General features: G+C 39.1%; 57 protein-coding genes, 1 tRNA gene and 1 riboswitch (1 of these 59 running past the window's edge). Of the genes, 35 read left to right on the plus strand and 23 right to left on the minus strand.

Going from position 1 to position 49,928, the window contains the following annotated elements; all coding sequences use genetic code 11:
* Positions 1–432 carry the 5' end (the start) of an MFS transporter gene (locus K9B36_RS08085; protein ID WP_263399294.1) on the minus strand. Its footprint begins 759 nt before the window's first position, so only the first 432 of its 1,191 coding nucleotides appear in the window; the start codon lies at positions 430–432; its stop codon lies beyond the left edge, outside the window.
* Between the two features lie 223 nt (positions 433–655).
* On the opposite strand from K9B36_RS08085, the gene kapD reads away from it, so the two are divergent.
* Positions 656–1,279, plus strand: a complete 624-nt coding sequence (gene kapD / locus K9B36_RS08090) for a 3'-5' exonuclease KapD (protein ID WP_223701511.1) — start codon at positions 656–658, stop codon at positions 1,277–1,279.
* A gap of 38 nt (positions 1,280–1,317) precedes the next feature.
* Here the strand turns inward: kapD and K9B36_RS08095 are convergent, their stop codons facing one another.
* On the minus strand, positions 1,318–1,698 hold the full coding sequence (locus tag K9B36_RS08095) for a kinase-associated lipoprotein B (RefSeq protein ID WP_223701512.1): 381 nt from the start codon (positions 1,696–1,698) through the stop codon (positions 1,318–1,320).
* Between the two features lie 93 nt (positions 1,699–1,791).
* Between K9B36_RS08095 and K9B36_RS08100 the strand changes: the two genes are divergently transcribed.
* From K9B36_RS08100 to K9B36_RS08115, 4 genes are all read left to right on the plus strand, one after another.
* Entirely contained in the window at positions 1,792–2,484 is a 693-nt protein-coding gene (locus K9B36_RS08100; RefSeq protein WP_223701513.1) for a peptidylprolyl isomerase, read from the plus strand.
* 51 nt (positions 2,485–2,535) lie between these two features.
* A complete protein-coding gene (locus K9B36_RS08105) occupies positions 2,536–2,739 on the plus strand; it encodes a hypothetical protein (protein ID WP_223701514.1) in 204 nt (67 codons plus the stop codon).
* A gap of 279 nt (positions 2,740–3,018) precedes the next feature.
* The gene (locus tag K9B36_RS08110) at positions 3,019–3,588 is read left to right on the plus strand and encodes a superoxide dismutase family protein (protein ID WP_223701515.1); all 570 of its coding nucleotides are present in this window, start codon (positions 3,019–3,021) and stop codon (positions 3,586–3,588) included.
* Between the two features lie 330 nt (positions 3,589–3,918).
* On the plus strand, positions 3,919–4,524 hold the full coding sequence (locus K9B36_RS08115) for a histidine phosphatase family protein (protein WP_223701516.1): 606 nt from the start codon (positions 3,919–3,921) through the stop codon (positions 4,522–4,524).
* Positions 4,525–4,585: 61 nt separating this feature from the next.
* On the opposite strand, the gene K9B36_RS08120 is transcribed toward K9B36_RS08115, so the two are convergent.
* Positions 4,586–5,755: a MalY/PatB family protein gene (locus K9B36_RS08120; RefSeq protein WP_223701517.1), complete on the minus strand. Its 1,170-nt coding sequence runs from the start codon at positions 5,753–5,755 to the stop codon at positions 4,586–4,588.
* Positions 5,756–5,900: 145 nt separating this feature from the next.
* On the opposite strand from K9B36_RS08120, the gene K9B36_RS08125 reads away from it, so the two are divergent.
* Complete coding sequence (locus tag K9B36_RS08125; RefSeq protein ID WP_223701518.1) at positions 5,901–6,167, plus strand: DUF1871 family protein; 267 nt, start codon at positions 5,901–5,903, stop codon at positions 6,165–6,167.
* 221 nt (positions 6,168–6,388) lie between these two features.
* Here the strand turns inward: K9B36_RS08125 and K9B36_RS08130 are convergent, their stop codons facing one another.
* Complete coding sequence (locus K9B36_RS08130) at positions 6,389–7,216, minus strand: alpha/beta fold hydrolase (protein ID WP_223701519.1); 828 nt, start codon at positions 7,214–7,216, stop codon at positions 6,389–6,391.
* A gap of 349 nt (positions 7,217–7,565) precedes the next feature.
* Between K9B36_RS08130 and K9B36_RS08135 the strand changes: the two genes are divergently transcribed.
* Positions 7,566–8,066, plus strand: a complete 501-nt coding sequence (locus K9B36_RS08135; RefSeq protein ID WP_223701520.1) for an Lrp/AsnC family transcriptional regulator — start codon at positions 7,566–7,568, stop codon at positions 8,064–8,066.
* Positions 8,063–9,223 (plus strand): aminotransferase, encoded by a 1,161-nt coding sequence (locus tag K9B36_RS08140; protein WP_223701521.1) that lies wholly within the window; start codon positions 8,063–8,065, stop codon positions 9,221–9,223. The genes K9B36_RS08135 and K9B36_RS08140 overlap by 4 nt, the downstream gene beginning before the upstream one ends.
* A gap of 205 nt (positions 9,224–9,428) precedes the next feature.
* On the opposite strand, the gene K9B36_RS08145 is transcribed toward K9B36_RS08140, so the two are convergent.
* Positions 9,429–9,791 carry a helix-turn-helix domain-containing protein gene (locus tag K9B36_RS08145; RefSeq protein ID WP_223701522.1) on the minus strand — a complete coding sequence of 121 codons (363 nt, stop codon included), beginning with the start codon at positions 9,789–9,791 and terminating at the stop codon, positions 9,429–9,431.
* A 241-nt stretch (positions 9,792–10,032) separates the two neighbouring features.
* Here K9B36_RS08145 and yugI point away from each other — a divergent pair, with 241 nt between their 5' ends.
* Positions 10,033–10,437 (plus strand): S1 domain-containing post-transcriptional regulator GSP13, encoded by a 405-nt coding sequence (gene yugI, locus K9B36_RS08150; RefSeq protein WP_223701523.1) that lies wholly within the window; start codon positions 10,033–10,035, stop codon positions 10,435–10,437.
* A gap of 233 nt (positions 10,438–10,670) precedes the next feature.
* Here yugI and K9B36_RS08155 read toward each other — a convergent pair whose 3' ends face one another.
* On the minus strand, positions 10,671–10,904 hold the full coding sequence (locus K9B36_RS08155) for a DUF378 domain-containing protein (protein ID WP_223701524.1): 234 nt from the start codon (positions 10,902–10,904) through the stop codon (positions 10,671–10,673).
* A 189-nt stretch (positions 10,905–11,093) separates the two neighbouring features.
* Between K9B36_RS08155 and K9B36_RS08160 the strand changes: the two genes are divergently transcribed.
* The gene (locus K9B36_RS08160) at positions 11,094–12,257 is read left to right on the plus strand and encodes an iron-containing alcohol dehydrogenase (protein WP_223701525.1); all 1,164 of its coding nucleotides are present in this window, start codon (positions 11,094–11,096) and stop codon (positions 12,255–12,257) included.
* Positions 12,258–12,323: 66 nt separating this feature from the next.
* Here K9B36_RS08160 and mnhG read toward each other — a convergent pair whose 3' ends face one another.
* From mnhG to K9B36_RS08195, 7 genes are read right to left on the minus strand one after another with little or no spacing between them, the layout of a single operon-like run.
* Positions 12,324–12,695, minus strand: coding sequence for a monovalent cation/H(+) antiporter subunit G (gene mnhG / locus K9B36_RS08165; RefSeq protein WP_223701526.1), 372 nt, complete (start codon positions 12,693–12,695; stop codon positions 12,324–12,326).
* Entirely contained in the window at positions 12,679–12,981 is a 303-nt protein-coding gene (locus tag K9B36_RS08170) for a Na(+)/H(+) antiporter subunit F1 (RefSeq protein WP_223701527.1), read from the minus strand. The genes mnhG and K9B36_RS08170 overlap by 17 nt, the downstream gene beginning before the upstream one ends.
* Positions 12,974–13,456, minus strand: coding sequence for a Na+/H+ antiporter subunit E (locus K9B36_RS08175; RefSeq protein WP_223701528.1), 483 nt, complete (start codon positions 13,454–13,456; stop codon positions 12,974–12,976). Before K9B36_RS08175 ends, K9B36_RS08170 begins: the two co-directional genes overlap by 8 nt.
* A 6-nt stretch (positions 13,457–13,462) precedes the next feature.
* Positions 13,463–14,944, minus strand: a complete 1,482-nt coding sequence (locus K9B36_RS08180) for a Na+/H+ antiporter subunit D (RefSeq protein WP_223701529.1) — start codon at positions 14,942–14,944, stop codon at positions 13,463–13,465.
* Positions 14,937–15,278: a Na(+)/H(+) antiporter subunit C gene (locus K9B36_RS08185; RefSeq protein WP_223701530.1), complete on the minus strand. Its 342-nt coding sequence runs from the start codon at positions 15,276–15,278 to the stop codon at positions 14,937–14,939. The genes K9B36_RS08180 and K9B36_RS08185 overlap by 8 nt, the downstream gene beginning before the upstream one ends.
* A complete protein-coding gene (locus K9B36_RS08190; RefSeq protein ID WP_223701531.1) occupies positions 15,278–15,700 on the minus strand; it encodes a Na(+)/H(+) antiporter subunit B in 423 nt (140 codons plus the stop codon). Before K9B36_RS08190 ends, K9B36_RS08185 begins: the two co-directional genes overlap by 1 nt.
* Entirely contained in the window at positions 15,690–18,098 is a 2,409-nt protein-coding gene (locus K9B36_RS08195) for a Na+/H+ antiporter subunit A (RefSeq protein WP_223701532.1), read from the minus strand. The genes K9B36_RS08190 and K9B36_RS08195 overlap by 11 nt, the downstream gene beginning before the upstream one ends.
* 258 nt (positions 18,099–18,356) lie before the next feature.
* Between K9B36_RS08195 and K9B36_RS08200 the strand changes: the two genes are divergently transcribed.
* Positions 18,357–18,608 carry a hypothetical protein gene (locus tag K9B36_RS08200; protein WP_223701533.1) on the plus strand — a complete coding sequence of 84 codons (252 nt, stop codon included), beginning with the start codon at positions 18,357–18,359 and terminating at the stop codon, positions 18,606–18,608.
* Positions 18,609–18,794: 186 nt separating this feature from the next.
* Positions 18,795–20,144 carry a glucose-6-phosphate isomerase gene (locus tag K9B36_RS08205; protein ID WP_223701534.1) on the plus strand — a complete coding sequence of 450 codons (1,350 nt, stop codon included), beginning with the start codon at positions 18,795–18,797 and terminating at the stop codon, positions 20,142–20,144.
* Between the two features lie 435 nt (positions 20,145–20,579).
* On the opposite strand, the gene K9B36_RS08210 is transcribed toward K9B36_RS08205, so the two are convergent.
* Positions 20,580–20,804 carry a hypothetical protein gene (locus K9B36_RS08210; RefSeq protein WP_223701535.1) on the minus strand — a complete coding sequence of 75 codons (225 nt, stop codon included), beginning with the start codon at positions 20,802–20,804 and terminating at the stop codon, positions 20,580–20,582.
* A 181-nt stretch (positions 20,805–20,985) separates the two neighbouring features.
* On the opposite strand from K9B36_RS08210, the gene K9B36_RS08215 reads away from it, so the two are divergent.
* Positions 20,986–21,393: a YugN-like family protein gene (locus K9B36_RS08215; protein WP_223701536.1), complete on the plus strand. Its 408-nt coding sequence runs from the start codon at positions 20,986–20,988 to the stop codon at positions 21,391–21,393.
* A gap of 43 nt (positions 21,394–21,436) precedes the next feature.
* On the opposite strand, the gene K9B36_RS08220 is transcribed toward K9B36_RS08215, so the two are convergent.
* Together K9B36_RS08220 and K9B36_RS08225 are read right to left on the minus strand one after the other, a co-directional pair.
* Entirely contained in the window at positions 21,437–22,447 is a 1,011-nt protein-coding gene (locus K9B36_RS08220) for a potassium channel family protein (protein WP_223701537.1), read from the minus strand.
* Entirely contained in the window at positions 22,444–22,695 is a 252-nt protein-coding gene (locus K9B36_RS08225) for an atypical membrane-integrating protein (Mistic protein) (protein ID WP_223701538.1), read from the minus strand. Before K9B36_RS08225 ends, K9B36_RS08220 begins: the two co-directional genes overlap by 4 nt.
* A gap of 119 nt (positions 22,696–22,814) precedes the next feature.
* Here K9B36_RS08225 and K9B36_RS08230 point away from each other — a divergent pair, with 119 nt between their 5' ends.
* From K9B36_RS08230 to K9B36_RS08275, 10 genes are all read left to right on the plus strand, one after another.
* Positions 22,815–23,000, plus strand: coding sequence for an H-type small acid-soluble spore protein (locus K9B36_RS08230; protein ID WP_223701539.1), 186 nt, complete (start codon positions 22,815–22,817; stop codon positions 22,998–23,000).
* Positions 23,001–23,414: 414 nt separating this feature from the next.
* The gene (locus tag K9B36_RS08235; protein ID WP_223701540.1) at positions 23,415–23,597 is read left to right on the plus strand and encodes a hypothetical protein; all 183 of its coding nucleotides are present in this window, start codon (positions 23,415–23,417) and stop codon (positions 23,595–23,597) included.
* Between the two features lie 434 nt (positions 23,598–24,031).
* Positions 24,032–24,229, plus strand: a complete 198-nt coding sequence (locus tag K9B36_RS08240) for a cold-shock protein (RefSeq protein ID WP_204420134.1) — start codon at positions 24,032–24,034, stop codon at positions 24,227–24,229.
* 1,463 nt (positions 24,230–25,692) lie between these two features.
* Positions 25,693–26,469, plus strand: coding sequence for an SDR family oxidoreductase (locus tag K9B36_RS08245; protein WP_223701541.1), 777 nt, complete (start codon positions 25,693–25,695; stop codon positions 26,467–26,469).
* A 23-nt stretch (positions 26,470–26,492) separates the two neighbouring features.
* Positions 26,493–26,954, plus strand: a complete 462-nt coding sequence (locus K9B36_RS08250) for a hypothetical protein (protein ID WP_223701542.1) — start codon at positions 26,493–26,495, stop codon at positions 26,952–26,954.
* Entirely contained in the window at positions 26,951–27,979 is a 1,029-nt protein-coding gene (locus K9B36_RS08255; protein WP_223701543.1) for an alpha/beta fold hydrolase, read from the plus strand. Before K9B36_RS08250 ends, K9B36_RS08255 begins: the two co-directional genes overlap by 4 nt.
* A gap of 258 nt (positions 27,980–28,237) precedes the next feature.
* Positions 28,238–28,540 (plus strand): DUF3817 domain-containing protein, encoded by a 303-nt coding sequence (locus K9B36_RS08260; RefSeq protein WP_223701544.1) that lies wholly within the window; start codon positions 28,238–28,240, stop codon positions 28,538–28,540.
* 216 nt (positions 28,541–28,756) lie between these two features.
* Positions 28,757–29,872 (plus strand): metallophosphoesterase, encoded by a 1,116-nt coding sequence (locus K9B36_RS08265; protein WP_399201574.1) that lies wholly within the window; start codon positions 28,757–28,759, stop codon positions 29,870–29,872.
* Positions 29,873–29,924: 52 nt separating this feature from the next.
* Entirely contained in the window at positions 29,925–31,367 is a 1,443-nt protein-coding gene (locus K9B36_RS08270; RefSeq protein ID WP_223701545.1) for a DEAD/DEAH box helicase, read from the plus strand.
* A gap of 892 nt (positions 31,368–32,259) precedes the next feature.
* A complete protein-coding gene (locus K9B36_RS08275) occupies positions 32,260–32,847 on the plus strand; it encodes a DUF6944 family repetitive protein (RefSeq protein ID WP_223701546.1) in 588 nt (195 codons plus the stop codon).
* 40 nt (positions 32,848–32,887) lie between these two features.
* On the opposite strand, the gene K9B36_RS08280 is transcribed toward K9B36_RS08275, so the two are convergent.
* Positions 32,888–33,856: a S8 family peptidase gene (locus tag K9B36_RS08280; RefSeq protein ID WP_223701547.1), complete on the minus strand. Its 969-nt coding sequence runs from the start codon at positions 33,854–33,856 to the stop codon at positions 32,888–32,890.
* 275 nt (positions 33,857–34,131) lie between these two features.
* Between K9B36_RS08280 and K9B36_RS08285 the strand changes: the two genes are divergently transcribed.
* From K9B36_RS08285 to K9B36_RS08310, 6 genes are all read left to right on the plus strand, one after another.
* The gene (locus K9B36_RS08285; protein ID WP_223701548.1) at positions 34,132–34,482 is read left to right on the plus strand and encodes a lmo0954 family membrane protein; all 351 of its coding nucleotides are present in this window, start codon (positions 34,132–34,134) and stop codon (positions 34,480–34,482) included.
* A gap of 204 nt (positions 34,483–34,686) precedes the next feature.
* Positions 34,687–35,337, plus strand: coding sequence for a PspA/IM30 family protein (locus tag K9B36_RS08290; protein ID WP_223701549.1), 651 nt, complete (start codon positions 34,687–34,689; stop codon positions 35,335–35,337).
* A gap of 71 nt (positions 35,338–35,408) precedes the next feature.
* Positions 35,409–36,134: a cell wall-active antibiotics response protein LiaF gene (gene liaF / locus K9B36_RS08295; RefSeq protein ID WP_223701550.1), complete on the plus strand. Its 726-nt coding sequence runs from the start codon at positions 35,409–35,411 to the stop codon at positions 36,132–36,134.
* The gene (locus K9B36_RS08300; protein ID WP_223701551.1) at positions 36,131–37,174 is read left to right on the plus strand and encodes a sensor histidine kinase; all 1,044 of its coding nucleotides are present in this window, start codon (positions 36,131–36,133) and stop codon (positions 37,172–37,174) included. The genes liaF and K9B36_RS08300 overlap by 4 nt, the downstream gene beginning before the upstream one ends.
* Complete coding sequence (locus K9B36_RS08305; protein ID WP_223701552.1) at positions 37,167–37,799, plus strand: response regulator transcription factor; 633 nt, start codon at positions 37,167–37,169, stop codon at positions 37,797–37,799. Before K9B36_RS08300 ends, K9B36_RS08305 begins: the two co-directional genes overlap by 8 nt.
* Before the next feature lie 63 nt (positions 37,800–37,862).
* Positions 37,863–38,852 carry a TRM11 family SAM-dependent methyltransferase gene (locus K9B36_RS08310; RefSeq protein WP_399201578.1) on the plus strand — a complete coding sequence of 330 codons (990 nt, stop codon included), beginning with the start codon at positions 37,863–37,865 and terminating at the stop codon, positions 38,850–38,852.
* Here K9B36_RS08310 and K9B36_RS08315 read toward each other — a convergent pair.
* On the minus strand, positions 38,849–39,562 hold the full coding sequence (locus K9B36_RS08315; protein WP_223701554.1) for an N-acetylmuramoyl-L-alanine amidase: 714 nt from the start codon (positions 39,560–39,562) through the stop codon (positions 38,849–38,851). The two genes, K9B36_RS08310 and K9B36_RS08315, sit on opposite strands and share 4 nt — an antisense overlap.
* A gap of 724 nt (positions 39,563–40,286) precedes the next feature.
* Between K9B36_RS08315 and K9B36_RS08320 the strand changes: the two genes are divergently transcribed.
* Together K9B36_RS08320 and K9B36_RS08325 are read left to right on the plus strand one after the other, a co-directional pair.
* Complete coding sequence (locus K9B36_RS08320) at positions 40,287–40,484, plus strand: ChaB family protein (protein WP_223701555.1); 198 nt, start codon at positions 40,287–40,289, stop codon at positions 40,482–40,484.
* Positions 40,485–40,554: 70 nt separating this feature from the next.
* Positions 40,555–40,794 (plus strand): glutaredoxin family protein, encoded by a 240-nt coding sequence (locus K9B36_RS08325; RefSeq protein ID WP_223701556.1) that lies wholly within the window; start codon positions 40,555–40,557, stop codon positions 40,792–40,794.
* A gap of 43 nt (positions 40,795–40,837) precedes the next feature.
* Here K9B36_RS08325 and K9B36_RS08330 read toward each other — a convergent pair whose 3' ends face one another.
* Positions 40,838–41,977, minus strand: a complete 1,140-nt coding sequence (locus tag K9B36_RS08330) for a zinc-dependent alcohol dehydrogenase (RefSeq protein WP_223701557.1) — start codon at positions 41,975–41,977, stop codon at positions 40,838–40,840.
* A gap of 409 nt (positions 41,978–42,386) precedes the next feature.
* Between K9B36_RS08330 and K9B36_RS08335 the strand changes: the two genes are divergently transcribed.
* Both K9B36_RS08335 and K9B36_RS08340 read left to right on the plus strand, forming a co-directional pair.
* The gene (locus K9B36_RS08335; RefSeq protein WP_223701558.1) at positions 42,387–43,310 is read left to right on the plus strand and encodes a DMT family transporter; all 924 of its coding nucleotides are present in this window, start codon (positions 42,387–42,389) and stop codon (positions 43,308–43,310) included.
* A gap of 374 nt (positions 43,311–43,684) precedes the next feature.
* Entirely contained in the window at positions 43,685–44,911 is a 1,227-nt protein-coding gene (locus tag K9B36_RS08340; protein ID WP_223701559.1) for a BclA C-terminal domain-containing protein, read from the plus strand.
* Positions 44,912–45,573: 662 nt separating this feature from the next.
* On the opposite strand, the gene K9B36_RS08345 is transcribed toward K9B36_RS08340, so the two are convergent.
* Positions 45,574–45,646 (minus strand) — tRNA-Ala (locus K9B36_RS08345).
* Between the two features lie 213 nt (positions 45,647–45,859).
* On the minus strand, positions 45,860–46,561 hold the full coding sequence (locus tag K9B36_RS08350; protein WP_223701560.1) for an MgtC/SapB family protein: 702 nt from the start codon (positions 46,559–46,561) through the stop codon (positions 45,860–45,862).
* Between the two features lie 269 nt (positions 46,562–46,830).
* Between K9B36_RS08350 and K9B36_RS08355 the strand changes: the two genes are divergently transcribed.
* Both K9B36_RS08355 and K9B36_RS08360 read left to right on the plus strand, forming a co-directional pair.
* Entirely contained in the window at positions 46,831–47,727 is an 897-nt protein-coding gene (locus K9B36_RS08355; RefSeq protein WP_223701561.1) for a DMT family transporter, read from the plus strand.
* 8 nt (positions 47,728–47,735) lie between these two features.
* The gene (locus K9B36_RS08360; RefSeq protein ID WP_223701562.1) at positions 47,736–48,281 is read left to right on the plus strand and encodes a GNAT family N-acetyltransferase; all 546 of its coding nucleotides are present in this window, start codon (positions 47,736–47,738) and stop codon (positions 48,279–48,281) included.
* A gap of 65 nt (positions 48,282–48,346) precedes the next feature.
* On the opposite strand, the gene K9B36_RS08365 is transcribed toward K9B36_RS08360, so the two are convergent.
* Together K9B36_RS08365 and thiT are read right to left on the minus strand one after the other, a co-directional pair.
* Complete coding sequence (locus K9B36_RS08365; protein ID WP_223701563.1) at positions 48,347–48,532, minus strand: hypothetical protein; 186 nt, start codon at positions 48,530–48,532, stop codon at positions 48,347–48,349.
* A 109-nt stretch (positions 48,533–48,641) separates the two neighbouring features.
* Complete coding sequence (gene thiT / locus K9B36_RS08370; protein ID WP_223701564.1) at positions 48,642–49,229, minus strand: energy-coupled thiamine transporter ThiT; 588 nt, start codon at positions 49,227–49,229, stop codon at positions 48,642–48,644.
* Positions 49,230–49,301: 72 nt separating this feature from the next.
* A riboswitch (TPP riboswitch) is annotated at positions 49,302–49,411 on the minus strand.
* Between the last annotated feature and the right edge of the window lie 517 nt (positions 49,412–49,928).

Genomic DNA, 49,928 nt, shown 5'->3' on the forward strand with positions numbered 1-49,928 from the left:
TGGACCTAATAATCCTCCAGAAACGGTTCCTGTTTGAAGAGTTCCGAGTGTCTTGCCAGCTATTTCTTTGGACGTTTGTGCAGAGATTAAAGCCATGGAGGTAGGAATAAACCCAGTTGCAAAACCCATGAAGATACGTAAGACAAAAAGCCCATGAACGCTATCAACAAAACTCATCAATAGGATACTAGTCGCAATTCCTGAACCAGTAAGTATTAGTATTGGTTTAAAGCCATACTTATCCCCTATTCGTCCCCATATTGGAGAAACGAAGAACGCCGTTAAGAAAGTGATTCCAAAAATAAAACCTGACCAGCGTTGTACATAAGAATCGGAGTAATCTCCGAACGTTTCAATGAATAAAGATAGAAAAGGGAGGATCATAGTAGCACTCGCAGCAACGAAAAAGTTCGCAAACCACATAATGAACATATTCCGTCCTGAAGTTGAAATTATACTCACCTTCTTTAGAAATTTCGGATATTAAATATTTCGTATAACTAAATAATACCTGATTAACGAAAAAAATCAACATATAGCAGAGAATTAGGCTATTTTTTTTGAAAAGTGTATTAATTTAGTGCTTAAAACATATCTTGTCGTGATATAATAAAGTATAAAAAATTCTGAAAATTAAGAGAAGGGAGGGTGTAGGATGAATTTTCCTCCAATATTTTTATTTATCGACTTTGAGTTTACGATGCCTGAGAATAAACATTACCCCAAAAATTTCTTTCCAGAAATAATTGAAGCAGGGATTGTTGCTGTGGAGAATGACAAAATAATAAAGCAATATTCCGCTTATATACAACCAAAGGCCTTCCCGATATTGACTAACCGCTGTAAGTCTTTTTTAAATATTAGTCAAAAAGTAGTAGATGAGGGAGTGAGCTTTTTTGAGCTGATTCATTTATTAGAATCATTTCAAGCCCATGAAAGAGGAACGGTCATTACGTGGGGGAACATGGATATGAAGGTTTTGAGAAATAACTGTAACTACCATGGGTTATCGTTTCCGCTACCGTGCAAACAAGTGGATCTGTCGTTGGAATATAAACGGTTCTTTGGTGATCAAAATCAAACCGGTCTTTGGAAAGCTGTTCAGGAATATGGAAAAGAGGGAACAGGGAAACATCATCGAGCCTTAGACGATGCACTTACTACCTATAATATTTTTCAGCTAGTGGAGAAGGATAAAAGCTATTTAGCTAGACCAAAACCAACCACAATAGGAGATCGAATCGATTTATCAAAAATATTAAATAAATTTGCATTATAAAAGCCAAATCACTCCATAGGTGATTTGGCTTTTGTACTTTAAAGTTTATATTCTTTTTCTAATACAGCTAGATTTTCCAAGCATTTCTTTGCCCATGTACTCGAATCATTTTCTAACGTTTCTTTCGCGTTTTCTAATGAAATTTTTAAAGATTCTTTGTAATCTATTATTTCTCCCTCGTAAAGCTTGACCATATTTTTGGGGATATTTGTTTGCTCACGAAAAGCGAGTGCACGTCGCTCATGAAATAAAGGCACATCAACTTCCTTTGGTGCGTGCAAATCGCCTTGTTGTGGATGCTTTAATACTGCTTTTACTCTAATTAAATAATGCATCGGCCTTATGTCTGTTATTTCCCCGATATATTTTCCTGTTTTATAAATACCTGTTACGGTACTGCCTAATTGAATATCCTCCATCCTTAGACCCCTTTCTGTTAATATATGATGATTTTTTTATTCATTTCTAGTAATATCTTCTATAAAGAATATATTATGGAGTGTGAAGACCAGATGAAGAAAAAAAGGATGTTCGCATTACTTGTTCTATTACTACTTATTGTAGCAGTATTATTAGTCCAATGTACAAGCAACAAAGATAATACTGAAGAAACTAATGGGGAAGGTGGGAGCTATAAATACAAAATTGAGGATGACGAAGTGGAAATCACCACTTCTAAAGGGAAAATCGTTGTCGAGCTATACCCGGATGCTGCACCAAAGGCAGTGGAGAATTTTGTGACACATGCAGCAAATGGTTATTATGATGGAATCATTTTTCATCGTGTTATTGAGGACTTTATGATTCAGACCGGTGATCCCCAAGGAACTGGAATGGGTGGAGAGAGTATCTGGGGAGAGCCCTTTGAAGATGAATTTTCTGAGAATCATCCTCACCGTAACGGAGCTCTTTCAATGGCCAACTCAGGTCCAACTACAAACGGGAGCCAATTTTTTATTGTCCAAGCTCCAGAAGTAACTGAAGATATGATTGCTCAAATGGAAGATGCGGGTTTTCCAGAAGAAACAATTAATCAGTATAAAGAACATGGTGGAACTCCATGGCTTGATAACAAACATACTGTTTTTGGACAAGTAGTTGAAGGTATGGATGTGGTTAACGCCATTGCACAGGTAGAAGTAGAGGAAACTTCTGCTAAGCCAACCGAAGACATTGTCATTGAAAGCATGAAGGTGATAAAATAAAGATGCTTTAATATTTACAGGCTTTATTAAACGAAAGGTTGTGTAACCAACTTGCTTCAAGCCTATGCATTACAATTGTTTCTCTATTTTCCCGAAGATAAAACAGAATATATTCCTGCAGGTATCACCTTTGCCATTTTTTTTGTGGCTGCCATCTTCTTCTTTAGATTGATCGTAAAAATTTCTAATAAAGAGTCAGAAAAAGCGAAGGAACTTGAAGAGCGTTTAAAGCGGGATAATATTATAAAAGAGTAGTCTATATACCAAAAGAGGAAAGCCGTAATAAGGTTTTCCTCTTTTTTATATGGCGTTGTTAATGAGTAGTGTTGATAATAGTGTAAATCTAGCTAAAGATTGGAGCCGCGTAGCCTTTTGCGGAAATCTTCAGCGGCGTATCGCACCGCCTTTTATAATATTGTCTGTCCCGCTTTAACAAATTCCTACCTGATCTAATAATTTATCTCCTAACATTAATAGTTTTCCTCAAAAAAGGAAAGACTTAGAAAAAAGGTTAAGATGGATGGAGGAGAACGTATGCGTAAATCAATCTTATGTTTTAGTTTACTTTCATTAACTGTGTTAAACGGTTGTATGGAGGAGGAGATAAAATCTTTAGATGTTGAGATATTTAATGCAACAAGTGATAGCTTAGGAGTTGCAAAGGTCTCTGAGGGTCCAGATGGGGTTAAGATTGAGCTTAATCTAGAAGGTTTGCCGCCGGGTGAGCACGGAATACATATTCATGAAACAGGCTTATGCGATGCACCGGATTTTAAGAGCGCAGGAAACCACTTTAACCCTGATGACAAGGAACACGGGCTTATGCATCCAGAAGGTGCCCATGTTGGTGATCTTCCCAACATTATTGTAGAAGATGACGGGACAGTCATCGCAGAATTAATGGCCCCTGCTGCCACTTTAAAAGACGGAAAAACCTCGCTATTTGGCAAGGACGGTACAGCACTTATTATTACAGAGGAGCCAGATGATGGAATGACTCAACCGACAGGAGAATCTGGTGAAAGAATCGCGTGCGGCGTTATCTCAAAAGAGGTGGCGGAAAAGAAAGAAGCAGTTGAAGAACCAGTAGAGGAAGAAGAATAATAAAAGTGCACTACTTTGAAGTAGTAGGAGTAAAAAAAGCATAGCAAATCAGCAGACCACTTCTCTAACGAAATGGTCTTTTTAGTTTAACAGAGGAACCTAGCAGATAGATATTCGAGAGCAAAGGTAGCTATAAAGCAACAGGGAGTTAAAATTTCACACTCCTCTTTTATGATAGTTTAAGGACTACCTATCTTAAGAGTAAAGTATGAAAATAGAAAATTTGCAATATTTACTAATGTATTATTAAAGAAATATTCGTAATCTTATTGACATAGTTCATACTTTTGCGATAATTTAAAATTTATAGATATAAAGGGGGTTGCAACTTTGGAGATACTACTAATTCGGCACGGGCAGTCGGAAGCAGACCTCATAAATGTACATGAAGGAAGAGCAGACTACCCACTTACAGATCTTGGTAGAGAACAAGCAGAGAGGTTAGCGTGTCGATTGAATGAATATTGTCCTCCTGACATCATTTGGACGAGTACGCTTAAAAGGGCATCGGAAACGGCAACCATTCTGGCAGATAAAGTTGGATGCATGTTAATTAAGGAACCTAACCTGATGGAATATAATAACGGGGTATTAGCTGGGTTGCCTAGGGAAGTTGCAGCTACAAAATATCCTATTCCACCTGGTGGAAGGAAGCCTCATGAAAGAGTACAAAATGGGGAGTCTGAACTGGAGTTCCGGATGAGAGCAGAAATAGTGTTTTCGAAAATTTTAGCAGAAAGCTACGCTGTTGCAAGAATAGCGATTGTATCTCACGGTGGGATGACTTCTAATCTTTTAAAAGCATTTCTTCAATTGCCAGTGACAGCAAATGTCAGCTTTAATACAGGTGATACGGGTATGCATTTGTTAAGAAAAATGGGCGATAAGCATATGCTAGTTTCACTAAATAACACAGAGCATTTATATAAAGTGTAAAAAATGGGTTGTGCGAAAAAAAGCATAACCCATCTTTGTTCCTAATCGCTATTAATTGTCCTTATCCAAGTGCAACTTTCAAGCGTTTTAAGCCTTCTAATAGGGTGTCTCTTGGGCATGCTACGTTCATTCTCACAAAGCCCTCTCCTTCTGGGCCAAACTTTTTTCCAAAGTCGAGTGCCAGCTTTCCTTTGTGCAATAGGAATCTTTTAAGTTCATCGTCACCCAACCCCAGTTCTCTGCAATCAATCCAAAGCAAATAGCTGCCTTGAGGCTTTGTTGCTTTTAGCGATGGAAGCTCTTTTTTAATAAAGGAAATAGCTGTATCCATGTTTTCTTCTATATAGTCAAGAACTTGATTAAGCCAATTCTCTCCAAAACGATAGGCTGCTTCCATGCCAACGATGCCGAATATATTAAGGGTAAAATGACCCTGTTTCATTTGATAAAGGTTAATTTTTTCTCGAAGCGTAGAATTGGGGATAATCATTGTTGCAGCCTGTAACCCAGCTATATTAAAGGTTTTTGTTGGTGCAATACAGGTAATGCTGTTTTGTGCAAACTCTTCAGAAATAGAAGCAAAGGGTGTGTAATGATGGTCTCTAAAAACAAGATCGCCGTGTATTTCATCAGCTACAACGGTAATATTATGTTTTAAGCAAATCTCGCCAAGGCTTTTTAATTCTTCTTTTGTCCAAACGGTCCCTCCAGGGTTATGGGGATTGCATAAAAGGAACAGCTTAACATTTTCATCAAGTACACTTTCAAAATGAGCTAAATCCATCTGATAGCGACCATTTTCCATAACTAGAGAACAGTTTACGAGTTTTCTGTCATTCCAATTAATCATGTCGTAAAAGGGATAATAAACAGGGGAAAACAGCGCAATTTTGTCATCAGGTTCTGACAGAGCTTGAATCGTTGCGCTTAAAGCTGGAACCACTCCTGATATATAGGAAAACCAAGTTGTATCTACTTTCCACTGATGCCTCTTCATCAACCATTCTTGTATTGCCTCATCATTTGAAGATGGTACAGAAGTGTAACCATACACTCCATGCTCCGCTTTTTCTTTTATTGCTTCATTTACTTCTTTCGGAGCAGAAAAGTCCATATCTGCCACCCACATAGGAAGTACATCCCCACTACCGAAGAATCGTTTGGTTTCATCCCATTTCACACTAGATGTACCGGTTCTTTTGATAAGTTCATTAAAATTATATTTGGTCATTGTCTTTACCCCCTTGCTACAATATATTCAAATAAAAAGACTCAATGTTTGGTTAATATAATAGAAGTTGAAAAACTCAACATTCTAGCGGAAAACAGGTATACTATACACATTAGTATGGAACTAGAAAGTAAGGTGAATATATATGAAATTACAACAGAGCATCAATGTCAGACTAATGGAGAACCTCTTACAATGGGATCCATTAGGGTATGGGTTGGAAGCATACGATACAGAATGTGTTGATGTTGTTCAGGCTGTACATGAATTGGATGATATAAATAAGTTAGCTCAGAAAATTCAAGCTATCTATGAATTTTCCTTTGAAGAAATTATCCCTCTGGCACAATGTAAAGAAAAAGCGGCAGAGCTACTGACTATCAAAAATGAGGACTCTTCCTGCTCTATATAAAGAGGTTTTGGGAATAAGAGTTACAATCAGAGAAAAGCATGGTGCTTCTCTCTTTTTTTGTTCAAAAAAATGGAGCTGAACGAGCCGCTTGTGCTTTTCTGTGTCCAGCTGCAGCGGCTAGCTCCTCGAGTCATAAGTCATTTCCCTCCAGAGGTCAAAGAGCGACCTCTTGCGTGAACTGCCTTATGCTTGTCGGAGCTGAACGAGCCGCTTCCGCTTTTCTAAATAAAATTGATTATGTTGTCGCAGACGTGGAGGGGTTTTTCTTCTGGTAAAAGGTGTCCTGTTTTTTTGTAGGTGATTAGGTTAGAGTTTGGTAAATCTCTGTTCAATCGTTTTCCTACTTCTAAGGGTACCACCTTGTCCTCTTCCCCCCAAATTAATAGGCTTGGCGTCTCGATTTTTTTTAAGATTTCTTGTGCTAAGTCTCCCTCACGGTCCCGGATCATTCTTGTTAATGCATGAAAGATCTGATCATCATAAAAAGGTTGTACATATCCTTCTATCATTTCGTCATCAATCAGTGAATGATCGTAAACGACATTTAATAAGTTTTGGATCGGCCCTTTTCTAGCAAGCCAATATTTTAAATAGAGATAAAAATAGGGGATTTTAGAGGAGAAAACTATCGAGTTTGGCAACCTCTTTAAATAGCCTGAACTGCACAACAAAACGACCTTCTCAACAAGTTCGGGCTTTTGATTGCTAACATTTAAAGCAATTTGCCCTCCCATGGAGTGGCCAATCAGTACTGTTCTCTTAATAAAAAGTTTTTCTAATAGCAGGATGACAACTCGTGCAAGGTTTTCATACGAATAGACAAATTTCTTTGATTTTTCGCTTTTGCCGAACGGCGGTAAATCAATAGCAAGAATAGTATACTCCTTTGTTAATAATGGGATGAGCCTTCTAAAGCTAAAAGAGGAAGAAAGAAATCCATGAATCATGACAAGGGTCGGTTTTGTTGAAATGCCTGATGTGGAGTCATGGTGGAATTCGTAGAAAACGTTAACTCCGTTTATGTTTGCTGTAAAGTGATTGCTTTTCATCTAATCCAACACCCCATCTGATTTTATATAGGTATTTTAACCTCACTTCATTTTTTCAAACCTTAAAATTTTGAAATAGTAAACAATAAGGCTACAGCAACAACAGTGGTCAGAATTTTGTTATAATGGTACAACGTTTATTAAAGGCTCTTTTCGTAAAGATTGCTGCTGTAAGCCCGTAAAAAAATCGGCTTTTGGATTTTTGATTGGCCTATCAATACAAAATGAAGTGTGAATTTGAAATTTAAAAGGAAATGAGCACTACAGCAACAATTGTAACGGGTGGTACCAACTTACATAAAATCAACAATCAATGCGGAAGCAGCCTTATTAAAAGGAGTGGAATAATATGCAACTATCAGAAAGAGAATTGGACATGCTTCAGATAATAGAGGATAACGGAAGAATAGCAGAAGAAGTACTGGCTAAAATGGTTAACCTGACTGTAGAGGAAACGGCGGAAACACTCCGTAAATTAGAGACAGAGAAAATTATAGTGGAATATGGTGCAATAATAGATTGGCGAAAAGTGGATAACTTTGAAGGTGTTACTGCCATGATTGACGTAAAAGTAACGCCAAAACGAGATGTAGGGTTTGACGAAATTGCAAAAAATATTTATCGTTTCTCTGAAGTGAAGTCTGTGTACTTAATGTCTGGTGCTTATGATTTATCCGTTGTGGTGGAAGGCAGATCCTTGACACAGGTAGCAAATTTCGTTTCGGAAAGACTCGCCACACTAGATTCGGTTATTTCTACTACCACCCATTTTATTATGAAAAAATACAAGCATGACGGGACCATCTTTGATCAAGGAGAAGATGATCGGCGGATTGTGGTGTCTCCATGAAAAGTAGAATAGCTAACCATGTACAAAACCTTCAACCATCTGGTATACGGCGTTTTTTTGATGTAGCTGCAAGTATGGAAGGTGTTATTTCATTAGGTGTAGGGGAACCGGACTTTGTTACATCATGGGGTGTGAGGGAAGCTTGTATTACCTCCTTAAAGAATGGTCACACCTCTTATACTGCTAATGCAGGTTTAATAGAACTTCGAAAAGAAATTAGTTATTATCTGCGACAACAATTTGAAGTATCATATCAGGCAGAAAAAGAAATTATTGTCACTGTAGGAGCAAGTCAAGCGTTAGATATTGCCATTCGTACCATAGTAGATCCGGGAGATGAAGTGATAGTAATAGAACCAAGCTTTGTTTCTTATGCTCCACTAGTAGAACTAACTGGAGGAAAGGCTGTTTTGGTCGGTGCAGATTCTCTTAATGGTTTTACAGTTGATATGGCAAAATTAGAAGAGGCTATAACAGAGAAAACCAAAGCTATTCTTCTATGTTTTCCTAATAACCCTACTGGAACAATGTTAACGAAAAATCAGCTACTTCAGATCAGCCATCTTGTTGAAAAATATGATCTACTTGTGCTATCCGACGAAATATATGCAGAGCTTTGCTTTGATCAAAACTATACAAGTTTTGCTACTTTACCTGAAATGAAAGAGAGAACAATTCTGATATCCGGTTTCTCCAAAGGTTTTGCAATGACAGGGTGGCGATTAGGGTTCGTGGCAGGACCTGAAGACATTATGGAAGCGATATTAAAAATACATCAATATACAATGATGTGTGCCTCCACTATGGCTCAACATGGCGCAATAGAAGCTTTGAAAAATGGACGGGATGATTTGGAGGAAATGAAAAAAAGTTATCGAAGAAGAAGAAATTATTTTGTGGCTTCCTTAAATGAATTAGGATTACCATGTCACCTTCCTGGGGGAGCCTTCTATGCCTTTCCTTCTGTGCAGCAAACAGGACTAAGTTCTCAAGAATTTGCGGAAAAGCTATTAATGGAGGAAAAAGTGGCAGTTGTACCAGGCGATGTGTTCGGAAAAAGTGGTGAAGGCTTTATCCGTTGCTCCTACGCCTCCTCCATGGAGCAGCTTCAAGAAGCAATAAAACGTATGGAACGGTTTGTGAAGAGCTATCAGTAACTGGTTTTACTTGATCAGGGGTAGGAGAAAAGGGGCGCTTTCAGATCCCTCCCCTGGATCGAGATTATCTAATGAAAAACCAACTGAAAAAAAGAGGGCCAAACCCATTGGGTTTGGCCCTTACAAAAGGGGGAATACTAGAAAGCCTTGATAATAGTATCATTCCCCAAACTTTTTTAAAATAAACCATTATTTCTTGTATTTTTTATTCTGTTTTGTATTTTTTTTCATACAACAGCTGCATGACATTTAATATGTCCTCATCTGTAAATTCTTTTGCTTTACGAAGAATTAATTTTGACCTCTTAATTCCGACTTCTTGAATTAATTGTTCTAATTCATAATCAATTCCTTGATTATTGGTTGGTGTAACAGATTCTAAAAGTTCTGAAGCAGGAATATCAAGTACTGTGGATATTTTCAAGACTGTTTGTACATCAGGAACCTGTTGACCACTTTCATACTTTTCGATGGTAGCAGATCCAACACGCAATTTAATTGCCAGTTCATTGGTGGTAAGCTTTGCTTGCTCCCGATATAAACGTATGTTTTCTCCAATGTTCTTCATTCTAACCGCCCCTTTGACTTCTCGTATTTATAATTTAATCATAGCATTCTTTACTTAATGAAAGTTTGAACATTTTTTGATATTTTAGTCTTTTAATTTCATTGTATTGGCATATATCTGCGGCAATACACGAATAATAAAACAGTGAAGAAAAGTATCTTTTGAAAAAGTATATAAAGTGTGGTATAATTTTAAATTGCGTTCAATGTGTATAAAAACTAAAATATTTAGGAGTGTTTTCATGTCTGATAAATTTGAATTAGGTAGTGTATTAACAGGGAAAGTAACAGGTATTCAACCATACGGAGCGTTCGTAGCGCTTGACGAAGAAACTCAAGGTCTTGTTCATATTTCCGAAATAACTCACGGTTATGTGAAAGATGTTAACGAACATTTAAAATTGGGCGATGAAGTACAAGTGAAGGTACTTTCTGTTGATGAAAAGTCCAACAAAATCAGCTTGTCTATCAAAGCTACACAAGAGGCTCCGGCAGAAGCTCCTGCAGCTGCACCAAGAAAGCCTAAAAAGCGTCAAGCAACTGTTGTAAAACAACACACAGAATCTACACAAGGTTTCAACACGCTTAAAGACAAATTAGAAGAGTGGATTGAGCAATCCAACCGTGAAGATCTAATTAAAAAATAATCACAGGACTGTCAGGCATCTATTCATGTAGGTGTCTTTTTTTATGACTAAATTAGGTTTCTTTTAAGATCAGTGTGGTTTTAATGAACCCCCATCTGATGATTGGAGTTAAAGGAGGATGGTCCTGCCCTGGCGCGTACGCTACGCTTTCTCCCAAATCATTAATGGGTTTTATACATTCAACATAAAAAACCGCCTATCCCATCAGATGAGGCGGTTTAGTACCAATTATATTAACGTGTAGTTCTTGGCTCTACTTCTCTTTCTTGTTGTTCAGAAGGTACAAACAGAAGACCAAGGTTGATTAGTCCGGCAATACCTACAAGTCCGTAGATAATGCGGGATAGTGCTGAACTTTGTCCACCAAAAATCGCTGCAACTAAGTCAAATTGGAAGAATCCAATTAAGCCCCAGTTTATTGCCCCGATTATTGTTAGTACTAAAGCAATACGTTGAATTGTGCTCATAACATTCCCTCCTTGAGAATATAAGTGCTTCCCTTATATGGTTTGTCAGTTTGCAAATAATATTCATAATAAGAATAAAAATGTTAAATGCTATGGATAGTTCTCAATCATGAATTCAAATTCATAAGCTAATTCTTTGCATGAAGCTTAGAATTCATTCATAATCAGTGAAAAAGGAGGGGTTAATTAATGGAAAATTTTACATTTTATAATCCGACTAAGTTAATCTTTGGGGAAAATCAGCTTTCAAGCTTAACACAGGAACTTGAGGGATATGGTAAAAATGTCCTGTTAGTATATGGTGGTGGCAGTATCAAAAAAAGCGGTCTTTATGCAGAGGTTGTAGAGGTTTTACATAAAGCAGAAGCAAGAGTAACAGAGCTTGCAGGGGTGGAACCTAATCCTCGCCTTTCCACAGTGCAAAAAGGTGTGGAACTGTGCCGCGAAAACCAAATTGACTTTATCCTTGCAGTCGGTGGGGGAAGTGTTATAGATTGTACGAAGGCGATAGCAGCTGGTGCAAAGTATGAAGGAGATGTGTGGGATATTGTTCTCCGAAAGCATATTGCTACAGAAGCCATTCCATTTGGGACGGTTTTAACTTTAGCTGCAACAGGATCGGAAATGAACTCCGGCTCCGTTATTACCAACTGGGAAACGAAAGAAAAGTATGGCTGGGGCAGTCCTGTAACGTTCCCGCAGTTTTCGATTCTTGATCCGAAAAATACATTTACCGTTCCTCGTGATCATACAGTGTATGGAATCGTCGATATGATGTCCCATGTTTTCGAACAGTATTTTCATCAACCGACGAACGCTCCTTTACAAGACAGAATGTGTGAGTCTGTTTTAATTACGGTGATGGAAACAGCACCAAAATTATTAGAGGACTTGGAGAGTTATGAACACAGGGAAACGATTCTCTACAATGGAACCATTGCTTTGAATGGAATGTTGCAGATGGGTTACCGGGGCGACTGGGCATCACATGGTATCGAGCATGCCGTTTCTGCAATTTATGACATTCCACATGCAGGCGGACTAGCAATTCTGTTTCCTAACTGGATGGAGCATGCATTGGATACTAATGTTGAGCGATTTAAGCAATTGGCAGTCCGAGTATTTGGGGTGCAGGATAATGGCATGGAAGACCGCGATGTAGCCTTGGAGGGTATCAGAAGGCTACGTGAGTTCTGGTCCAGCTTGGGGGCACCGGAGCGTTTAGCGGACTATAACATAGATGATTCCAATATCGAGAAGATGGCGGAGCATGTAATGTCAAGAGGAGCTGTAGGAAACTTTAAGTCCTTATCCTATGATGATGTTGTAGCAATCCTCAAAGCGTCTTTATAAAAGGCTGTTTCAACCATTAAACAGCGCGATAAAAATTTGAAAAAACAGCTAAGGGCAGGTAAGCCATTAGCTGTTTTTCATTTCTTTTACTGTTCTCGGTTTTTCTTTTGTTTTTAAATCATCCTGAATCGATTTTTCCCATAAAGGTACGTCTGTATAATAAGCAGCTCTAGTTATTAAATGACCTGCTACAGGAGCTGTGATGAACACAAAGACAATTCCAAGCACAAGTCGAGCGCTAAAATAGTTGTCTGCAACCCAAAAGTAGAGAAGAGTTGCGATTAGCACAAACAAGACACCAAGTGTGGCACTTTTTGATGCAGCATGACTTCGGCAGTAGACATCAGGTAACCGAAGTAATCCAATAGTTGTTACAAGGCTGAGAAGAGAACCCAACAAGACGATAATACCAATAAAAATACTAATTGTTTCTGTCATATTCGATTATCTCCCCCTTCTGTAAAAACTTAGAAAATGCAACAGTTCCAACAAAAGCAATAACTCCGATAAGAAGAATTACCTCTAAAAACGCATCTGTTTTCAGCATAATCGAAATAATGGCAGTAATAGCGATTAAGTTTATTCCGATAGAGTCTAAAGCCATGACTCTATCCGGGATAGAAGGTCCTTTTATGACACGGTAAACAAGCCCTAAGGAAGAAATGGATAAGATAAGCAAACTGACAGTTAGAAGTGCCTCTAATGCATTCTCAAACTCAAACATTTCTTGTCACCTCCAAAATGGCTTTTTCAAAGGTATTCTTTATCTCTGAAATTGCTTGATCTACATCGGGAATATTCATTGCATGAATATATAACGTTTTATTATCATCCGAGATATCCATTACAAGAGTTCCAGGTGTGAGACTTATGAGCAGAGAAAGTAAGGTGATTTCCCACTCGCTCTTTAATTCAGTTGGCATTGCGAATATCCCCGGTTCAATTTTCAGCTTTGGTCGAAGGATATCACGAATAACCTGAACATTAGCCAGTAAAAGCTCTCTTAAGAAAAGAAACAGTAATTTGGCTGCTGCCATAATTCGTTCAAAGTAAAAGCGGCCAGGAATAAATCGCCTCATAGCAAAAATGATAACAAGGCCCCAAAAGTAACCTACAAAGAATGAAGGGAAACTCCACTCATTTTTTAAAAACATCCAGGTAGCCGCAATAATGATATTAATAAGAATTTGAAAAGCCATTAGAAACTACTCCTTTAATACTGCTTGGATATAAATGGACGGATCCATTAGTGTTTCTGCTGCCTGCCAGACATATGGGTAGATAACTTCTGCACCTAAACCAAGGAATGCAGAAATAGCAAGTAAGATGACAGCTGGGTATACTAGCCCTTTTGTTGATCCTTTTTCTTCTTTTTCAGAGAGTACTTCTGCTTTGAAGAAGCAATTCATAAAGATCTTCATTACAGAGTAGAGGACAAGTAAGCTAGAGAATAGCATGACACCAACAAATACATAATGTTCTGCTTCCAATCCACCTTGTACTAATAATACTTTTCCAACAAATCCGCTTAATGGCGGGATCCCAGCTAACGCTATTGAAGCGACAAAGAACATCCATCCAAGCAGAGGGTGGCGCTTGATTAATCCGCCCATTTGCTGAATTTTGTTTGTACCGGTGATGGCAAACATGGCACCTGCAAGTAGGAATAATGCACCTTTAATCACCATATCGTGCACAAGGTAATAGATCCCCCCTGCATAACCTGTTTCGGTTGCAATAGCTACTCCATAAACGATGACCCCAACAGCAGTAACAATATTATAGATCAGTATCTTTTTTACATCTTTATAAGCAATGGCACCAATCGCACCAATCAGAATCGTGATTCCAGCTAATATTCCAATAATCTGATGGGTAATTTGTGGTTCATGATAGAAAATGAGTGTAAAGGTTCGGTAGATAGCATAAACACCAACCTTTGTTAATAAAGCCCCAAATAAAGCGGTAATAGCATAAGGTGGGGCTTTATAAGAACCCGGCAGCCAGAAGAATAAAGGAAAGATACCGCCCTTTAATCCAAAAACAATCAAAAACAGAATGGCTATCACAGTTAGCAAACCTGTTTGACCAGATTCCGCTACTCTGCTTGATACATCCGCCATATTTAATGTACCAACAACCCCGTAAAGGTAAGCTAGTGCGATTACAAAGAGAGCGGATGATATAACATTAACTAAAACATACTTTAAGGATTCTCGAAGTTGAAGTCGAGTTCCTCCAAGAACGATTAGTGCATAAGAGGCCATAAGCATAACCTCAAAGAATACGAAAAGATTAAACATGTCTCCAGTTAAGAAAGCACCCATCACACCTGTTATTAAAAACTGCGTGAAGGCATAGTAATAATATCGCTCGCGTTCTTTTCCAATAGAGCGGAATGCAAACAAAATACACATAAAACTAACGATGACACCTGTTAGAACTAATAGGGAAGAAAACATATCCGCAACTAGCACAATCCCAAATGGTGGACGCCAGCTCCCTAATTCCAGTGTTTGTATTCCGTTATTAAAAACAGTATGGACAAGAACGATAGAGGCGATGGTTGTAAGAGATAACGCAACCACACTAATTACCTTTTGCAGCATGATTCTTTTTGGTATAAGCAAAAGAATCGTAGCTGTAATCAGTGGGATTAGGATGGGTAAGATCACTAAATTATTCATGATTTTCATTTCCCCTTAATTTATCCATATCGTCTGTTTTCAGTTCTTGATAGGCCCGGTATGCAAGCACTAGAAAGAAGGATGTCACACCGAAGCTGATAACAATTGCGGTCAAGATTAAAGCTTGAGGCAACGGGTCAGCATATGCATCAGCCTGCTGACCTAGAAGTGGTGCAGCACCACGCTTCAAGCCTCCCATAGCTAAGAGTAATATGTGGGCACCATGTGCTAATAATCCTGTGCCGATTACAATACGTAAAATACTTTTAGATAACATTAAGTAAGTGGCAGTTGCTATTAAAATGCCTGCTACAATAATTATAACTATTTCCATTATTCACTCTCTCCTATCGTTTGAATAATGGTCATCGCGATACCGACAACAACTAAATAAACTCCTAAATCAAAAATCAAGGTGGAGGCAAGTGCTGTTTCTCCTAATATCGGAAGCTCCACATAATCAAATGTATGAGTTAGAAATGGAACGTCAAAAAAGAACGAACCGACTCCAGTTAAAGTAGATATTAATAATCCACTAGCAGCGACAGTTAAAAAGTTAAAAGGAAACACCTTGTTCATTGTCTTTTGATCAAAAGCGAGCAGCAACAGCACTAAAGCTGCTGATGTCATAAGCCCTCCGATAAACCCCCCGCCAGGAGTATAATGTCCAGCAAAGAAGAGATATATAGAGAAAATGATGATGATAAAAGCTAATAATGTTGTGACAGTTTGTAGAATTAAATCATTAACCTTCATCGTTCACTTCTCCCTTCTTGTCTGCTAGACGGAGTTTAATCATCGCAAAAATTCCGAATGCAGCAATGGTTAATACTGCAATCTCAAAAAGGGTATCAAGTCCACGGAAATCAACTAAAATAACATTTACCATGTTTTTACCGCCAGCCTCTTCATAGGAAGCCACTTCAAAATAGCTTGAGATTGACTCGAATAAACGAGAGCTATTTACAGATAAACCAATTAAAATGACAACTAAACCTACACTAACTGAAATGATAAAGTTTGTTAGACGGAATTTCAAACGACTTACCTCTTTGGATAGGTCTGGCAGGTGATAGAAACATAATAAGAATAGGGCAACCGAAACAGTTTCCACGATTAATTGTGTTAATGCCAAGTCTGGAGCCCTGAATAAGACAAAGAACAAGGCCATCGAATATCCTACAACACCGAGTGCAATAATTGCTGACAAGCGAGAAGTAGTAAATAAAATGGTAATAGCGGAAATCACCATTATTAAAGAAAGTACTACTTCATATACTCCTACAGGTGTCGTATTATCGAGGTTAAAATTAAACGCTCCATTCCGTGTAAGTAGAATGGCAAGAAGTATTGCCATAAATCCAAATATCATCACAAGGTAATTACGAATATACCCGGTCATGTAGAATTTGGTGAATGCGAATGACCCTCTTTCAAGCCCAACTAATCCGCCGTCATAAAGCTTATTAAGCGTAAGGCGTTGCGGGAACCAATTGTAAATCTTGCCCCATTTGGCTAACGTTAAATATAAGAACGTTCCAAACCCGATTACACCGATTGTCATGAATAACTCTGGTGTCCATCCATGCCAAAAGTAGATATCTACTTCTTCGACTGTAAAGTTGCCCGGGAAGATGGAATGTAATGTTGGAAAAATGATCCCTTTAAGAGTATTTGGGAAAAAACCGAAAATGATAACTAAGGAAGCTAGCACAATAGGAGGAATTAACATCCCCATTGGAGCTTCATGTGGCTTTTTGTCCAATTTCTCAGGCTGAAGTTTTCCTGTAAAGGTCTTAAATACAATAACCATGCTGTAGATAAAGGTGAAAATACTAGCGACCCATGCTAATACAGGAAATAACCATCCAAGCGTATCCATGTTCCATACTCCTATTTCGGTTGCGCGGAGCATCCCTGTGAAGAACATTTCCTTACTTAAGAAACCGTTGAATGGTGGTAAACCGGCCATTGAGAAACATCCGATTATTGCAAGGGTAAAGGTTATTGGCATTAAATTCATTAAGCCCCCAAGCTTGCGAATGTCCCTTGTTCCTGTTTCATGATCAACAATACCAACAACCATGAAAAGACTGCCTTTAAAGGTAGCATGATTGATCAAATGAAATACAGCAGCAAGTGTTGCAACAGTATAAACGTTTGGAGAAAGATAGTCATAGTATACTGCCGCACTTCCCACACCAAGTAGAGTCATAATTAAGCCAAGCTGACTTATCGTAGAAAACGCCAGGATTGATTTTAAATCCGTCTGCTTTACTGCAGAAAAAGATCCCCAGAATAACGTTATTATTCCGAAAACGGATATAAGCCAGAACCACTCTGGAGCACCGGCAAAAACAGGACTCATTCTAGCGACAAGGTAAATACCTGCCTTTACCATCGTTGCGGAGTGTAAGTACGCACTGACAGGTGTTGGAGCTTCCATTGCATCTGGTAACCAAATGTGAAATGGAAATTGCGCAGACTTTGTAAAAGCACCTAAAAGGAAGAGAATAAGCGCTGGTACAAATAATTCATGCCCTGTGACAAGATCAACATTCGCAATTGTCTCACGAACACTAAATGTTCCTGTCATGTTGTAAAGCAGGATGATTCCAGCAAGCATTGCCAGTCCACCGAATACGGTAATCAGCATCGATTTTAAAGCACCATAGCGAGATTTTTCCCGATGATACCAATAGCTGATCAAAAGAAACGATGAAATACTTGTTAACTCCCAGAAAGAGTAGAGTACAATTAGGTTGTCTGATAAAACGACCCCCAGCATTGCTCCCATAAACATTAACAAATACACATAAAAAGTATTTAATGCTTCTTTTTCTTTAGACAAATAATAAATGGAATACAAGACAACCAGCGAACCAATTCCGGTTATCAGAAGTGCAAATAATAGACCAAGCCCATCGACATACACGCTGAAATTTATTCCCATAGAAGGAATCCAGTTCATTGTGCTTAAATATGTGTTGCCGCTCATAGATGTACCTAAATAGCTTAGAAAATATACAAACAAAACGAGTGGCAAAATTAGAACAAACCAACCAGTATGTATGCTCTTAAAATATTTGTGCAGTAATGGCACAAATATCGCCAAAAGCAAAGGCGATAAAATCACTAAATGAATCAGTGACAAGACACAAACCTCCTCTATTTCTTTCTTCAAGCCTCTCAAATTATAGTAACTGAGAGAAATTATTTCTAAAGAAAAATTACTAAGTCAAATTATATACTAAATTAAAAACCCATGCATCCTTGCCGATTCTTAGTATGGTCAGATTTTTCTCTATGTATTAAATAAAAAGAAACTAGGAATAAAGAACCGAAAATTCTTTTTTTACATTGCATAAAATAAGCGTTAATTAGCCATTCTATACTTAGGGTGGTGGTAGAAATGATGAAGACTAAAGCAACTGTTGCTCTTTCCATATTCTCCACATTATTTGCTGGTGCATGGTGGTTTAATGCAGAGCAAAAAAGTGATTTTGACGACCGGGTGAACAGTACCGATTCGCAGATTATGTTAATCGGCACCAATCATTTGGACAACCAGGGAAGCTTTCAGTCCTTTCAACCATTTAAGCCGCGTGAATACATTCGAGTAGTAGTGGTGAAAGATGAAGAGCAAGAGGTAGAGCCAACATAGTAAAGCGGTAGTGCTTCAAAAAGAAGCGGTTATACTCATCGTATAGCCGTTTTTCTATGGAGATAAGCAAAAATGATATTTATTTTATGTGTATCCGCTTTCATGAGATGACCATCCTTGAATTATTTTGTGTAATTCTGTAAAGTGAAAATTAGCATGGCAAATATGGTTTTGGAGGTAAAAACAATGACACATATTCGCTTCGATTATACAAAAGCATTATCTTTTTTCGGCGAACATGAAATTACATACTTAAGAGATGCGGTAAAAGTAGCGCATCATTCTCTTCATGAGAAAACTGGTGCAGGTAACGACTATCTTGGATGGATCGATCTCCCAACGGAATATGATAAAGAAGAATTTACCCGAGTGGTAAAAAGCGCAGAGAAAATTAGACAAGATTCAGATGTTCTATTAGTTGTAGGAATTGGTGGTTCCTATCTCGGTGCACGTGCAGCGTTAGAAATGCTAAACCACTCTTTTTACAATGCTCTAACGAAAGAACAACGTAAAGCACCACAACTCATTTTTGTTGGAAATAACATCAGCTCTACGTACATGAAAGATCTGATGGACTTAATTGAGGAAAAAGATTTCTCCATTAATGTTATTTCTAAATCTGGAACGACAACAGAACCGGCCTTAGCATTCCGTATCTTCCGAAAAATTTTAGAAGAAAAATACGGGAAAGAGGAAGCGCGCAAACGGATCTATGCGACAACAGATAAAGAGCGCGGTGCATTAAAGACACTTGCGATGGAAGAAGGATACGAATCTTTTATCATTCCGGATGATGTTGGAGGACGTTATTCTGTATTAACTGCTGTAGGATTACTTCCTATCGCGGTATCAGGTGCTGATATTGAAGCAATGATGAAGGGAGCAGCAGATGCTAGCCGTGATTTTTCTAATTCAGAATTAGAAGAGAACCCAGCATATCAATATGCAGCAGTCCGCAATGTTCTCTACAATAAAGGTAAGACAATTGAAATGCTAATCAACTACGAGCCAGGGCTTCAATACTTCTCTGAATGGTGGAAGCAGTTGTTTGGCGAAAGTGAAGGAAAAGACCAAAAAGGTATTTTCCCTGCATCTGCTAACTTCTCTACCGACTTACATTCGATGGGACAATATGTGCAAGAAGGTCGCCGGGATCTTTTTGAAACCATTATTAAGGTGGAAAATCCTCGACATGAACTTACTGTAGAAGAAGAGGCTTCTGACTTGGATGGTTTAAATTATCTAGCTGGTAAAACAGTTGATTTCGTCAACACAAAAGCTTACGAAGGTACGATGCTTGCGCATACTGACGGTGGGGTGCCAAATCTTGTCGTCAACATTCCGGCAATGGATGCATACACATTCGGTTATCTTGTATACTTTTTCGAAAAAGCATGTGCAATGAGCGGTTACCTACTAGGTGTTAATCCGTTTGATCAACCAGGTGTAGAAGCATATAAAGTGAATATGTTCGCTTTATTAGGTAAGCCTGGTTATGAGGAAGTTAAGGCGAAATTAGAAGAACGTCTTAAATAAACTTAATGAAAAAGAAGCTGCCTGAAAAACAGTTTCTAACATACATACTGTAGGCAAACTCGAGAATGATTGAGATTGTCTACAGTTTTTTTGTGAATTCGATCTTTTTAGAGCACCGGCCAGCTCAAAACCACAAGCTGATGGTTCCATTCACTCTCATTGAGACCATCGGCACACTCAAAACAGCAAGCCGATGGTCCCTTTCCTCCCCTTTGAGACCACCGGACCTCCCAAAACCAAAAGGGGTTAGGAATAGTCCATTCCTAACCCCTTTTATCTACAGATTGGACGAAGCTGCCTGAAAAGCTTCTAAAAAAATGTTCCTTTTGCCCGCAAATTCATCAAAATAAATAGTTGCTTTTAGTATATACCCATAAAGAGCACAACAGCTAAAATTATCGTGGGTGTTGGCATTTACATAAACCATTCAATTCTTTAACGGTACCATCCCGGGCGCCCGTAGCCCCATCTAGGACGACCATAACCATATCCAAAGCCTGGTCTGCCGTAACCCCATCCTGGGCGTCCATAGCCCCAGCCCGGCCGCCCGTAGCCAAAGCCAAAGCCTCCACCATACAAGCCTCCAGCTAATAATAAGCCAGGTAGTAAAAATCTCTGATCTTCTGTGCCATAAGGTACTTGTTGTCTATATGAATTCATTTCACACACTCCTAAAGTGATTTTTCACCATAGTATATGGGTGAATGACCTTCATTGCTTTACATAACTCGCATTTTTCGAAAAATGGGCATTGTACCTAACCAGGAGAAGCAATGTAAAATTTCTTTGTGCATGACAACTTTTTTATTAGGGAACCCTACCTTCAAAAGGAGGGGTTTCCATGATTCCGATTCCTTCTAAGCTAGAAGGTACAGAATTTCATTTATACAAATTAGAACAAGAATTAAAGCCATTGGGGTATTCGATAGGTGGCAACTGGGATTATGACCATGGGTATTTTGATTATAAAATCGATGATAAAGTTGGCTATCAATTTTTAAGAATTCCTTTTCAAGCAGTAGATGGTCAGCTTGATTCACAAGGGACCACCGTAAGTATCGGTCGGCCATTCCTGCTGTCACATAAATATCAGATTGGTGTAGACGATAACGTTCATGTATGGAATAGAACAGCTTCGTTCAATCAATTTTCAGAGCCGGTAGATGCAGATGCTTCTTTTCCACCTGAGTACATGGATCTAGGTCACTCCCTTGTGAAAGAATTAGAATCTGTATTGGCTGCAGATTAATCAGCTGAATTTCGCAAAAGTAGCAAATTATGCGAAAGCAGTGTTAATCTTTTATAACAAGAAATTCATCATCAGCCTGTACCAATGTATAGAGAGGGGGGTTAATCATTGTGTCCCCTTTTCTTTTTATCCCAAGGAGCAGTATCTTGTCTTGCAACAATTTGTTGCTTACTGATTCAAATGTGTTGCCAATATAGAGTTCCTCTACAATCAAATATTTTAGTTTGCTTCCCTTTAGTTGATCGAGCATTTGCAAAAGGGTATTGGCCATTCCGTGGGAAACCATGCTGTTGTACATAACATAGCTTGAAAGCATATTTGTCTGGATAATTTCATCTGCACCTGCCCGCTTGGCGTTTTGCACTTGAGTGGAGGTTAAGATTTCCACAAGTGTATATACATCAGGGTTTAATCCTTTTACAGCCAACAAGGTTAAGATAGTGTTCATGTCCGCCTGAACTTCATCTTTGCTTTGATCGGAAGTAACAACTACAAGTGCTGCATCCCGTATGTTCGCTTTTTGCAAAATCTGGTCATAAATAGGGTTGCCTTTGATAAAATGAACATTTTGGTCGTGCAACGGATTGTGCTCGAGGGATTGATCGATTAAGACAATGGATATAGGCTTGCTTATCAAAGCTTTTATGTGCATTAGCGATTCTCTAACCCGTTCATTCCAGCCAACTATTATGATATGTCCTTCACCTTTATAATCCACTTTGCCCTCCAAATAAGCGTTTTGTGTAGAGATTGCGGTTGCTGCGAGTGCAACAAAATAGGTAGTTACAAATCCAGTACCAAAAAATATTAATAAGATGCCGAGCGACCTACCTGTTACGGTGACCGGTACATAATCGCCATAACCAAGCGTTGCGGTTGTTACGATAGCCCACCAAACTCCATCAAAGATGGTGGGAAATTCAGTAGGTTCAATAAAATGAATAATCATTCCAAAAGATAAATTTATAAGAAAAATTATACATAAAATTCTAGCAATAACTGGCCAATGAATAAATGTGAAGAGAAATGAAGTTCTGCTTTTCATCGTTTTCATGTTTCATCATCCACTTGAGGAAGGAAGGACAGAACCTCCTTTATCAAAGAGTTAATCTTTTTGGTAAGCGCCTCTTCTCCAAACCGTTCTTTTCCGGCTAAAATTAACTGTATGACTTCATCATCAAATTCAATAATTGCTTTATCTTCTTCTGATTCATTATAAAATTCAATAAATTGGTCTAAGCTTTCATTCATCTGATCGATTGCTGCACTTAAGGCATCTTTCTCATTAGGTTTTAATTTCATTTCGGTCACCTCTATCCTATTGTTGACATATTAAGGAGAAGATTAAACTTTACTAGGCATAATTAGATGGAAAAAAAGCAAAAATAGGACAGATACTATTAAGCAGGAGTTGATTATAGATGGAAGAAAGACGTGTAAGGCAAATACTGTCGTCATCCGCTACGATAGATGTAACCTTTCAAGGAACAAAAGTATGGATAGATTCTTTAAGTGAAGATGGCAAAATGGCAACTGTTCACCTGAAGGGGCCTGGAGAAGAAAGAACTACGGTAGGGATACATGATTTAGAAGAAGTAGGAGAATAAAAAGTACTTTAAAGAAGGCTCGCTTAAGATGTGAGTCTTTTTTTATTGATTAGCCTATGGTAAACGCCGCTGTTGATTTCCGCTAAAGGCTACGCGTTCCACGGGGCGGTGCTGGAGCCTCCGCCTTTTACTCCAATCATTGCTGGAATAGCGTTATTATCAACACTCAACTTTAACAGAGCCGTTGATTAAAAGGTTTCTGGCTGTTTTGAGTAGCAACCTGGTGCAATCCGAGGCCGCTATTCAGTCTAATGGTTTCTTCCGTACCATTGAATGTGCTAGAGTACGTTTGCTAGAAATAGAAAAGGGTATTTTTTATATAGCTCTTCTTTTAACTTGGTGCATTGTAAAAGACTAAACTAGGTTAGAGTAGAGCACTCCGTTAAATAAGTTAATAAAAATGAGGTGAATTTGATGACTTCTTTTAATGAAACTGCCGTAATTTCCTATGTTACCACGATAACAAAAGAGTATCGTGAAAAAATGGAGCAGGTAAACCCGGGAGAAATAGAGCATGAAGTTTTATTAGGGAAAATAGAAGCGTTTAACGAGTTTTTAGAGCACTTTGGCTACAATAGCGTGGATTTTAAAATATAGTAAATCTTAGAAACTGTGCATTGTGGAAACTGAGTTAGTTCTATCGTTAAGGTGACCTTTTTGTTCTATATAAGATAGTTATTTAGGTGTTGTTTACTTTAAAGAAATGCGTTTATAAAATCACTTAGGTTGGGTAAAATACTATTGAAATTCACCATACTTGTAGCTTTTTTTGCTGCATAATCTTTCTAATGAATTTCAGCATTCGGTAATTTATCTTTCCAGCAGCAATTGTTTTGAAATCGATTGAAGAAACGAGCAAATCTAAATAACACTTGATTTTTTAGGGGAAAACCGCTATGATTAAGTTAATTGTTTTTGTTCGGTAACGCTGATAGAAGAAATTTACATCAAAGTTTTTCGTCTTGAAAGATTATGCAGAGCAAGAATGGTAATACAATTGTGGATTTATCCACTGTAGGAGGAAACATATTATGTTACAAGGTAAAGTAAAATGGTTCAACGCTGAAAAAGGTTTCGGTTTCATCGAAGTAGAAGGACAAGACGATGTATTCGTACATTTCTCTGCTATTCAAGGCGAAGGTTTCAAATCTTTAGAAGAAGGTCAAACTGTATCTTTCGAAATCGAACAAGGTGCTCGTGGACCACAAGCAACTAACGTTCAAAAGTAATAGTTTTGACGAGAGAAGGCTCCCATTTATGGGGGCCTTTTTTTTTTGTGGTTTTTTGTGGTGATGGTTCTTGCATTTTGGTGGGGGGTGGAGGCTTAAGACCCTGCATTTTGGTTAGGGGAATGGAGGCTTAAGACCGGCGTCTGACCCTCGCGGGGTTAGTGGTGTTTTAGTTGGGTTTGGAGATAGGAGCGGGTGGTGTTTAGGTTTAGGCGGGTTGAGGGTCAGACCCCAGGCAGCGGTGGGGTTTTGAGTTAGGGGAGTTTAGGATTTTGTTGGTGGGAGGAAGTTTGGATTGGGAGGGGGGGGATAAGTTTGGTGAGGGTTAGCGAAGCGCTTGGGGCGCTTTGGCTTGGATGGTGGTTGGTGGTTTGGTGGGGTTTGTGGAGGGGTGGTTGTGGATTTTGGATGTGGTTTTGAGGGGTGAATCTTGCATTTTGGTTAGGGGGATGTAGGCTCAAGACCGGCGTCTGACCCTCGCGGGGGTTGTGGTGTTTTGGTTGGGTTTGGAGATAGGAGCGGGTGGTGTTTAGGTTTAGGTGGGTTGAGGGTCAGACCCCAGGCAGCGGTGGGGTTGTGAGTTAGGGTGGTTTAGGGTTTTTTGGTGGGAGGAAGTTTGGTTTGGGAGGGCGGGATAAGTTTGGTGAGGGTTAGCGAAGCGCTAGGGGCGCTTTGGCTTGGATGGGGGGGTGGTTTGGTGGGGTTTGTGGAGGGGGGGTCGGGGATTTTGGGTGTGGTTTTGAGGGGTGGGTCCCCTGCATTTTGGGTAGGGGGTGTAGGCTTAAGACCGGCGTCTGACCCTCGCGGGGTTGGCGGTGTACTGGTTGAGTTTGGGGATAGGAGCGGGTGGTGTTTAGGTTTAGGCGGGTTGAGGGTCGGACCCCAGGCAGCGGTGGGGTTGTGAGTGAGGGTAGTTTAGGAGTTGGTTGGTGGGAGGAAGTTTGGTTTTGGAGGGCGGGATAAGTTTGGTGGGGGTAAGCGAAGCGCTTGGGGCGCTTTGGCTTGGAAGGGGGTTGGTGGTTTGAAGGGGTTTGTTGAAAGGTGTTTTGGTAATTTGGGGTTTTCGGTTTTTATTTTTGGGTGAGGGATAGCGAAGCGCTAGGGGCGCTTTGGCTTGGATGGTGGTTGGTGGTTTGTAGGGGTTTGTTGAAAGGTGTTTTGGTAATTTGGGGTTTTCGGGTTTTATTTTTGGGTGAGGGATAGCGAAGCGCTAGGGGCGCTTTGGCTTGGATGGTGGTTGGTGGTTTGGTGGGGTTTGTGAAAGATGTTTTGGTAATTTGGGGTTTTGGGTTTTAAGGGAATCTACTTTCTCTTGAAAAATATGCGGCGGCGTTATCATCATTTTATACACAACTCTATTGAGGTTTATCTATAATATATAGAAGTCTCTAACAAGTATGGCTCGTTTACTAGAGTTTGGGTGAGTATGCTTGTGAGAAGTACTAGTAAAAGGAGGCCGGTTAATGGATATTAGAGAGATTTTTTCTTTGGAGAATAAAACGGCAATTGTTACTGGAGGAGGAAAAGGACTTGGTGCGCAGATTGCTCATGCGCTAGCAGAAGCCGGTGCAAATGTAGTGGTTTGTTCAAGGGATTTAAATTCGTGTATGCAGGTTAGCGAGCAGCTGAAGGAGAAGGGGGTTCAGTCGATTGCGCTTTCTTGTGATGTAACGAAAGCAGAGGACATTCAAAATGTAGTAGAAACCACGCTTAGGAAATTTGGTGCGATTGATATTTTAGTAAATAATAGCGGCACTTCTTGGATGGCGCCAACCTTGGATCTGCCAGCGGATAAATGGGATAAGGTGATGAATGTAAATTTAAAGGCGGTTTTCTTATTTAGTCAAGCAGTTGCGAGAGTAATGGTGAAGCAAGGCAGTGGGAAGATTATTAATATCGCTTCTGTTACAGGATTTGGTGGAACGGACCCTAAGTTGATGGATACGATTGCTTACAACACAAGTAAGGGTGGGGTTATTACTTTTACAAAGGACTTGGCAGTGAAACTAGCTTCCCATAATATTCAAGTAAATGCGATTGCACCAGGCATGTTTCCAACCAAGATTACAAAAGGTGTTCTTGAAAAATCAGCACCCTCACTTCAAAGCCAAATTCCTGCGCAGCGATTCGGGAATGATTATGATTTAAAAGGAGCTGCTGTATTTTTAGCATCCCATGCATCTGATTATTGTTTAGGACATGTTCTTGTCATAGATGGTGGGATGACCGCTTTAATATAAATAAGAAAGGAGTAAAGAACCGTATGGCAAGAAAAAATCGTGCTGTTAATATGGATGAACTTAAAAAGAAAGGCTTTGAGTTGGAGCAGCAATTAAATGCCCTCATTCAAAACCAATTAAATTCAGAGGATATTGCTCGTTATGCAGGGATAGGAAGTGATCTGCTTGCAAAAAGGATGCATAGTGTAAAAGAAGATGTGGAACGCCTGTCGCTGCAATATAATTTCCCCACCAAAAACGATGTAGCAAATCTAGCAAGACTTATGATTCAAATTGAAGAAAAGATAGATAGCTTAGAAGTTCAACTTAATACAGTATCTCGAAAAATAGAACACCTAAACAAGAAAGTGAATACCCTTTCCGACAACAAAAAACAGGGGATTCCATCTTCTAGATTACAGACAAAAGAAGGTAGTGTTGTATTATCAAGGACACCTGGCGAGGAGTCAAAAGTAATGCAACTGGAGAGGTGGTTACACCTTTGAGAAGAAAAAGACTTTCAGAATGGAAACAAACAATGGTTGATTATAATAAGCTTCCCTATAGTGATGGGGTAACAACTAGACAAGCAATCTGGAAAAAAAATAAAGCAACGCTCTGGTACTATCCTTCTCCTCAAAAAAAATACAACGTACCTCTATTCCTCGTTTATTCTCTAGTAAATCGTCCCTTTATTTTAGATCTGATGCACGGAGGGAGTACCATTGAAGCTTTTGTTAAGGAAGGATATGATGTCTATTTGCTGGATTTTGGTGTTCCAGGATTGGAGGACCAAGATATATCGATAGACGATTACATTTTAGATTATATCCAAAAAGGTGTACAACATGCATTAAAGCATTCCGGCGCTAAAGAGGTAACGCTGATCGGCTACTGTCTTGGTGGAACATTTGCAGCAATTTACGGGGCAATTGCCAATGAACCTATTAAAAACATAATCCTTATTGTCACACCAATTGATTTCAGTAGCATTCCTTTTTTTGATAAATGGATTAAGGCATTCAAAGAAGGAGAGGTATCTCTTGATAACTATAGTAAAGAAATTGGGATTCTACCGGCATCGGGCGTAGAGGCAGGAATGAGGATGATAACTTCGCCAATCTATTACAGTCCCTATCTTTCTTTACTATTAAGGGCTGATGATCCTGTTTATGTTGACAAATGGCTTAGATTTAATACTTGGACAAAGGGCCATATCCCACTGACAGGAAAAACAGCCCAACAGTTAACAAATGATCTGGTAATTGAAAACAAATTAATAAAGGGCAACTTAAAAATAAGAAATAAAAAAGTAAATCTTGCTAATATTTCTTCCAACCTCTTGGTAGTCGTCACGGAAAATGATCGCTTAGTTCCAAAAGAACAGAGTCTTCCTATAATGGGTGCCGTTTCTAGTCTAGATAAAAAAGTGGAAACTTTGCAAGGTGGCCACACAGGTACAACAGTGAAAAATGGGAAGCTGCCAGATTATTTAACAGAATGGTTACCGATTCGGTCTGATCCTAAATAAGTAAGCGAGGGAGGGATGATTAGATGTATTTATATATGGAATATAATAAAATGATTGATCCCCATACAGACTATATGGGGATTGGAGCTTCAGTGTTCAAGCATTTTTTTAGGAACATGAAGTAATGAGCGGAGAGACCATCATAAGTGGCTCTCTTCTTTTTTAGGTTTCACAGGATTGCCATGTTTTTTTGTATTCAAATCGCTTATAATAAGGCTATGTTGGAATTGTTCTGCTTAATGAATTGGAGGAATGAATGTGAATCATACACCTATAATTAATAGATTTCGTATCATGGGACTGCTTGAAGGAGGATCTTTACTGGTATTATTGTTTATCGCAATGCCTATGAAGTATTGGTTGGATATTCCCGAAGCGGTAAGTGTAGTAGGTGCATTGCATGGATTTCTTTTTGTTGTATATCTTTTCTTTATTGCCTATATGACTTATAAAATAAGATGGTCACTAATTTGGCCTGCTAGTGCTGTCATTGTCGCGTTTATTCCTTTTGGAAATATTATATTAGATTCTTATATAAAAAAATCGTCCCTAGTGAACTGACTCTATTGATGTAGGTCAGTTTTTTTTGTGCTTTAAATTTTCTCCCGGAAGAAGGATGGATTATAATAAACAATAGTTTGTTTCAAGTAGTATTGTAAAAAGTTAAACTGGATTAGTTGTGAATATGGCACTGAAAAGTACAACGGCTAATTTATTTGTACTATAAGCGAAAATCTTTACGAAGCGAGCTTACTAGTTTTAAAGGGAGTTGAAAAATTGAAATTACGTTCTATTTTATCTATAATCGCTATCTTTTCTATTTTTAACATATTCATGCTCTATCTTGGCTGGAATGTCTGGGTATGGTTACGCGCTGTATTCGGATGGAACAATCCTCTTATCTATATCCTTATCTTTGCCTTGCTCTCATACTCCTATATTTTAGGAAGGCTCTTGAAGTTTAGTCTGTTATCTGTCATAGGTTCCTACTGGTTTGCTTTCGTTCAGTATGGGCTACTATTTTTTCCTATCGCTAATGCAACCGTTCTGTTACTTCAATGGTTCACGATCCCGTCTGATATTGCAGTAATTTGGACTGGCACTATCACATTGTTTGTATTCTTGTTTTTACTCCTTTACGGAACGTTTAATGCATATATACCTGTCATCCGACACTATAAAGTTGAAATTTCAAAAAAGCATCCGATACCGGAGCTTCGAATTGCGGTTGCCTCTGACATGCATTTTGGACAACTATCAGGCAAAGCCCATGTGTCTCGATTAGTGAAAACCGTGAACGGGATTAAACCCGATCTTATTCTGTTCCCTGGTGACATAATTGATGATGATCCAAAACAATTTGTGAAAAAGGAAATGGGGGAAGTTTTGAAGCAGCTTCAAGCACCATTAGGGGTATATGGTGTACTAGGAAATCATGAGTATTATGGCAAAGAAATTCCTGCATTTTTGGAAGAAATGAAAAAGCTGGATATTCGCATACTAATGGATGAAGTTATAACCATAGATGATAGCTTCTATTTGGTCGGAAGAAAAGATAAAACAGACTCTAGAAGAAAGTCCTTTAGTGAGTTAGTAGAAAATTTGGACCGGAATCTCCCGATTATTGCTATGGACCATCAGCCAGCAGAGCTTAAAGAAGCGGAAAGGAGCGGAATTGACCTCCTTTTCTCTGGACACACTCACCGTGGCCAAATGGCACCAAATCACTTTATTACAGGAAAAATATTTGAATTAGATTGGGGTTATCTCCAAAAAAACAACTTACATGCTGTCGTTTCTTCCGGATTTGGCTTTTGGGGTCCTCCTATAAGAATTGGAAGCCGTTCAGAGGTTCTGGAAATAACCGTGAAATTTACAGAACCAAAAGTATAATCAATAAAGGTTAGCAAAACATAATGATAATCCAAAAAAATGAGGTTTGAAAATGAAAAAAGGTTTTGAGACATATGATTTAAGTGGAAATATAGTAAAAGCACTCGAGAAACTGAGCTATACGACACCTACGGAAGTACAAGCAGCAGTTATTCCACCTGCCCTGCAAAAGAAAGATCTTGTAGTTAAATCACAAACAGGAAGCGGTAAAACGGCCTCTTTCGGTATACCACTATGTGAGATGGTTGAGTGGGAAGAAAATAAACCTCAAGCCCTTGTCCTGACGCCAACAAGGGAGCTCGCTGCCCAAGTGAAAGAGGATATCACGAATATAGGTCGATTTAAGCGAGTGAAGGCGACGGCTATCTATGGAAAACAGCCCTTTGAGAGGCAGAAGCAGGAGTTAAAGCAAAAATCTCATATTGTCGTTGGTACCCCTGGAAGAGTGTTGGATCATATTGAAAAAGGAACACTTGATGTTGAACGACTAAAGTACTTGGTCATAGATGAAGCAGATGAGATGCTAAACATGGGGTTTATTGATCAGGTTGAGGCAATCATCCAAGAGTTGCCTATCAATAGAGTCACGATGCTTTTCTCTGCTACTTTACCAAATGATGTAGACCATCTTTCTAAAAAATACATGAAAAATCCCGTTCATATCGAAATTAAGGCTGCAGGAATGACCACAGATAAAATTACTCATGAGATAGTAACAGTAATGGAAAATGAAAAATTCAACCTCCTTAAAGCTGTTACCACAGTGGAGAACCCTGACAGTTGTATTATTTTTTGCAGAACGCAGGAAAATGTCGATAATGTTTTCAGAGAGCTAAATAGCTCAGGTTATCCTTGCGATAAGCTGCATGGGGGGATGTACCAAGAAGACCGTTTTGCTGTTATGAATGAATTTAAGAGAGGGAAATTCCGTTATTTAGTTGCCACAGATGTAGCGGCCAGAGGAATTGATATTGATAACATTTCGCTTGTAATCAACTATGATATCCCAATGGAAAAAGAAAGCTATGTACATCGTACTGGAAGAACTGGTAGAGCAGGGAAAAGTGGAAAAGCAATTACCTTCCTTACTCCATATGAGGAAAAGTTCCTCGAGGAGATAGAGTCTTATATTGGATTTGAAATTTCTAGAAAAGATGCCCCAACACGAGAAGAAGTGTCTCTTAGCTTAGCTGGATTTGAAGAAAAATTGAACGTTCGTCCTACTTTAAAGGAAGCAAAAAGTGCTGTATTAGATCGTGATATCATGAAACTCTATTTTAATGGAGGAAAGAAAAAGAAGATTAGAGCGGTGGACTTTGTTGGAACGATTGCTAAGTTAAAGGGTGTAACAGCTGATGATATAGGCATTATTACGATACAAGAAAATGTCTCGTATGTTGAAATATTAAACGGAAAAGGTCCTCTTGTATTAAAAGCAATGAAGGATACTACTATTAAGGGCAAGCTCTTGAAGGTGCATGAAGCTAAGAAGTAGGAGGGCAGTCGAATAATTACAGGTTCATTTATGACTGTAAAGATTCGAGTTCACACCTTTTTGTATATAAGAACTAAGGCTGGGACCAAACTAAAAAACACAACTAAAAAAAACGAACAATTTTTGTAGTGTCTTTAAATTACGCGTTTGATTTCCGTGCCAGACTTCGCTTTCCGCGGGTAGCCCGTGAGCCTCCTCGGCTGTGCCTGCGGGGTCTCACATAAGCTACTCTTCCCGGAGGAGTCTTCGTCTGTCACTCCAATCAACCGCTGGAACAATTTTAAAACTATACGTACACTTGAACCAATAAGAAACCCGAACTATCCTTTTGAATCCTAGAATTTAAGAGTATAGTTCGGGTTTTCCTTAGACTAAAAACTTTTGGCCCAACCTCATTCGGTTTTTCTACTATATTTTGCTTAATTTGATACACCCATTGGCTTTTACTATCTGTCTTGCTTACTCAAGATTAATAGTAATAAAATTAGCTATATGATTGGCATATTTTTATTGAAGCTAAAAAGTTTTGTATAAGCAACGGACCCTATTAATGAAGAAAAAAAGTCCTCAGCTATAAAGTACCCCACCCTGTGGATTGGAGTGGAAGGTGCTCGACTCCTGCGGGCGATAGCGGTAGACGGGAGACCCCGCAGGCAAAGCCGAGGAGGCTCCCGCACCGCCCCGCGGAAAGCGAGCACCTGAAACGGAAAGGAACAGGGAATTCATCTACATTTTGCAATTTATGTGGGCGCTAACGAAGAGTACAAAGTTGATGTTAATATTATTTTTCCATTTCTTGAAACATTGCTGAAATCTGTGGAGTAAGCTATCCACTGTCATATGCTATTAATAAGAACGATGAATTCGATCAATTAAGGCAGGCAGATATAGTATGGTACAACAAAATAAAATACTTTTAGGTTCATGGACACAAGCTTTAGGAACAGTGCTTGCTGCCTTAGGTAGTACCCCCTCCTTTACAAAATTAAAGTTCTTGGAAGAAAATCTGAGTTTTATAGGAAATGTCTTGCAAGCCACTGGTAATGGTCTGGAGGCAGAAGGACAAGAGCCATATTCTTACGCAAAATTGGGGAATGAAATTCAAGCACTCGGCAACATTACGGTGATCATTGGTCTAATTATAACGAAGGAAGAAGAACAAAGTCTTAGATTATTCATTAGTGGAAATTTGTTGCAGGCATTAGGTGCTGTCATCTCGCTAGGTGACTTGTTAGAAGAACGTTTTTCCATGGACTCCTACGTTTCGTTTAATGGTAATATGCTGCAAGCCATCGGTAACTCCTTGCAGGCAATAGGGGATAGAATGAAATTGGAAATGGTAATAGGACGAGAAGACCCTTTAAAAAGCGAACGTGCTGACTTAATCATTACTAAAGGAAGCTGGATTCAGGCTGCAGGGGCAATTATTTTGGCTGTGGCAGAAACCAAGAAGCAAGTTAAAGGAAGAAAAGAATCCTAAAGGGGTGCCAGACTCCTTTAGGGTTCTTTTCATTTGTAGATCACACACCAATCGATTCTTCCATGTTCTTCTGTCTTATATATTCCGCCAATAGTTCAGGTGCGTTTAAGTAAACAAGCCCATTTCCTTCTAGGCTTTTAGGGTATCCAAGAGGAATAGTTCTTTTTACTAGTTGTGCATAAATTTCAGGTTCGGAGAGTTTTCGTTCAAATTCCTGTTCTGCTTGATTTTTTATTAATGCAAGTGCTCCAGCTACGTGAGGTGCAGACATAGAGGTTCCGCTAAAAACAGCATACTTTCCACCAGGGATAGTAGATATAATCTTTTCACCAGGTGCTACAACATCCAATTCATTATTGGAGTTTGTAAAATATGATGATTTGCGTTGAAGGTTTACCGCTCCAACAGCTATTACTTCTGTATACGCTGCTGGATAGGAAAACTCATCAGTGGAGTGATCTCCATCTCCTTCATTGCCTGCTGCACAAACTACAAGTATTTGGTTTTTAATTGCTAGTTTTATAGCATCGTGCAATTCAGGGACGTCTATTGGACCACCGAGTGACATCGATATTACATCAACTTTTTGAGAAATTGCATACTGAATAGCATTTACGACCCACTCATAAGCTCCAGATCCTTCTTTTCCTGCGAGAGCCTTCAGGATGAGTAGTTGTGCGTTCGGTGCAACCCCGATCACACCTGACTCTGCATTGGTAGCTGCTATTGTTCCAGCAACATGTGTCCCATGACCATTATAATCTGTAAACACATCGGGATCTCCGCTATCATCATCAGTGAAATTGTGACCTGAAATGACTCTTCCTTTTAAGTCAGGATGTTCCGCGTCGCATCCGGTATCAATCACTGCAATGACGATATTCTCCCCTGTAAAACCTTTGTTCCATAATGTAGGGGCCTGAATGATATCCACACCCTCCGGTACTTGCTTGGCCTCGTACAATTGGTTGTCCAATCTATACGGAATCAAATGTAGTAACTTTTCCATCAAAACGCCTCCTAATTAATTTTTACTATTAATAAGAAACTAGTGAAAGGAAAGAAGATTAAACTTACTGAAAATTCTACCAAATCATTCGAATAAAAAGCAAGTGCCATATCTACTAAGTACCCCCCCCTGCAAACTGACTATTTGCCACTAAATTGAGTTATAGGCGTACCACCTATAAGCCCCAGGTCTTATTTCAAAATATAGCTTAAGCTCATTATAGAAAATCTCAGACGCAGGTAAGATAAAGACATGAAAGAAAGGAGGAACATGATATGAAAAAATTCGGATTACTTTTGGTGGGTGTGGTTGCATTCTTCGTCCTACTTGCAAATATCGGTCCACTACTTGGGTTGGCCGTGAGTCTAGTGGTTTCCTATTACGCAGTGAAGGCGTTTATGAAAACTGATTCAACAGCAAATAAAGTGTTATGGGGAATTATAGGATTTATCGCAATCGCATTTTCCATCGCCAATGTACCAGCAGTATTAGGATTGGTTGCAGCGTATATCCTTTATGTAGTAGTGAAAAACTGGAACAAAACGAAGGAAGAAAGTGACATATTAGAAAGTGCAGACCCATTTACAAATTTCGAAAAGCAATGGAATAATTTAAATCAAGGCTAAGTTAAAAATGAGTGTTGATAGTAGTACTCTACCAGCGATGATTGGAGCAAAAGGCGGAGACTCCAACGGGCGATAGCGGTAGACTGGAGACCCCGCAGGCGCAGCCGAGGAGGCTCCAGCACCGCCCCGTGGAACGCGTAGCCTTTTGCGGAAATCAATAGCGGCGTTTAACAGTAAACCAAAAATAATAAGGAGTGATAGTAGATGAGTAACTTATTTACGAGAATTAAGAATACCATTTCAGCAGACTTTCATGAGGTATTAGATAAAAAGGAACAGAAAAATCCAATAGCATTACTTAACCAATATTTACGTGATTGTGAAAAAGAAGTAGAAAAAGTTCGAAAATTAGTAGAGCGTCAAAGCTTATTAAAAGAGGAATTTGTGAGAGAATACAATCAAGCAGAGAGTCTAGCAAGCAAACGTAAATATCAAGCTGATATCGCTTCACAAGCAGGTGAATCGGAACTGTCCGATTTTGCAACTAAGGAACACCATCAATATGAAGAACGCGCAAGTCAGCTCAAACTTTCTATTGAAAAGGTCTCAGGAGATCTAACTTCTCTTGAGCAAAAGTACGAAAGTATGAAACATAAGGTAAAGGATATGTATATTAAGCGGATGGAACTAATGGGTAGAGAGAATATGGCTCGTGCAAATCACCGTATAAATCACGTAATGGACTCGGGGAATCCAGACCAATCTTTCACTAAAGTGAAGGAGATGGAAAACTATCTGGACCACCTAGAGCAAAGAGTGAACACATCTTATCACCGCAATACTATTGATGCTCGGATTGCACAATTAGAAAAAGAATTACCAAATGAAGAGAAAACACATTCTCATTCTTCCTAATACCTGATATTCTAAAAAGGGCGTACTATACGCCTTTTTTCTACTGTATGCTAATAAAAGGAGGGAGAGCTATGTTGAATAGAAAAAAAACAGATTTAATGAGCTATATTCTTATAGCTGGATTTTTCATTTTCATCCTCGAGATTTTATTTTTCGATACGGGGCTCGTTTTTTTCCTTCTTTTTTCCAGTGTGCTTTTATATTTCGGGAAAAGAAAATGGAATTGGCTCCTAGGTAAAGTACTATTTGTAATAGGAGCTTTGTCTATCTTTTTTACTATTATAAGTTCCATGACCTTTCGTTTTCTACTATTAGCCATGATCGTTTATTTTTTCTTATGGTTTATTCGGTCTAAACAAAATCCATCTTTTATAAGACCTGAAATAAACTCTTTTGATAAAGAAAAAATTCATAAGCGTGAAAAAAAGTGGCTCACAAATAAATTGGTTGATAGTCAAAGAACTCCAGAACATTCTTATACTTGGGATGACGTGAACATTCAGTGTGGAGTGGGAGATACGATTATTGATTTAAGTTATACCGTTCTTCCAAAAGGGGATTCGGTGATTTTGATTCGAAATATTGTGGGTAATATCCAGATTCTTGTCCCCTACGAAGTGGATATATGTATACAACACTCTGTAATACTTGGATCTACAGTGATATTAGAAGAGGAACAATCACAGAACTGGAATCAAACGATGCACTATCAGACCGAAGATTATGACCAGTCTCTTCAAAAAGTTAAAATCATCACGTCTGTTCTGGTGGGGAGCTTAGAGGTGAAACGAGTATGAGTATGCTACAGCGACACCTTCTCTTAGGTGTACTCACTTCTCTAATAAGCTTTATCGTTTTTGGGATTGTAGCATTCGGTTCCTTTCCATTAGGAGAGTGGTCTGACCTATGGAATATTAGTGTGCTTGATTTGCCTTTTATCCTGTTTGCCCTTTTTATAAGTCTTTTCTTAGGCATGTTTGTCGGTTTATTTTCCGGACTTTCCTGGAAAAAAGAATTTGGACTGCTAGCTAACAGACTAGATCAGATTGAGCAAGGGAAGCAGGTTGAATGGGAAACCCAAAGTTCTGTGCCAGAGGTTAATTTGATAGAAACGAAAATGAAGAAAATTCATATACAAATGAAAGAACAGATGAAAATATCTCAGAAGCTTGCCAATGAAAAGGCGGTGGACCTTGAAAGTAGAATTCAGGAAATCGTTTCTCAAGAACGAAATCGGTTGGCGCGTGAATTACATGATTCAGTAAGTCAGCAGTTATTTGCAGCATCCATGCTTATGTCTGCCATAACGGAATCAAAAACATCAGAAGATAAAGAAATAAAGCAATTAAAATTAGTGGAAGAAATGATTCATCAGTCACAACTAGAAATGAGAGCACTTTTACTTCATTTAAGACCCGCTGCATTAAAAGGTAAAACACTGCAGGAAGGGGCAGAGGAATTACTCTTGGAACTTTTGCAGAAGGTACCAATGAGCATAACATGGAAAATAGAACCGTTTGCGATCGACAAAGGTGTGGAGGATCATCTTTTTCGCATTCTTCAGGAATCTCTTTCTAACACGCTTCGCCATTCAAAAGCCTCCTCAGTAGAAGTGTTACTTATTCAACGAGACAACTTAATTATCTTACGGGTACTTGATGATGGAAAAGGCTTTGACGTAGAAAAGGAACGAGCAGGTGCGTATGGACTGCAAAATATGTACGAACGTGCCATTGAAATAGGTGGGACATTGAAAATAGTCAGTGTGGAAAACCAGGGAACTAGACTAGAAGTGAAGATTCCTAAAATTGATATAAAGGAGGAGTTGGATGATTAAAGTTCTTTTTGTTGATGATCATGAAATGGTAAGAATAGGAGTGACTGCTTACTTATCTGCTCAGCCTGATATTGAAGTTGTGGCGGAAGCTGATGATGGAAAATTAGGAGTGGAACTGGCGTTAGAACACCGACCTGACATTATACTGATGGATCTAGTGATGAAAGAAATGGACGGTATAGAAGCAACAAGAAAAATTATGGAGTCTTGGCCGGAAGCAAAGATAATTATTGTCACAAGTTTTTTGGATGATGAAAAAGTGTATCCCGCGCTTGAAGCAGGTGCAACAAGCTATATGCTTAAAACATCAAAGGCGAGTGATATTGCGAATGCCGTCCGTGCGACATTTAAAGGTCAATCGATTTTAGAGCCGGAAGTGGCGGGTAAAATGATGAAAAAAATGCGTCAAAAAAATGAATACCATCCACATGAAGAATTAACCAATCGTGAAATGGAAATTCTACTGTTGATGACGCAAGGAAAAGCAAATCAAGAAATAGCAGATGAACTATTTATTGCAATAAAGACCGTTAAAGTTCATGTAAGTAATATTCTTGCTAAGCTTCAAGTGCAGGACCGGACTCAGGCTGTTATTTATGCGTTTAAACATTCCTTAGTAAAATAGGGGTAGAATAAGAAGGAGTAAAACAAGGTTGCTTTCCTTGTTATTTACCGCTATGGTCTTAATATGAGGAATAGATTAACGCGAAAAGGATGGAAGCTATTGACTAATCAAAATAGTACAGCCGAATATATTTATACCTACGCATGTAGTCCAGAGGAGCTTGCTTTATGCCATTTGGAAATGCGTTCTTTTTTTCGAAGAGAGTCTCTCATAAATATTATCAAAAGTAACATTAAAATAGATCCGAGCAGAAGTCCGTTTATACGAGAACGAATAGAAGTATTGTACGAAGAGGAAACCTTAACTGGAATCTATGAACAGGTAAGTGATATAGAAATGGGAGATAAGACCTTTAAAGTGATTTTTATCAAAATAAATGATTTAGGGGACACTGAGAAAATTGAATACAAGGAGCGCCGTGAGATCGAACGAGAGATAGGCGCGCAAATTCATGGGAAAGCAGATGTTCATCATCCTGACCATATATTTGGTATTGTAGCCTATGGAGGAAAGTGGTATTTCGGTCATTATTGTAAAAATGAGGCAATATGGCTGCGCCACACAAAAAAACCGCGTGAATATTCCACAGCATTAAGCACTCGTGTTGCCAGAGCCATTGCTAATATTGCTGTTCCTCATCCGGAAGGAATACGAGCAATTGACCCGTGCTGCGGGATTGGTACAGTTCTTGTGGAAGCATTGTCAATGGGAATCACAATAGAGGGACGCGATATAAATCCTCTAGTAACTAGTGGTTCGAGGGAGAATATCGCTCATTTTAATTTAGAGGGAAATGTAACAACAGGCCCGATAGCAGAGGTAACACAAAATTATGATGTGGCAATCATTGATATGCCCTATAATTTATATACCCACGCTACCCCTGAAGATCAATTGTCCATTCTTAAGCACACTCGTCGTTTCGCAGATAAGATGGTCTTAGTCACGATTGAATCAATGGATCACATGATAAAAGAAGCGGGTTTCGAAATTAAAGACCGTTGTGTAACGAAAAAGGGCTATTTTAAAAGAGAAATAATTGTTTGTGTTTAAAACCCAATTTTCGACCAGTCAAACAAAGAGCCTGGATCGACTTTTCTTACAGGAGCATATTCGCTATGACCGATAATGTGTTTTCTATCTCTAAGTATATTAGGGTGCCGCTCCATAATATCATCTAATAATTTGTTAAGTGCCTGATATTGTGCATCTGTGTATCCAATGTGAGAAGGGTCGATCCTATCAAAGATTTCTCCTGGTATAGTAGAAAGCATTTCTTCTCTGGTCCCAATACCAAGTAGTTCAATACCGAGGGAATAGTCATTAAATCGATCAAAATCATCCTGATTATTCAGATCATGCCCTTTTCCTGCATGAAAAGCTACCCGTTTTTCAGGTACAAGATAATAAATCTCCCCACCCCTGCCAATCATATAATGAGCGGAAACCTCGTATTCTTCAAAAAGTGCATATACATTTTCTACATTATACGGATCTTCTGGATTTCTTAATGCATCATTTATGAAATGAAGCATAACATGAGTAATTTGTCCCGTTCTTAATCTTGAATTTTCCTTTGGAAGAAACCACTCTGTCGTTTCAATGGTTGGAGAGTATAAATCAAGTGTCTTAGTTAATTCCTCATTAGGCACCTGCACTGGAGTATCTCTAACCTGTTCCTCCATACTATTCGTTGTATTAGAAGCACAACCTGACACTAAGAATATACCTATAAAACTAGCTATCATAAAAGCTTTTAACATGTATTTTCTGCTCCTCTACATGAGGTATCTATTTAAATTGTGTAATCCCTATTAAATTCCCCGCACCCCCCCCTAACTCCTTTTTAAAGTTTAGTATTTTGTCGAAAAGGTATAGAATTTATATAAGTTTAAACAATAAATGCCATAGTATATTTGTTTTTATAAAGGTTGGAGCAGCAACGCCCTTTTATAAGCTTATATCTGAAGCGGAAAGTAGCAGATAGTGTGCAAGAGTATTGTACCTAGTTTCAAGATAGACCTTCTTAGAAACTTCCCCTAATGGATAGGTCATCAGTATAATGTGCTCTACCCTGTGGATTGGAGTGGCAGATGATCGACTCCTGCGGGCGATAGCGGTAGACGGGAGACCCCGCAGGCGCAGCGAGGCCACTGAAAAACTGAAAACATATAGATCTGGATGGCTTCTAGCTGTGGATTGGAGCAAATGGCGTAGACTCCAGCGGGGGAGTAGCGACAAGCTTGAGACCCCGCAGGGCAAAGCCCGAGGAGGCTCAAGGTCGCCCCGCGGAAAGCGAAGCCATTTGCGGAAAGTAACAGCGGAGTTTAACCCAAACCTAAAATTATGTACTTTTTCAGCGGCTTCGGCGCAGCCGAGGAGCTCCCGCACCGCCCCGCGGAAAGCGAGCACCTGAAACGAAAAGGAGCAGGGAGATAACAAAAAACCTGCTGCTTTTAAGAGAACCATTAAAAGGAGGAAGATATTATGCCATACGATTCCCTAAAAGAACTACCAGATAGCGTTAAGGACAACCTTCCCAAACATGCTCAGGAAATTTACAAAGAAGCTTTCAACTCTGCCTCCGATCAATATGACGAAGAGGAGACGGCCCATAAAGTCGCCTGGAGTGCAGTGAAAAATAAATATGAAAAAAACGACAATGATAATTGGGTGAAAAAATAACAAACCAAAGCTTTTATCAACCTACCATCCTTGTGATAAAATAAACAAATCACAGTAGGAGGTCTACCATATGAGTAATCACGTCATTGTCTATTCAGCTAAAGGATGTAAAGACTGCGAATATGTCAAAGAATACCTAAAGCAAGAGGAAATAGCTTTTGAAGTAAGAGATATTATGGCAAAGCCAGAATATCAACAAGAAGTAGAAAAATTTGGTTTCATGGGAATCCCAGTAACGGCTTTAGGTAATAAAGCGGTAAAAGGATTCAATCCGATGGAAATAAAAAAACTAATTGATACAGCAGAATAAAGAAAATGCCCCTTGCTTTAACGTAGCAGGGGGCATCTTCTTTTTAAGGCTGTAAAATAACCTTCACGCATTCATCTTCATGATCATTAAAGATTTTGTATGCGTCACTTGCTTTGTCGAGTGGCATTTTATGTGAAACAATTTCAGTCGGATCAAATTCTCCTTCTCTAATCATATTAAACAGTTTCGGCATGTAATGGATAACTGGAGCCTGTCCCATTTTAAGGTTAATGTTCCGCTCGAAGATATTACCCAAAGGGAACATGTTGTACATGGATCCATATACACCTGTAAGCTGAATTGTACCGAACTTTCTAACTGCATTAATCGCAATATCAATGGCACTTAACGTTCCGCCTTGAACCTTCAACTTTTGCCCAATTTCCTCTAGGGTAGATTTTTTACCATCCATCCCTACACAATCGATGACCACATCAGCACCGCCATTAGTAATATCTTTTATATGGGAACCCATATCCTTGTATTCATCAAAGTTAAAAATATCAACCTTGTTCATTTTCTTGGCACGATTTAATCTGTAAGGAAGATTATCTACTGCAATCACCCGCTTAGCACCCTTCATCCAAGCGAATTTTTGCGTCATTAAACCAATTGGACCGCAACCAAGTACAACGACGGTATCATCTTCTTTTACACCTGCATTCTCGACACTCCAATAGGCTGTGGGAAGAACATCGGACATAAACAGCACCGCTTCATCTTCAAGCTCTACTGATTCAGGAATAACAAAAGGCATGAAGTTTCCGTATGGTACGCGCAAGTATTCAGCCTGTCCACCTGGATGATCACCATAGCGTTCTGTAAAACCAAAATACCCACCCGTATCAATTTCAGGGTTTGGATTGGAATTATCACACTGACTCTCTAAGTCATTTTGGCAATAAAAGCAGCTTCCACAAGAGATATTAAAAGGGATAACCACTCGGTCCCCTTTTTTCACCTTTGTTACCTCTGGTCCAACTTCCTCAACAATCCCCATCGGCTCGTGCCCAATCACATAGTCCTTTTCAGCCGGCAGCGCTCCTTGGTAAATATGTAGATCAGAACCACAGATTGCCGTCGAGGTGATTTTTACAATGATGTCATCTTTCTTTTGGAGGGTAGCATCTGGTACTTCTTTTACTTTGATATCCTTTGTTCCTTGAAAAGTTACAGCCTTCAATACAAAAACCTCCTTGTGATTTGTTACTTTTTTATACCCGGATATTAAAATTTCAATCAGCTTTAAATAGAGTTAGAGTTAATATAAAGGCTATGTTAAACGCCGCTGTTCATTTCCGCAAAAGGCTACGCGTTCCACGGGGCGGTGCTTGAGCCTCTTCGGCTGCATCTGCGTGGTCGCATGTATTCCGCTGCCGGACGAAGCGTCTCCTCCTTTTGTTCCAATCTACGCTTGTGAAGTACTTCTCAACATTCATCTTTAACAGAGACAATATAAAAGGGTCTATCAAAAAAATTGAGCAAGTAGATAGCTAAATTATTATTACAAATTTGCACATACTAGCTATTTTCTAAAAGGACAAGCATAGGATGATAGAAGAGATTATCATGAACGAAAGGAAACGAAACTTATGAATCCCTTCAGAGCTATGCTAGGCGCTTCCTTATATGCAACTATGTCGATAACGTTTTGGGGAGTTTCTTTTGTCTCTACCAAAGCAGTACTAGATAAACTTGACCCTTTCACCTTACTAGTGGTTCGTTTTGGTATTGGAGCTTTATTCTTATTTGCCTTGCTTTTAGTAACAAGACAACAGTCTCTAAAGATACCACTACGGTATATTCCCCATCTCATAGTACTTGGAATGCTCGGTGTTTTTGCACATCAGGTCATCCAGGCTACAGCTCTTTTACACATCAATGCTTCTTCTGCAGGGTGGCTTATCTCCTTTTCACCAGTATTTTCAGTTATTCTTTCCATGATCTTTCTGCACGAAAAAATGACTCTTCCAAAAGCGGCAGGGGTAATCATCGCGATCTGCGGAGTTCTACTCATTACAACCGCCGGAACAGGGAAAACACTAGGCTTCTCCTTGAATATTGGCCATTTCTTGATGATACTGAGCACACTCAACTGGGCAATCTACTCTGTTCTTCTAAAAAAGCTAAGCATTCCTCTGCCAGCTCTTGTGCTCACTTTCTATATGAGCTTACTTGGCTTTATTCTCACTCTGCCGTTTCTGTTTCAAAACAAAGGCTGGGAGAAAATCTCACATCTAACCACCATAGAATGGACCCACCTTATCTTCCTTGGTGTCTTTGTGTCCGGTATTGCCTATTGGTATTGGGCCAAAGCACTCGAGGTTCTCGAAGCCTCACAGGTTTCCGTGTTTTTGTATCTAGAGCCAATTTCCACCCTGATTGCTGCAGTTTTAATGCTACATGAAAGAGTAATTTATACTAGCGTTGTTGGTGGAATTATTATTATCATTGGGGTTGTAGTTGTAAACGGACAGCTTGTAGCCTTAATGAATCGTTTGGTTTGGAGAAGGTGATATAGAGGAAGACTTTTTTAAAAATAGGCGACAAAAAACCCTTGGAATCTAGATTCCAAGGGTTTTTTGTAAGTATGGAACATAGCGGGATCGAACCGCTGACCTCTATGCTGCCAGTGAAACTTAATTATTACTCATGGGCTCATAGGAGACTAATTTATTATAAGTGTGCTCATGCCAATTTACTAGATAGAGTAAATAGAAAAAGTCTGAAAGTTATGAATACTATTAATTGGTTTTAAATCGTCATCAATGGTTCCCACTTTTTTTTAAAAAAATAGCCTAAATCTGTTTTATAAAGGCGTATATACAAGCAAAAAGGAAACATCAACATTAAATATAAATATATAACTATTTTTATGGAGGAATAATCTATGAGTTTGTATGTTGAGTATTGTGACTACAGTTCTAAGTACGGCGCTAAAAATAAAAAATGTAGTTGTTCTAAATGTTGTAAAAAGCCGTGTCCAATTTGTCCGCCTGGGCCACCAGGGCCAGCAGGACCACAAGGACCTGTTGGACCACAGGGGCCGGCAGGTGGGCCACCAGGGCCACCAGGGCCAGCAGGACCACAAGGGCCAACAGGAGCACAAGGGCCAGCAGGAGCACAGGGAGCAACAGGAGCACAAGGGCCGGCAGGAGTACAAGGACCAGCAGGACCAGCAGGAGCAACCGGAGCACAAGGAGAAGCAGGACCAGCAGGACCAGCAGGAGCACCCGGAGCACAAGGAGTAGCAGGACCCGCAGGACCAACAGGAGCACAAGGGCCTGCGGGACCAGCAGGAGCAACCGGAGCACACGGAGTAGCAGGACCAGCAGGACCAACAGGAGCACCAGGGCCAGCGGGACCAGCAGGAGCAACCGGAGCACAAGGAGTAGCAGGACCAGCAGGACCAACAGGAGCACAAGGGCCAGCGGGACCAGCAGGAGCAACCGGAGCACAAGGAGTAGCAGGACCAGCAGGACCAACAGGAGCACAAGGGCCAGCGGGACCAGCAGGAGCAACCGGAGCACAAGGGCCAGCGGGACCGACCGGAGCACAAGGAATAGCAGGACCAGCGGGACCAGCAGGAGCAACCGGAGCACAAGGGCCAGCCGGACCACAGGGAGCAACCGGAGCACAAGGGCCAGCGGGACCACAGGGAGCAACCGGAGCACAAGGCCCAATTGGACCTCAAGGGCCAGCAGGTGGGTTGTCCCAATATGGATATATATACAACTTTACTCCTCAAACTGTAGCAATTGAGGCTCCAGTACTTTTTGATTCAAATGGAGTAATTACACCAGGAATAATTCATACTCCAGGCACCGCTACCATCCAGGTTGTAGACCAAGGTGACTACGAGGTTACATTCTCTGTGTCAGGTACAGAACCAAACCAATTTGCATTGTTTTTAAATGGGGCTCCTCTTCCGCAAACAGTCTACGGTTCAGGCGCCGGTACACAACAAAATGATGGGCAGGCTATTCTTACACTAGGAGCAGGCGATGTTTTGACCCTTCATAATCATTCATCAGCAGCAGCAGTTGGCCTAGCTTCTCTTATAGGAGGCACTCAGCCGGTCGTAAATGCTTCGATTGTCATAAAAAAATTAAGTTAGCTTTGGAAACCTGTTTTAATTTTAGGCTCTGTTAAAGATGAGGGTAGATAATAGTACTTCTCAAGCGTAGATTGGAGCAAAAGGCGGAGACTCCAACGGGCGATAGCGGAATACTTGCGACCCCGCAGGCACAGCCGAGGAGGCTCCAACACCGCCCCGTGGAACGCGTAGCCTTTTGCGGAAATCAACCGTGGCGTTTAACATAGCCTAATTTTTATTATGAAGAATNGCTCCAACACCGCCCCGTGGAACGCGTAGCCTTTTGCGGAAATCAACCGTGGCGTTTAACATAGCCTAATTTTTATTATGAAGAATTAAATAACTTATGAATTTTTTCAGTGTGCATTATAAACTGGAAACAATAAATGTATTTTACTTACACAAGTATTTATTAACATCTGAGTGAAGGTGAGCAGTTATTAAGTATAAGTGGATAAGTGGAAGATAAAAGATGAAGAACCAAGGAAGAATTAGAGACTTCCTTGGTTCTGTTTTTGATTTCACTGTATCACGGTTAAAATTCATATTTGGTAATGTAATTTACGAGAAGAGTAAGAGTTGATGGAGGAAGTAAACTTCTCAGACAAAACAGACTCTACAGAAAAAGAGAAAATTAGAGTCAAAAATAAAACCCCTTGATATACAAGGGGTTTTTGTAAGTATGGAGCATAGCGGGATCGAACCGCTGACCTCTACGCTGCCAGCGTAGCGCTCTCCCAGCTGAGCTAATGCCCCGTTCAAGCTGAGTTAATTTTACCAAAGATCCTTCATTTTGCAAATACTTTTTTGAAAAGTTTCTATTCGCAATGATTGTTGCTATTTTTCTCTGTAATATACATCTGAAATAGAGTTCAGGAATGCACAGGAAAACAGCACAACAGCAACGGTGGCTATAAGATGTTAAAATTTTCGCTGAAGTAACCAAGTTTGCAAAAACAACTTTTAATCCTAATCAATACTCTCCACTTCGGCTTGAATCACGCCTGACAGAGTTTTAATGTCGTAGTAAACGTCTGTAGTATAGATAGTTCTCTTTGTCGTGACAATACAATTAAGGACAATGTCGTCTTTTTCTTCTTTAACTTTGACTCTTTTAATATTTAAGTTCATTCTGTGAATTTCTTTCATAAAAGAAGTCAAGTCGGTATCTTTTTCAATAAATATTTTCACTTTGATTTCTTTTTCTTTCAGTTTTTTTGGACCAAATGCATCAAATAGAGTTGGGATTATTTTTACACCGAAAATGATGAATATAATACCCGTTAATGCCTCAATGAAGAATCCTGCTCCAATTGTGATTCCAATTGCTGCAGAAGCTAGAACTAGCGCTGCAGTTGTTAGTCCTGAAATAGCCTCGTTACTTCTTCTTAGTATTACGCCTGCACCTAAAAACCCGATACCACTAATTACATAGGAGGGAATACGCCCTGGATCCATGGGCCTTGAATATTCTTTTGAATATAAAAAAGCGGACTCATATGAAACGATGGTTAATAAGCAGGCCATAACAGAAACAATGACACATGTCTTCAACCCCAAAGGTTTTCCTTTTAGTTCTCTTTCTAATCCGATAATAACTCCAGCCAAAGTTGCAAAGGTTAATTTTATTATAAAATCGTATTCTACTAATATGTAGGTAAATAAATGCATCTTGCTCCTCCTTTTCCTTATTTAAGTTAAATATCCATTAAAGTAAAATTATATTCCTAAAAATAAATGGTTAGAAAATTATAGCAATATTCTGTACAATTAGAAAGTGCTAGTTTCATTTTAGTAAGCGATGTAAAAGCATATTTACGAATTTTGTTTCTTGGTTTTGAGGTAAGCGAAAGGTGAAGCTGTATAGGGTGGTTCACCAAGCGCTCAAAAGAAAACGACGGCTTTTAATAGAGCCATTACTTAAAAAGTTAGGATGTATAATGATGAAAAAATGGCTTAATCCGTATATGGCATTAGCAATTGGAGTTTTAACTGTTTCGACATCCGCCATTTTTGTAAAACTGGCGGATGCTCCTGCTGGTGTCATTGCTTTTTACCGGTTGTTCTTTTCTGTAGTATTGATTCTACCGATATTCTTATATAAATATGTAGGGGAACTAAAGAGTATAACAAAAAGAGACTGGATTTTTTCTGCAATAGCAGGGGTGTTTTTAGCATTTCACTTTATCCTATGGTTTGAATCACTTAATTATACAAGTGTTGCCAGCTCGACTGTACTTGTTACATTACAGCCTTTGTTTGCTTTTATTGGAACATATCTATTTTTTCAAGAGAAGCTGAGTACAAGAGCAATAATAAGCGGAGTATTTGCTATTATCGGAAGCGTTATTATAAGTTGGGGAGATTTTCGCATTAGTGGTATGGCACTTTTTGGGGACATGCTTGCATTAATAGCTTGCGCCTTAGTCACTGCCTATCTCTTATTTGGCCAAGAAGTCAGAAAACGCTTGTCTCTCATTACCTACACTTTTCTTGTATATGGGGCAAGTACAGTAACTTTACTTCTTTATGTTTTACTACAAGGAGATCCGTTAACAGGCTATCCTAAGGTAGAGTGGCTTTGGTTTATTTTACTTGCCATCATTCCAACGCTATTCGGTCACTCACTCTTTAATTGGGCAATCAAGTATATTAGTACAAACGTAATATCAATGAGTATTTTATTTGAACCGATTGGTGCTGCGCTTCTTGCGTACTTTGTCTTAGCAGAGCATATTACGTGGACACAATTTACAGGTGGTTTGATGGTGATGCTGAGCGTTGCCTATTTTCTTAGAGATAATCGTAAATCAAAGCAAAAGACACTTGAGGGGTAGGAATTTGTATGATAAATATTCGACTTGCTACTATCGATGATGCTAACGCAATTGCAAAAGTCCATGTGGATAGCTGGAAAACAACCTATAAAGGTTTAGTAGAAGAAAGTGTACTGGATTCTCTCTCCTATAAAAATAGAAAAACACTGTGGGATACAGTCATCGGACAAGGATATGAAAAAAGCTGTGTATATGTGGCTGAAAATAATGGAGATATAGTTGGCTTTGTAAGCGCTGGACCGGAGCGGACAGGAAAATACGGAAAGATTGGAGAATTACATGCCATCTATCTTCTCGAGGATTATCATAAACAAGGCATCGGTAAAAAGCTTTGCTCAAAAGTAGTAGAATTTCTTATTCAGAAAAATTATCAATCTATGCTTGTCTGGGTATTAGCTGAGAATCCCAGTCGAGATTTTTACCTAACTTTAAAACCATTAGAAGTTGTCTCCGATCAGGTGAAAATGGGAGAGCGGTCATACGAAGAGATTGCCTACGCATGGGATAATTTAAATAACTTGGCTGGACTCTTAAGAGAGAGAATAAATGGATGAACTAGATAGTTAAAAATTAAAAGAGCCGACCAAGACTAAAAGTGGTCGGCTCTTTTCTATGTAATCTATGTTAATAGACTGTTCGCTAGTAATGCAAATACCATAGCTAGAGAAATACTTGCAATTACACCTTCTCCTCTGACCTTTCCTTTTTTATTGCAAAGTCGGACTCCTTCAAAATAACCAAACAGAAACAATCCTATAGATGATAATAGAGCTACAATGAATGCTATATCTTTAACTAGAAACATTAGGGTCCCTCCCATTACAGGCTAGTATTAGTAAAATATATGTGAGAGTCTCCCATTACATTCTATTAAATTTATGAAACATTAGAAAAAAGCTAACCCGAGGGTTAGCTTAAGCAGCTGTTCTATTAACTGAAAATATGTTAGGCACAGCCTTAATCAATAAAACAGTTAGTATAGAAGATAAAATAAAACTTGGTAGTAAAAATGAGCCATTATACAAAAGTGAATATATTTCTATTGGCTGTCCTTCTGGAGCAAGTGAACGGAAAAAGATTATTCCCGCAAAATAATGAGCAAAAAATCTCAATAAAACTCCAAGAAACGACGCGAGGGTCACGTACAAAACGAGGTCTTTAGTGTTGTTATCCTTGAAAGAGTTAACTACTTTTTTAGCAAATAACCCTGCAAACCCTAAAACAGTAAAAGCAACAATATAATCAAGGAAAACTTGAATAATCTGGACTGCAAATATCTGACCGGTAACTATCTGGAGTAGACCAAGAATGAACCCGGTAAGCAAACCGCCTTTCAATCCCCATCGGAATGCCATTATAAATACAGGAACCATGGCAATGGAAATAGAGCCACCTTGTGCCCATATTTTTAATGAAAGAAAGCCTGCCAGTAAGTCTAATAAATAGGCGAAAGCCCCAAATATAGCTATCTCAACTAAAAACAATGTGTTCGATTTTCTCATCATTATCCTCCTTAAAAATAAAAAAAGCAATAAAAGAGACGAAAGGCTCCTTTATTGCTTAGAATAAATAAGTAATAAATATGGCCACGATCCCTACGCTAGAATTAACTAACAGGTTCAGAGGGTCAGAACAAGTTAAATTTGTTCAATCTCAGCCTCACCAGGCTCCCCTTGTGGATATAAAGTTTAGTAGATTCATTTTCATCATACAGAAATAGCATCAAAAGGACAATAATTTTATTCATTGTCACTAGTAAACAGCACTAAGTTCCCTTTGCTACGAATGATGGTTTAATTTATAATAAGAAGAAAGGTGGAAAAGACAAATTTCTAAATGTGTTTATGGCTTTAAAGGTTGTCATCGCTATCTTGTGAAAGTGAGGATAATATAGAGAGTAGGTAGCGGCATTCCTGCCACGGCAAACAAAGATATAGTATCCTCTTATAAAGAACCACCCATTACTAAAACAACCGTAACAAAACTGGGATAGAAAATAACAATTAAAAATACGCAATAAAGTATTGCAATATAGTTTGTGAGATGTTATATTAATTTTTGTCGCCGCGAAATGACAGGTGATGAAAGAAAAAAACAGCTTGACACTTAAAGGACAAGTTGTTATGATGAGGGAGTCGCTTTTGAGCGAGTCACTACACCAAATGATCTTTGAAAACTAAACAAAACAACAGCGTCTACGT

Origin of the sequence: Sutcliffiella deserti (assembly GCF_020037475.1) — a bacterium.
Lineage (GTDB): Bacteria > Bacillota > Bacilli > Bacillales > Bacillaceae_I > Sutcliffiella_A > Sutcliffiella_A deserti.

Coding starts and splice junctions, on each gene's coding strand:
- K9B36_RS08100 (WP_223701513.1), top strand. CDS start 1,792: ATGAAGAAAAAAAGGATGTTCGCATTACTTGTTCTATTACTACTTATT.
- K9B36_RS08245 (WP_223701541.1), top strand. CDS start 25,693: ATGGATATTAGAGAGATTTTTTCTTTGGAGAATAAAACGGCAATTGTT.
- K9B36_RS08175 (WP_223701528.1), bottom strand. CDS start 13,456: ATGGCTTTTCAAATTCTTATTAATATCATTATTGCGGCTACCTGGATG.
- K9B36_RS08125 (WP_223701518.1), top strand. CDS start 5,901: ATGAAATTACAACAGAGCATCAATGTCAGACTAATGGAGAACCTCTTA.
- K9B36_RS08335 (WP_223701558.1), top strand. CDS start 42,387: ATGAATCCCTTCAGAGCTATGCTAGGCGCTTCCTTATATGCAACTATG.
- K9B36_RS08285 (WP_223701548.1), top strand. CDS start 34,132: ATGAAAAAATTCGGATTACTTTTGGTGGGTGTGGTTGCATTCTTCGTC.
- liaF (WP_223701550.1), top strand. CDS start 35,409: ATGTTGAATAGAAAAAAAACAGATTTAATGAGCTATATTCTTATAGCT.
- K9B36_RS08315 (WP_223701554.1), bottom strand. CDS start 39,562: ATGTTAAAAGCTTTTATGATAGCTAGTTTTATAGGTATATTCTTAGTG.
- K9B36_RS08210 (WP_223701535.1), bottom strand. CDS start 20,804: ATGAATTCATATAGACAACAAGTACCTTATGGCACAGAAGATCAGAGA.
- K9B36_RS08240 (WP_204420134.1), top strand. CDS start 24,032: ATGTTACAAGGTAAAGTAAAATGGTTCAACGCTGAAAAAGGTTTCGGT.
- K9B36_RS08355 (WP_223701561.1), top strand. CDS start 46,831: ATGATGAAAAAATGGCTTAATCCGTATATGGCATTAGCAATTGGAGTT.
- K9B36_RS08185 (WP_223701530.1), bottom strand. CDS start 15,278: ATGGAAATAGTTATAATTATTGTAGCAGGCATTTTAATAGCAACTGCC.
- K9B36_RS08320 (WP_223701555.1), top strand. CDS start 40,287: ATGCCATACGATTCCCTAAAAGAACTACCAGATAGCGTTAAGGACAAC.
- K9B36_RS08290 (WP_223701549.1), top strand. CDS start 34,687: ATGAGTAACTTATTTACGAGAATTAAGAATACCATTTCAGCAGACTTT.
- K9B36_RS08310 (WP_399201578.1), top strand. CDS start 37,863: ATGAGGAATAGATTAACGCGAAAAGGATGGAAGCTATTGACTAATCAA.
- yugI (WP_223701523.1), top strand. CDS start 10,033: ATGTCTGATAAATTTGAATTAGGTAGTGTATTAACAGGGAAAGTAACA.
- K9B36_RS08135 (WP_223701520.1), top strand. CDS start 7,566: ATGCAACTATCAGAAAGAGAATTGGACATGCTTCAGATAATAGAGGAT.
- K9B36_RS08270 (WP_223701545.1), top strand. CDS start 29,925: ATGAAAAAAGGTTTTGAGACATATGATTTAAGTGGAAATATAGTAAAA.
- K9B36_RS08145 (WP_223701522.1), bottom strand. CDS start 9,791: ATGAAGAACATTGGAGAAAACATACGTTTATATCGGGAGCAAGCAAAG.
- K9B36_RS08365 (WP_223701563.1), bottom strand. CDS start 48,532: ATGTTTCTAGTTAAAGATATAGCATTCATTGTAGCTCTATTATCATCT.
- K9B36_RS08275 (WP_223701546.1), top strand. CDS start 32,260: ATGGTACAACAAAATAAAATACTTTTAGGTTCATGGACACAAGCTTTA.
- K9B36_RS08205 (WP_223701534.1), top strand. CDS start 18,795: ATGACACATATTCGCTTCGATTATACAAAAGCATTATCTTTTTTCGGC.
- K9B36_RS08130 (WP_223701519.1), bottom strand. CDS start 7,216: ATGAAAAGCAATCACTTTACAGCAAACATAAACGGAGTTAACGTTTTC.
- K9B36_RS08280 (WP_223701547.1), bottom strand. CDS start 33,856: ATGGAAAAGTTACTACATTTGATTCCGTATAGATTGGACAACCAATTG.
- K9B36_RS08340 (WP_223701559.1), top strand. CDS start 43,685: ATGAGTTTGTATGTTGAGTATTGTGACTACAGTTCTAAGTACGGCGCT.
- K9B36_RS08350 (WP_223701560.1), bottom strand. CDS start 46,561: ATGCATTTATTTACCTACATATTAGTAGAATACGATTTTATAATAAAA.
- K9B36_RS08200 (WP_223701533.1), top strand. CDS start 18,357: ATGATGAAGACTAAAGCAACTGTTGCTCTTTCCATATTCTCCACATTA.
- K9B36_RS08225 (WP_223701538.1), bottom strand. CDS start 22,695: ATGAAATTAAAACCTAATGAGAAAGATGCCTTAAGTGCAGCAATCGAT.
- K9B36_RS08305 (WP_223701552.1), top strand. CDS start 37,167: ATGATTAAAGTTCTTTTTGTTGATGATCATGAAATGGTAAGAATAGGA.
- K9B36_RS08120 (WP_223701517.1), bottom strand. CDS start 5,755: ATGACCAAATATAATTTTAATGAACTTATCAAAAGAACCGGTACATCT.
- K9B36_RS08325 (WP_223701556.1), top strand. CDS start 40,555: ATGAGTAATCACGTCATTGTCTATTCAGCTAAAGGATGTAAAGACTGC.
- K9B36_RS08235 (WP_223701540.1), top strand. CDS start 23,415: ATGACTTCTTTTAATGAAACTGCCGTAATTTCCTATGTTACCACGATA.
- kapD (WP_223701511.1), top strand. CDS start 656: ATGAATTTTCCTCCAATATTTTTATTTATCGACTTTGAGTTTACGATG.
- K9B36_RS08110 (WP_223701515.1), top strand. CDS start 3,019: ATGCGTAAATCAATCTTATGTTTTAGTTTACTTTCATTAACTGTGTTA.
- K9B36_RS08250 (WP_223701542.1), top strand. CDS start 26,493: ATGGCAAGAAAAAATCGTGCTGTTAATATGGATGAACTTAAAAAGAAA.
- K9B36_RS08360 (WP_223701562.1), top strand. CDS start 47,736: ATGATAAATATTCGACTTGCTACTATCGATGATGCTAACGCAATTGCA.
- K9B36_RS08220 (WP_223701537.1), bottom strand. CDS start 22,447: ATGAAAACGATGAAAAGCAGAACTTCATTTCTCTTCACATTTATTCAT.
- K9B36_RS08215 (WP_223701536.1), top strand. CDS start 20,986: ATGATTCCGATTCCTTCTAAGCTAGAAGGTACAGAATTTCATTTATAC.
- K9B36_RS08155 (WP_223701524.1), bottom strand. CDS start 10,904: ATGAGCACAATTCAACGTATTGCTTTAGTACTAACAATAATCGGGGCA.
- K9B36_RS08160 (WP_223701525.1), top strand. CDS start 11,094: ATGGAAAATTTTACATTTTATAATCCGACTAAGTTAATCTTTGGGGAA.
- thiT (WP_223701564.1), bottom strand. CDS start 49,229: ATGAGAAAATCGAACACATTGTTTTTAGTTGAGATAGCTATATTTGGG.
- K9B36_RS08300 (WP_223701551.1), top strand. CDS start 36,131: ATGAGTATGCTACAGCGACACCTTCTCTTAGGTGTACTCACTTCTCTA.
- K9B36_RS08180 (WP_223701529.1), bottom strand. CDS start 14,944: ATGAATAATTTAGTGATCTTACCCATCCTAATCCCACTGATTACAGCT.
- K9B36_RS08190 (WP_223701531.1), bottom strand. CDS start 15,700: ATGAAGGTTAATGATTTAATTCTACAAACTGTCACAACATTATTAGCT.
- K9B36_RS08095 (WP_223701512.1), bottom strand. CDS start 1,698: ATGGAGGATATTCAATTAGGCAGTACCGTAACAGGTATTTATAAAACA.
- K9B36_RS08230 (WP_223701539.1), top strand. CDS start 22,815: ATGGAAGAAAGACGTGTAAGGCAAATACTGTCGTCATCCGCTACGATA.
- K9B36_RS08140 (WP_223701521.1), top strand. CDS start 8,063: ATGAAAAGTAGAATAGCTAACCATGTACAAAACCTTCAACCATCTGGT.
- K9B36_RS08170 (WP_223701527.1), bottom strand. CDS start 12,981: ATGTTTGAGTTTGAGAATGCATTAGAGGCACTTCTAACTGTCAGTTTG.
- mnhG (WP_223701526.1), bottom strand. CDS start 12,695: ATGACAGAAACAATTAGTATTTTTATTGGTATTATCGTCTTGTTGGGT.